Annotated in this window: 57 protein-coding genes and 1 tRNA gene (1 of these 58 only partly in view); 31 read left to right on the top strand and 27 right to left on the bottom strand. The window is 36.9% G+C overall.

The annotated features are described in order from the left end of the window. The 7 genes from G440_RS0114510 to recG form a co-directional block, all read right to left on the bottom strand. Positions 1–219, bottom strand: partial view of a M4 family metallopeptidase gene (locus tag G440_RS0114510; protein ID WP_245574866.1) — the beginning only. Its footprint begins 2,409 nt before the window's first position; only the first 219 of its 2,628 coding nucleotides appear in the window; its start codon is at positions 217–219; its stop codon lies beyond the left edge, outside the window. Positions 220–652: 433 nt separating this feature from the next. Then, positions 653–1,762 carry a tetratricopeptide repeat protein gene (locus G440_RS0114505; protein WP_157418006.1) on the bottom strand — a complete coding sequence of 370 codons (1,110 nt, stop codon included), beginning with the start codon at positions 1,760–1,762 and terminating at the stop codon, positions 653–655. Then, positions 1,763–2,791 (bottom strand): helix-turn-helix domain-containing protein, encoded by a 1,029-nt coding sequence (locus G440_RS0114500; RefSeq protein ID WP_157418004.1) that lies wholly within the window; start codon positions 2,789–2,791, stop codon positions 1,763–1,765. 472 nt (positions 2,792–3,263) lie between these two features. After that, positions 3,264–4,232, bottom strand: a complete 969-nt coding sequence (locus G440_RS0114495) for a T9SS type A sorting domain-containing protein (protein ID WP_084426814.1) — start codon at positions 4,230–4,232, stop codon at positions 3,264–3,266. Positions 4,233–4,272: 40 nt separating this feature from the next. Beyond that, a complete protein-coding gene (locus tag G440_RS0114490) occupies positions 4,273–5,988 on the bottom strand; it encodes a M28 family peptidase (RefSeq protein WP_026451970.1) in 1,716 nt (571 codons plus the stop codon). Positions 5,989–6,142: 154 nt separating this feature from the next. After that, positions 6,143–6,976, bottom strand: coding sequence for a helix-turn-helix domain-containing protein (locus G440_RS0114485; protein WP_034259623.1), 834 nt, complete (start codon positions 6,974–6,976; stop codon positions 6,143–6,145). Positions 6,977–7,195: 219 nt separating this feature from the next. Further along, entirely contained in the window at positions 7,196–9,325 is a 2,130-nt protein-coding gene (gene recG, locus G440_RS0114480) for an ATP-dependent DNA helicase RecG (protein ID WP_026451968.1), read from the bottom strand. 189 nt (positions 9,326–9,514) lie between these two features. Between recG and G440_RS0114475 the strand changes: the two genes are divergently transcribed. The 7 genes from G440_RS0114475 (at position 9,515) to G440_RS0114445 (ending at position 17,204) form a co-directional block, all read left to right on the top strand. Further along, a complete protein-coding gene (locus G440_RS0114475; protein WP_026451967.1) occupies positions 9,515–11,092 on the top strand; it encodes a T9SS type A sorting domain-containing protein in 1,578 nt (525 codons plus the stop codon). A gap of 110 nt (positions 11,093–11,202) precedes the next feature. Then, on the top strand, positions 11,203–13,293 hold the full coding sequence (locus G440_RS0114470; protein ID WP_034259621.1) for a M1 family metallopeptidase: 2,091 nt from the start codon (positions 11,203–11,205) through the stop codon (positions 13,291–13,293). Beyond that, positions 13,290–14,204, top strand: coding sequence for a patatin-like phospholipase family protein (locus G440_RS0114465; RefSeq protein ID WP_026451965.1), 915 nt, complete (start codon positions 13,290–13,292; stop codon positions 14,202–14,204). The genes G440_RS0114470 and G440_RS0114465 overlap by 4 nt, the downstream gene beginning before the upstream one ends. Positions 14,205–14,445: 241 nt before the next feature. After that, entirely contained in the window at positions 14,446–15,132 is a 687-nt protein-coding gene (locus G440_RS0114460; RefSeq protein WP_169718965.1) for a hypothetical protein, read from the top strand. A 12-nt stretch (positions 15,133–15,144) separates the two neighbouring features. Next, positions 15,145–15,798, top strand: coding sequence for a hypothetical protein (locus G440_RS0114455; RefSeq protein ID WP_157418002.1), 654 nt, complete (start codon positions 15,145–15,147; stop codon positions 15,796–15,798). Next, positions 15,780–16,532: a sensor histidine kinase gene (locus tag G440_RS0114450; protein ID WP_026451962.1), complete on the top strand. Its 753-nt coding sequence runs from the start codon at positions 15,780–15,782 to the stop codon at positions 16,530–16,532. Before G440_RS0114455 ends, G440_RS0114450 begins: the two co-directional genes overlap by 19 nt. A 36-nt stretch (positions 16,533–16,568) precedes the next feature. Beyond that, entirely contained in the window at positions 16,569–17,204 is a 636-nt protein-coding gene (locus G440_RS0114445; RefSeq protein ID WP_034259619.1) for a response regulator transcription factor, read from the top strand. Positions 17,205–17,207: 3 nt separating this feature from the next. Here the strand turns inward: G440_RS0114445 and G440_RS0114440 are convergent, their stop codons facing one another. Both G440_RS0114440 and G440_RS0114435 read right to left on the bottom strand, forming a co-directional pair. Beyond that, positions 17,208–17,732 carry a DUF7935 family protein gene (locus G440_RS0114440; RefSeq protein ID WP_026451960.1) on the bottom strand — a complete coding sequence of 175 codons (525 nt, stop codon included), beginning with the start codon at positions 17,730–17,732 and terminating at the stop codon, positions 17,208–17,210. Positions 17,733–17,801: 69 nt separating this feature from the next. Beyond that, on the bottom strand, positions 17,802–19,418 hold the full coding sequence (locus G440_RS0114435; protein WP_026451959.1) for an FMN-binding glutamate synthase family protein: 1,617 nt from the start codon (positions 19,416–19,418) through the stop codon (positions 17,802–17,804). 272 nt (positions 19,419–19,690) lie between these two features. On the opposite strand from G440_RS0114435, the gene G440_RS0114425 reads away from it, so the two are divergent. Next, the gene (locus G440_RS0114425; protein WP_157418000.1) at positions 19,691–20,548 is read left to right on the top strand and encodes a hypothetical protein; all 858 of its coding nucleotides are present in this window, start codon (positions 19,691–19,693) and stop codon (positions 20,546–20,548) included. Between the two features lie 189 nt (positions 20,549–20,737). Then, positions 20,738–23,059 carry an ATP-dependent helicase gene (locus tag G440_RS0114420; protein ID WP_026451957.1) on the top strand — a complete coding sequence of 774 codons (2,322 nt, stop codon included), beginning with the start codon at positions 20,738–20,740 and terminating at the stop codon, positions 23,057–23,059. Between the two features lie 43 nt (positions 23,060–23,102). On the opposite strand, the gene G440_RS0114415 is transcribed toward G440_RS0114420, so the two are convergent. Further along, positions 23,103–23,975, bottom strand: coding sequence for an alpha/beta hydrolase (locus tag G440_RS0114415; RefSeq protein WP_026451956.1), 873 nt, complete (start codon positions 23,973–23,975; stop codon positions 23,103–23,105). A 113-nt stretch (positions 23,976–24,088) separates the two neighbouring features. On the opposite strand from G440_RS0114415, the gene G440_RS0114410 reads away from it, so the two are divergent. Beyond that, on the top strand, positions 24,089–24,706 hold the full coding sequence (locus G440_RS0114410) for an L-threonylcarbamoyladenylate synthase (protein ID WP_026451955.1): 618 nt from the start codon (positions 24,089–24,091) through the stop codon (positions 24,704–24,706). 122 nt (positions 24,707–24,828) lie between these two features. Here G440_RS0114410 and G440_RS0114405 read toward each other — a convergent pair whose 3' ends face one another. The 4 genes from G440_RS0114405 to G440_RS0114390 all read right to left on the bottom strand — a co-directional run bounded on the left by G440_RS0114405 (position 24,829) and on the right by G440_RS0114390 (position 27,901). Beyond that, positions 24,829–25,173, bottom strand: a complete 345-nt coding sequence (locus G440_RS0114405) for a hypothetical protein (RefSeq protein WP_026451954.1) — start codon at positions 25,171–25,173, stop codon at positions 24,829–24,831. Between the two features lie 142 nt (positions 25,174–25,315). After that, positions 25,316–26,179, bottom strand: a complete 864-nt coding sequence (locus G440_RS0114400; protein ID WP_026451953.1) for an OmpA/MotB family protein — start codon at positions 26,177–26,179, stop codon at positions 25,316–25,318. Positions 26,180–26,276: 97 nt separating this feature from the next. Then, positions 26,277–27,269, bottom strand: coding sequence for a glycosyltransferase family 2 protein (locus G440_RS0114395; RefSeq protein WP_026451952.1), 993 nt, complete (start codon positions 27,267–27,269; stop codon positions 26,277–26,279). Positions 27,270–27,457: 188 nt separating this feature from the next. Continuing rightward, positions 27,458–27,901: a type I restriction enzyme HsdR N-terminal domain-containing protein gene (locus G440_RS0114390; RefSeq protein ID WP_026451951.1), complete on the bottom strand. Its 444-nt coding sequence runs from the start codon at positions 27,899–27,901 to the stop codon at positions 27,458–27,460. Between the two features lie 120 nt (positions 27,902–28,021). Here G440_RS0114390 and holA point away from each other — a divergent pair, with 120 nt between their 5' ends. Further along, a complete protein-coding gene (gene holA, locus G440_RS0114385; RefSeq protein WP_026451950.1) occupies positions 28,022–29,026 on the top strand; it encodes a DNA polymerase III subunit delta in 1,005 nt (334 codons plus the stop codon). A 108-nt stretch (positions 29,027–29,134) separates the two neighbouring features. Here holA and G440_RS0114380 read toward each other — a convergent pair whose 3' ends face one another. Further along, positions 29,135–29,512 carry a DoxX family protein gene (locus tag G440_RS0114380; protein ID WP_026451949.1) on the bottom strand — a complete coding sequence of 126 codons (378 nt, stop codon included), beginning with the start codon at positions 29,510–29,512 and terminating at the stop codon, positions 29,135–29,137. 129 nt (positions 29,513–29,641) lie between these two features. Between G440_RS0114380 and menA the strand changes: the two genes are divergently transcribed. The 7 genes from menA (at position 29,642) to G440_RS0114340 (ending at position 35,058) form a co-directional block, all read left to right on the top strand. Next, positions 29,642–30,544: a 1,4-dihydroxy-2-naphthoate octaprenyltransferase gene (gene menA, locus G440_RS0114375; protein WP_026451948.1), complete on the top strand. Its 903-nt coding sequence runs from the start codon at positions 29,642–29,644 to the stop codon at positions 30,542–30,544. A 56-nt stretch (positions 30,545–30,600) separates the two neighbouring features. Beyond that, the gene (locus G440_RS0114370; RefSeq protein WP_026451947.1) at positions 30,601–30,861 is read left to right on the top strand and encodes a type II toxin-antitoxin system Phd/YefM family antitoxin; all 261 of its coding nucleotides are present in this window, start codon (positions 30,601–30,603) and stop codon (positions 30,859–30,861) included. Continuing rightward, positions 30,852–31,115, top strand: coding sequence for a Txe/YoeB family addiction module toxin (locus G440_RS0114365; protein WP_026451946.1), 264 nt, complete (start codon positions 30,852–30,854; stop codon positions 31,113–31,115). Before G440_RS0114370 ends, G440_RS0114365 begins: the two co-directional genes overlap by 10 nt. A gap of 33 nt (positions 31,116–31,148) precedes the next feature. Continuing rightward, positions 31,149–31,829 carry a metal-dependent hydrolase gene (locus tag G440_RS0114360; RefSeq protein ID WP_026451945.1) on the top strand — a complete coding sequence of 227 codons (681 nt, stop codon included), beginning with the start codon at positions 31,149–31,151 and terminating at the stop codon, positions 31,827–31,829. 78 nt (positions 31,830–31,907) lie between these two features. After that, positions 31,908–32,942, top strand: a complete 1,035-nt coding sequence (locus tag G440_RS0114350) for an o-succinylbenzoate synthase (protein WP_026451944.1) — start codon at positions 31,908–31,910, stop codon at positions 32,940–32,942. Between the two features lie 55 nt (positions 32,943–32,997). Further along, complete coding sequence (locus tag G440_RS20030; protein WP_051285398.1) at positions 32,998–33,984, top strand: CPBP family intramembrane glutamic endopeptidase; 987 nt, start codon at positions 32,998–33,000, stop codon at positions 33,982–33,984. A 6-nt stretch (positions 33,985–33,990) separates the two neighbouring features. Then, positions 33,991–35,058, top strand: coding sequence for an AMP-binding protein (locus tag G440_RS0114340; RefSeq protein WP_245574865.1), 1,068 nt, complete (start codon positions 33,991–33,993; stop codon positions 35,056–35,058). Between the two features lie 12 nt (positions 35,059–35,070). On the opposite strand, the gene G440_RS0114335 is transcribed toward G440_RS0114340, so the two are convergent. Together G440_RS0114335 and G440_RS0114330 are read right to left on the bottom strand one after the other, a co-directional pair. Next, complete coding sequence (locus G440_RS0114335; protein ID WP_026451942.1) at positions 35,071–35,505, bottom strand: cytochrome c oxidase assembly factor Coa1 family protein; 435 nt, start codon at positions 35,503–35,505, stop codon at positions 35,071–35,073. Between the two features lie 150 nt (positions 35,506–35,655). Next, a complete protein-coding gene (locus G440_RS0114330) occupies positions 35,656–37,299 on the bottom strand; it encodes an acyl-CoA carboxylase subunit beta (RefSeq protein WP_026451941.1) in 1,644 nt (547 codons plus the stop codon). Positions 37,300–37,503: 204 nt separating this feature from the next. On the opposite strand from G440_RS0114330, the gene G440_RS21010 reads away from it, so the two are divergent. From G440_RS21010 to G440_RS0114305, 5 genes are all read left to right on the top strand, one after another. Then, positions 37,504–37,686, top strand: a complete 183-nt coding sequence (locus tag G440_RS21010) for a CAL67264 family membrane protein (protein WP_084426811.1) — start codon at positions 37,504–37,506, stop codon at positions 37,684–37,686. Positions 37,687–37,740: 54 nt separating this feature from the next. Continuing rightward, positions 37,741–38,217 carry a DinB family protein gene (locus tag G440_RS0114320; RefSeq protein ID WP_026451939.1) on the top strand — a complete coding sequence of 159 codons (477 nt, stop codon included), beginning with the start codon at positions 37,741–37,743 and terminating at the stop codon, positions 38,215–38,217. Positions 38,218–38,284: 67 nt separating this feature from the next. Next, positions 38,285–38,680, top strand: coding sequence for a four helix bundle protein (locus G440_RS0114315; RefSeq protein WP_026451938.1), 396 nt, complete (start codon positions 38,285–38,287; stop codon positions 38,678–38,680). A 36-nt stretch (positions 38,681–38,716) separates the two neighbouring features. Continuing rightward, positions 38,717–40,408, top strand: a complete 1,692-nt coding sequence (ettA, locus tag G440_RS0114310) for an energy-dependent translational throttle protein EttA (RefSeq protein WP_026451937.1) — start codon at positions 38,717–38,719, stop codon at positions 40,406–40,408. A 3-nt stretch (positions 40,409–40,411) separates the two neighbouring features. Then, positions 40,412–40,855, top strand: a complete 444-nt coding sequence (locus tag G440_RS0114305) for a hypothetical protein (protein ID WP_026451936.1) — start codon at positions 40,412–40,414, stop codon at positions 40,853–40,855. 116 nt (positions 40,856–40,971) lie between these two features. On the opposite strand, the gene G440_RS0114300 is transcribed toward G440_RS0114305, so the two are convergent. The 6 genes from G440_RS0114300 to G440_RS0114275 form a co-directional block, all read right to left on the bottom strand. Further along, entirely contained in the window at positions 40,972–41,946 is a 975-nt protein-coding gene (locus G440_RS0114300; RefSeq protein ID WP_026451935.1) for an NAD(P)H-quinone oxidoreductase, read from the bottom strand. A 181-nt stretch (positions 41,947–42,127) separates the two neighbouring features. Beyond that, positions 42,128–44,680, bottom strand: coding sequence for a T9SS type A sorting domain-containing protein (locus G440_RS0114295; protein WP_026451934.1), 2,553 nt, complete (start codon positions 44,678–44,680; stop codon positions 42,128–42,130). A gap of 61 nt (positions 44,681–44,741) precedes the next feature. Further along, complete coding sequence (locus G440_RS0114290; RefSeq protein WP_026451933.1) at positions 44,742–45,545, bottom strand: MBL fold metallo-hydrolase; 804 nt, start codon at positions 45,543–45,545, stop codon at positions 44,742–44,744. Positions 45,546–45,598: 53 nt separating this feature from the next. Then, positions 45,599–46,600: a formimidoylglutamase gene (locus G440_RS0114285; RefSeq protein WP_026451932.1), complete on the bottom strand. Its 1,002-nt coding sequence runs from the start codon at positions 46,598–46,600 to the stop codon at positions 45,599–45,601. Beyond that, positions 46,597–47,835 carry an imidazolonepropionase gene (gene hutI / locus G440_RS0114280; RefSeq protein ID WP_026451931.1) on the bottom strand — a complete coding sequence of 413 codons (1,239 nt, stop codon included), beginning with the start codon at positions 47,833–47,835 and terminating at the stop codon, positions 46,597–46,599. Before hutI ends, G440_RS0114285 begins: the two co-directional genes overlap by 4 nt. Further along, positions 47,835–48,437 (bottom strand): hypothetical protein, encoded by a 603-nt coding sequence (locus G440_RS0114275; protein ID WP_026451930.1) that lies wholly within the window; start codon positions 48,435–48,437, stop codon positions 47,835–47,837. Before G440_RS0114275 ends, hutI begins: the two co-directional genes overlap by 1 nt. A 190-nt stretch (positions 48,438–48,627) precedes the next feature. Between G440_RS0114275 and G440_RS0114270 the strand changes: the two genes are divergently transcribed. From G440_RS0114270 to G440_RS0114255, 4 genes are all read left to right on the top strand, one after another. Further along, complete coding sequence (locus G440_RS0114270; RefSeq protein WP_026451929.1) at positions 48,628–48,936, top strand: hypothetical protein; 309 nt, start codon at positions 48,628–48,630, stop codon at positions 48,934–48,936. Between the two features lie 140 nt (positions 48,937–49,076). Further along, positions 49,077–50,243 carry a trans-sulfuration enzyme family protein gene (locus tag G440_RS0114265; RefSeq protein WP_026451928.1) on the top strand — a complete coding sequence of 389 codons (1,167 nt, stop codon included), beginning with the start codon at positions 49,077–49,079 and terminating at the stop codon, positions 50,241–50,243. A 14-nt stretch (positions 50,244–50,257) separates the two neighbouring features. After that, entirely contained in the window at positions 50,258–50,974 is a 717-nt protein-coding gene (bshB1, locus tag G440_RS0114260; protein WP_026451927.1) for a bacillithiol biosynthesis deacetylase BshB1, read from the top strand. 124 nt (positions 50,975–51,098) lie between these two features. Beyond that, positions 51,099–51,174, top strand: a tRNA-His gene (locus G440_RS0114255). 240 nt (positions 51,175–51,414) lie between these two features. Here G440_RS0114255 and G440_RS0114250 read toward each other — a convergent pair. Together G440_RS0114250 and G440_RS0114245 are read right to left on the bottom strand one after the other, a co-directional pair. After that, the gene (locus G440_RS0114250) at positions 51,415–52,425 is read right to left on the bottom strand and encodes a M28 family metallopeptidase (protein ID WP_026451926.1); all 1,011 of its coding nucleotides are present in this window, start codon (positions 52,423–52,425) and stop codon (positions 51,415–51,417) included. Positions 52,426–52,443: 18 nt separating this feature from the next. Then, a complete protein-coding gene (locus G440_RS0114245; protein WP_026451925.1) occupies positions 52,444–52,776 on the bottom strand; it encodes a hypothetical protein in 333 nt (110 codons plus the stop codon). A 143-nt stretch (positions 52,777–52,919) separates the two neighbouring features. On the opposite strand from G440_RS0114245, the gene G440_RS0114240 reads away from it, so the two are divergent. Continuing rightward, the gene (locus G440_RS0114240) at positions 52,920–54,305 is read left to right on the top strand and encodes an MBL fold metallo-hydrolase (RefSeq protein ID WP_026451924.1); all 1,386 of its coding nucleotides are present in this window, start codon (positions 52,920–52,922) and stop codon (positions 54,303–54,305) included. An 89-nt stretch (positions 54,306–54,394) separates the two neighbouring features. Here the strand turns inward: G440_RS0114240 and G440_RS0114235 are convergent, their stop codons facing one another. Further along, complete coding sequence (locus tag G440_RS0114235; protein ID WP_026451923.1) at positions 54,395–54,874, bottom strand: ferritin-like domain-containing protein; 480 nt, start codon at positions 54,872–54,874, stop codon at positions 54,395–54,397. 196 nt (positions 54,875–55,070) lie between these two features. Between G440_RS0114235 and G440_RS0114230 the strand changes: the two genes are divergently transcribed. The 3 genes from G440_RS0114230 to G440_RS21355 all read left to right on the top strand — a co-directional run bounded on the left by G440_RS0114230 (position 55,071) and on the right by G440_RS21355 (position 57,040). Next, entirely contained in the window at positions 55,071–56,270 is a 1,200-nt protein-coding gene (locus tag G440_RS0114230) for an NAD(P)/FAD-dependent oxidoreductase (protein ID WP_026451922.1), read from the top strand. A 28-nt stretch (positions 56,271–56,298) separates the two neighbouring features. Beyond that, positions 56,299–56,820 carry a DUF421 domain-containing protein gene (locus G440_RS0114225; RefSeq protein ID WP_026451921.1) on the top strand — a complete coding sequence of 174 codons (522 nt, stop codon included), beginning with the start codon at positions 56,299–56,301 and terminating at the stop codon, positions 56,818–56,820. Positions 56,821–56,896: 76 nt separating this feature from the next. Further along, the gene (locus G440_RS21355; RefSeq protein WP_169718964.1) at positions 56,897–57,040 is read left to right on the top strand and encodes a hypothetical protein; all 144 of its coding nucleotides are present in this window, start codon (positions 56,897–56,899) and stop codon (positions 57,038–57,040) included. 83 nt (positions 57,041–57,123) lie between these two features. On the opposite strand, the gene G440_RS0114215 is transcribed toward G440_RS21355, so the two are convergent. Next, on the bottom strand, positions 57,124–57,618 hold the full coding sequence (locus G440_RS0114215; RefSeq protein ID WP_026451920.1) for a hypothetical protein: 495 nt from the start codon (positions 57,616–57,618) through the stop codon (positions 57,124–57,126). Positions 57,619–57,671: the final 53 nt, after the last annotated feature.

Raw genomic sequence — 57,671 nt, 5'->3', positions numbered from 1 at the left:
GGTGATTACTGCATCTGTCTGTTTGCTTAAAGCATCAATAGATGTTTGAACGTTTTGAGCTAAGGCCAATGTGCCCATTAGAAGTAAACATACGAGCGTTGAAATTACTTTTTTTAATATTCTTGATGTTGCCTTTAAATAATGTGATTTAATGGCGCGAATTGTAAAGTAGTTTTCTGCTATTCTTACTCCCGAATTGATAAAGTTTAAATGTCCCATAATGATAAATTTAAATAGGTTAATATTCTTTTTTAAATCAATTGTGGGAGTTAGTATTTTTTTAAAAGTAATTAGGTAATCTTCTATAGGCTTGCATAAAAATTGTGCTAAAGCATCAATCGATGTTCGAACATTTTATGCGGGCAGCATTTATGATTCTTTTCATAATACTAAATTCTAATTTGGCCAATAATTGATAGTACCATCTCAATTTTTAATAGTATCAAAGTACATCAATAGCTATGTTTAGATGTTGTAAAAAACAGGCAATACCTAGTTTTATTTGGGCGTTTTGTTGAAATTTTCACGCAGTTCTATACGTGGCACGTCAGTGTAGCGTTGCAGTAGTAATAAAAAGAAGAATTTTAATTGAGTTGGAATTCCCAAACAGGCTAGTGAAGATTAAAAGATTTCCAGTTATATTATTGGAATTTTACTTTACCGTAATTGGAATGTAAAACTCTTTTAAAAGTGCCTTATAACGAGAGTCGTTTTTGTAAGGCTCGAATTCTGGACTTCCGTTTGTTAATGTAAAAGGATTATAGTAACTATATTTTACTTTATTTAAGCAATAATACATTGAATCCCGTTCCTTTAATATAGCATGCACATAGGCTCTGTAAAAATATTTATATTCTCCTTGTACAAAATATAATTTGTTGATGCTATCCAGTTTCGCTCTATCTCCTAACTGTGCATAGGTTTTCGAGAGCTCTGCATACTTAAATGCTTTTGGATATTTTTCTATTTCCTTTTGAGCTTCTTCATAGTTCCCAGTGTAGTATTGGTATTCCCAGGTATAATATCTTTTACTTTCTTCCGAAAGATTTTTAAAAACATCAGACTGAAGGAATTCGGCAGCCTTATTATGAAATCCATTTATCATTAAATTATTAATATAGAAAAATAAAAAATAATCATTTAACTCATAAGCCTTCTTAGCACATTCCATTGACTTTAATTTGTCTATGTATATTTGATTGTAACCTTGGGCCAAATAGTGGTAGTACATTGCTGCATTTTCGGGATCACTCTTAATTAAGGTATATGCCCAATCAAAAACGGGCTGCCAATCTTTATTTTTCCGACTTCTTAAATGTAAGCTAATTAGAAACCTCTCATCAGTAGGTATAACAAATCCGTAAGCTGTAAGATAGGATTCAGCCTCATCGAACCTTTTATTTAAAATTAATAACCATGCATATCTGGCAGTAATTTTCGGAGAAAATGGACTTAGTTTAGAGGCGATAGTTGCTTGATTGAGGGCTTGTTTTAAATCAGAATTTTCAGACTTAAGAAAATAATCTGCATACCAATAGCGTGTTTCGCTATCGTTTGGATTTAAGGCGATGGCTTTTTTAAAATACTTTTCACTCTCACTCCAATCATTACCCAATAAGAGTCTCGCTTTAACCGCATTGGCCCTGGCAGAATTCGGGTCTATAGCCAAAGCCTCATTAGTATAAATTTGGGCTTCTTTTACGTATTTATTATTACCACTTAATTCGTAGTTAATGGCAACCACGAGATTTGTCGACGCCACCTAGGCATAGGCCTCTACAAAATTGGAATCTAAAGCAATGGCTTTCTTATTGTTCTCAATGTTTTTTTCTAAATCCTCAAATTTTCTACTTTCATTGATCAAGCTGCCTTCCAAATGTAGTGCATAAGCCTCCATATTTTTTGTGGGGTAGGCATTTAAGGTTTGCTCCTCTATTGGAGTCAGGATTGTTTTAAATTGACTTAATACCTCTTGGGCTACATTGTTCTGGATATCTATAATATTATTGAAATCATCAGAGTATTCTTTGGACCAAATATAATTGTCGTTACGATCAATCAACTGAACAATGATTTTTGTTTTATTGTCATGTAGTACCACACTGCCTTCCAGAATATATGAGACTCCCAACTCCTTAGCAATTTCTGGAATACGTTTTTCTGAATTTCTATAGGTAGATGAAGAAGTAAAAGAAGTGACCGTTACATCTTTTATCTGTGCCAAGGAATGTAAAATATTTTCTGAAACGCCATCGCAAAACCATTGGTTGTCCTGTTGACTCAAATCTTTAAATGGTAAAACCGCGATAGAATTGGGTAGAGAATTATTTTTTGCCGCTATGTCATTTACAATAAAATATCCTACTAACAAAGCCAGAAATACAATACCAATATAGAGAGTCGATTTGCTTGTAATAAAACTACGCAAGGTTTGCTTGGGCTTGATAGTATCCAATTCCTCCGAACTAAGTTTTCGGATTTTAAACTCACCTGGGGTAATACCATAATATTTGCTAAAGGTTTTACTAAAATAAGATGCACTGTTAAAACCTACTTGATATGAAATTTCAGCAAAAGAGAGCTCGGTTTCCTGAATTAATCGGGCAGCTTCCTTTAATCGAATATCCCTAATATATATATTTGCCGATTTTCCTGTGGCGGCCTTTATTCTCCTGAGTGTTTGAGATGTACTCAATCCTAACATTGATGCAAGGCTACTTGCTCCGAAATTTTCCTCGGAAAGATTGCTCATCACAATACCATGCGCTTTTTCTATAAATTTTTTACTCATTTCATTTATATGAAATCCCAAATAAAGATAGCTTTTTTTTGCCAATTATTTATAGTGTTCAAATCTTATAGCGGCTTGTATAAAACCGCCTTTATCATTTGAATATCAATTATATGTGAAAACTTAAAATAGTTTTATAGTGGTAAGCCAACCAAATCTTTTGAAGGGATTACCTCTTGTAGAAAATAGAACTTCCTATATGAAATTTTGATTGATGAAATCTACAATATATAATTATACAAATGTCAAAACTTCACCAACTGTCCAAGGTGTTTTCTATAGAAAGGAATTATTCAGGAGAAAGGTTGAAGTCTGCTTAAACATAACTTCTCAAGCAATTTTTAGTATTCTTAATCTTTTATTGGAATAAATAAAAAGGATAGATTTTATTTTTTTTCTATCACAATAATTATAAAAAAGGTCTTCTGCTATGGATTCTATAGCAGAAGACCTTTTGGTTTTCTGATTAAGACTATTGTTTCAGTAAATTTTTTACAATAGAACCTTGATCACTATTTACACGAACAATATATACTCCTGAAGTCAATGATGAAATATCAATCGTTTTTTCATTCTTCATTTCCGACAAATCTACATTGTTTATTAATCTTCCACTAAGGTCATATATTGTCAATTTTTCCAAGGACACCTCAGTTTGTAAAGTGAATTGGTTATTTGCTGGGTTTGGATAAATCTTGACAGCTGTTTCCAAGGAATTGGAGTTTGTTCCTAGAGACTCATTAAAGGATATATCCATCATCAAATCTGGTCCTGGAGATAATGAACAGTTTGTATGGGGCGACCACGTAAAACAGCCAAGACCAAAACCGCCAAGAGGGTTTTGCCAAGCATAAGGATTTCCATTCCCATCTGTTGCGGTATCCCAATACCATTGTCCACCATTAATGTTCAATATGGCCTGAACACCTATCCAATATGTTGTACCACCCATTAATTCAGGTCCTCCAGTTAGACCTAATATAAAATCCCCGTCATTGTTGTCATCTATAGTTCCGGGAAAATTTTCAGTATATATTATTGTTCCTGGTAGCCCACCATCATCTACAAATAATTCAACCACTATTTCGCTGCTAGGATCTGCAGCAAAACCACCACCAGAAAATCTACCAATTACGGATACTTTGCAAATTGTGGATTCCCCAATACCGGGAGCCTCAAAATCATCTGCTGCCTGGCAATCATAGGCATTGTAGTTTAAATCAAAATCTTGAGATGCTACCCTTCCTGAAATACTTGTAGTACCGTTGGTATAATTTGGAAGAGTTCCATTACAAGAAGCTAAATTGGAGGCTGAAACCTTAGAATTGTATGTCAGCTCGCTAGAAGATACTATTGGCGCAATATTTTTTTTGGCTTTTTGTCCTGACATAGATATTGTCAGGATTGCGCACAATACGAAAGTTATTGTAGCTATTTTCATAATATGAAATTTAAGATTAGTGTTTTATAAGAATTTCAATTCAATCTGAAATAATAAATCCGATCGATTTTTTGGCATTTCCTGAATTTAGGATAAGTATATAAGAACCGTTGGCTAAATTCTCTAGGTTAATTTCAGAATTACTTGTACCTGCAGGTAAGTCTATGGCATCAAGGTAAACACGTTTTCCTAGTAGATCGTAAACTTCAACACGAGCGATAAATCCAATTTTGGCATTCTCAACCCGTAATGATAAGAGTCCATTTGATGGGTTAGGAAATATAAATATTTCTGTCGCAAACTGCTGATCGTATTCTCCTATGCCTAACCAAGCAGATAAATCAGCTTCGTCAAATCCGGCGCTAATTGGTTTGGCAAGTACGGCCGCCGTTGCTAAATTGGCTTTCACTACGTTTTTCATAAATTCAAAATCGAGGGTGCCTAGGCTATCGCCGGGAGTATGATAGTTTTCATTTCTAAAGTCGGCAGTATCAGTTAGCATCAGCGCTTGTAAACCAGCATCCCAAAAACTTGCGTGATCACTTCTGCGAAGATCCGGTACGCTCTGGCCCGTACCAGCTACAGAGACCGTAATTAATCTTAATTCCGGAACATAGTTTTCTGAAGCATTAATAAAGGCTGTTAACAGCGGATTTGAGAGCGTGTTGCCAACGCCAAATAGAAAATTCCCTCTGTAATCGTCATCTGCAATCTCTTGTACAGCTTCTGGAAAAAGAGTGCCGAAACCCGCAGGTAAGGTTTGCGAGTTTGGCACATCAGAATAGAACCCAATCATCTCCATATTTAAAGTTCCCTGTAAATCCTCAAAAGGTTTAATACCATTGTAAATGTACCGATCACTTCCGTTAGGCCATAAACTTTCCTCAGCATCAAAACCAATAAATCGAATGGAATGTTCAAAGGTATATTGCGATAATATGCGAAGTGCTTCAAGTGTTCCTGCTACTGCTGAGCCGTTATCGTCAGCAGCCGGACTGCCGGCCACACCATCAAAATGACCGTCAATAATATAAGTGATACCCTCATCTTTTACACCAGGCTTTCGACCAATGATATTCTGCATAGTCACACCTTCAGTCGTGAAATCATGGCGTTCGGTTTGAAGATTTGCATCTATAAAAGCACCTTCAATAAATGTACGTACTTCCTCCAGATGGACGGGTGCCGTTAAATAATGCCGCTCCCCTTCAATAAATTGTAAGTTGCTTAATAATCTTGCTTCATCAACCTGGCTGACCATTTCGGCAATATCAACGGGTTGATTGTCTGAGGCATAGAGTTTAATATCCACACTTCTAATTCCTACAGTTAAGTCTGAGTAATTCCAAGAAAAAGAATGTACGGGATAAGGATGAATACCAGAACCAATATCTCCTGAAATGTTTAATTCTGGGATTGTTTCAAAATAAATTCCATCATCTAAAGACATTTTAAGCCATACTTCACATAAATCATTTTCGGCGTCGTTTAAGGAGTAATTAACGGTAAGTGTTTTTGCGCTTTCATCTACGATTACATCTGTAATTTCGATTTGTGGTGCAGTGTTTTGAGCAAAACAGGCGAGTGTGAAAATGCCAAACATAAATGTTAGAAAATTGTTCCGTTTGCCAAGCCCGTACCCACTTTTGGAAGGGTCAGGTTTATTGTTGTCTTTTAATTGGAATGGAGCCTCGTGTTTCGCAAAGTAGTTTTTGCATGTTTTTGCTCCGGAATTGATAAAGTTTAAATGTCCCATAATATTAAATTTAAAGAGGTTAATATTCTTTAATAATCAATATTGGGGAGTTTAGTGGTTTAAATGTAAGGTAGAAATTTTATAATGAGTTGTATAAAAGCGTCCTTTATTAATTGGCAGTCAGTTAATTAATTTATTTAAAAGGATTTTGTAGTTATTTTCCAAGTAAAACTTTTGAAGTTATAACTTCTTGAAGAAAATGGAACTTGTCTATATGAAATTTTGAGGGACAGGCTCCACAATACTTTTTAAAGTCTTTGGAGAAGTGGGGGAAATCATAATAATTGCAAAGCGCACTTAAGGATTGATAATCTATATGGGAATCCGGTTGAATTTCGGCAAACATAAAATTAAAACGGATAATACGCTTGAAAGCAGTAGGAGTAATGCCAACCATTTTTTTAAACTTTTTTTGGAAATATCGTGGACTAATCCCCAAACCACTTGTAATCTCAGTAAGTGAGCAACACCCGTAAGTTTCATTTATTTTTTGGATAGCTGAATCAATTACATTTAATTGTGGTTGAGCGGTTAATAACTCATGGAGCAGAAGATTTTCAATAAGCTTTATTTTTGGAGCAACTTCTTTTAATGAATCAAACTGTTTCGTGAATTTTTGAAAATCATTGCGGAAGAGACAAGTAGTTGCAATAACACTATCTGTGATTGTGGGCATATCCAATCCAAAAAGATGCCATAATCCCGTTGGTTGTAACCCTACACCATAGAAATCTACAAGATCCGAGTCTGAATTAATATAGTAGTGTTGCGTTTGCTGGCCAACTGTATAGAACCTTGGAAGCTCTTTTATTTTATTGTTTTGAAATATATAGAAAGAACCACAAGAATGAAACCCCATATATCCAAATCCATTAGGTAAAGAATATTCACTAATTATATAGTCATAATCCGACTTTCTACATTTTATAGTATAGTAAAAAGCGATGTAGGGCTGTAGTGTTTTGGATGGAACATATCTCTGAAACATCTCATTTACTTTAAGATTTGATGTTAAAATTTCTAACTATTAGATAGTTAGTAAATTACGATAAATAATTGAACTAATGTAGGATTAAATCCCCCTAAATCCATGGAAGTTTCCCTCATTAAAGTTTGATGATTGTATCAGTTAAGTAACTACATTCAATTTATTTCTTTTTTGAGTATTATTTTTTAACAGAAAGAAAAATTATATTTTAATAATAGGCTACGAAATATAATTCCAAATATTGCGATACTTCACCAATCGTGCATACGTATTCTTTATAGGAATGTTTTCTTCAGAAGAAAGGTTGGGGTCTGCTTTTAAAACCTGCATTGCATAACTTCTGGCAATCTTTAATATTTCGGAATCCTTTACTATATCTGCAATGCGAAGGTTTAAAACGCCACTTTGCTGAGTTCCCATCATATCGCCGGGACCACGGAGCTTTAAATCTACTTCGGCAATTTCAAAGCCGTCACTGGTGCGGACCATGGTTTCTAAGCGGGTTTTCGCATCCGCGGAAAGTTTATGGCTAGTCATTAAAATACAATAACTCTGCTCGGCACCACGTCCTACACGACCACGCAATTGATGTAATTGTGAAAGCCCAAAACGCTCTGCACTTTCAATAATCATCACACTGGCATTTGGAACATTTACGCCAACTTCTATAACCGTTGTGGCGACCATAATTTGGGTTTCACCTTTTACAAAGCGATTCATTTCATACTCTTTGTCGGCTGGTTTCATTTGTCCGTGCACGATGGAAACTTGATACTCTGGCAAGGGGAAATCACGCGTAATACTTTCGTACCCGTCCATCAAATCTTTGTAATCCATGGTCTCGCTTTCCTGAATTAAGGGGTACACAACATAGACCTGCCTACCCTTGGAAATTTCGTCTTTTATAAAGTGAAAAACCTTCAGTCTATTTGCATCAAAACGATGTACGGTTTTGATATCTTTTCTACCTGGAGGAAGTTCGTCAATTACACTAATATCCAGGTCTCCGTAAATACTCATGGCAAGGGTGCGGGGGATAGGGGTGGCGGTCATAACTAGAATGTGCGGGGGAATAGCCCCACGAACCTCCTCAGAGGCGCCTCCTTTATGCCAAAGTTTGCTTCTTTGTTCCACGCCGAAACGATGTTGTTCATCTACAATGGCAAGCCCTAAATTTTTAAACTTCACCTTGTCTTCAAGCAAGGCATGCGTACCGATCAAGATGTCTAACTTGCCATTTTCCAATTTTTCATGAATTTTCCTTCGCTTTGAAGTTTTTGTTGATCCAGTTAGTAATTCGATACTTATATTCAAATTATCACACAATTCAATTAAACCTGTATAATGTTGGATCGATAAAATTTCTGTCGGCGCCATTAAACAAGTTTGAAAACCGTTGTCAAGTGCTATCAGCATTGACATTAAAGCCACTATAGTCTTCCCAGAACCTACATCGCCTTGGAGAAGTCGGTTCATTTGCGCATTGCTCCCTAAATCATTGCGGATTTCCTTTATAACCCGTTTCTGTGCATTGGTTAATTCAAAGGGTAAATGTTTAGAAAAAAACGTGTTGAAATTGTCGCCGATTTTATCAAAAGTATAACCTTTTATTTTCGATTTATGGAGCAAGTTTTTTCGAACTAATTGCAGTTGGATATAGAACAATTCCTCAAACTTTAATCGGTATTGTGCACGTGCCAAATGTGCTTGACTTTTTGGGAAATGTACATTGAAAAGTGCATCCTTTTTAGACACTAACTTTAACTCCTCCAAAAGTGGTTTGGAAAGGGTTTCTGCAAAGTTGTTTTTGCTCTCAATAAATAGCTGCTGCATCAAGGTATTTATCACCCTGTTTGTGATGCCACTGTTCCCTAATTTTTCGGTGGAAGGATACACAGGTTGCATGGCTGAACGGATACTTTTTTCGTGTGTTTCCACCAATTCCATTTCAGGGTGCGGCATGGAGAAACTACCGTTAAAATAATTCGTTTTTCCGAAAATTACATACGGCTTGTTTATTTTTAAACTCTCGCGAATCCATTTTTGGCCACGGAACCAAACGAGTTCTATTTGGCCGGTTTCGTCTTTAAAAGTTGCAACCAATCGCTTGCCACGCTTTTGTTCTACGGTTTTAATATGTGTGATTTTTCCAACTATCTGAACTTCGGCGTTGGTTTGCTGTAATTGCGCTATTTTATAATATTGGGTACGATCCAAATAGCGATTTGGAAAGAGATTGAGCAAATCTTGAAAACTATGGATTCCAAGTTCTTTTTTTAGCAAATCCGCCCTATTGGGGCCAACGCCTTTCAAATAAACGATAGGGGTTTGCAAGAAATTGGAATTCATAAACTAGCTTCGTTTTTTGTAATAAAAATACTGATTAACTCTTGGATTAAAGTTTAAAAGATATATTTGTTAATATATTTTGCTAATTTAAACAATCCATTGTTTGAAATGCTAATCAAAAATCGCTAAAATATCAAATTGATCTGGTTTTAGCACGCGATCTTTTTTAATCTCAAAAACAACCTAAAAATGAAAAAAAACTACTTCTTATTTGTTTTGGCCATGCTACTGCAAATTTCAGCTTTTGCTGAACCCCTTACTACCCCCGAACTTACAACCCGATTGACGGAAGATTACCCTATTGAAATGCCCACATTAAAGGCATATCCTATATATATGAATGCTATTGTTGATAGCACCGACATTATTTCGGAAGTAATAATAAATATCGACGGAACCGATTATCAAGCGGAAGCTGATACTGGTTTTTACTATTACCTTTGGACACCTGATAGTTATGGGAGTCACGAAATAATAATGACTGCTAAAACAGATAGTGGTGATGAAACCTCAATCACTAGAAACGTGGTTGTTACTAACAGTGCTTCTACCCAAATGGTTACAAGTTTGGAGGACGTGGTTATCGAATTTACGGGTGAAAACAGTCGTTGGTATTACGGTACCTATACATTTCCTCAGTTTGTAGGCGCTTATAATGATATCAATGCATATTTAGATGTTGCCTGTCCAAGTATCTCTGGAGGTTGTGACGATTGGGATCGTTGGGCTTTTATTGATGTAAAAGCTCCAGATGGAAACTGGATACAATTAATTAGATATATTACTCCTTATGGAGTGGCTTGTAGCCACGAATTGGATGTTACGGATTATATGTCGCTTCTTCAAGGCGAAGTGGAAATCCGCGTGTTCATTGACACTTGGGGAACTGGTGGATGGCAATTATCTTTAGATACAAATTATACTGCTGGCGCACCAGAGTTCGCTTACAGTAACGTAGTGGAAATTTGGGATGATGCTTATCCATTTGGCGATATGGACAACCTAGAGCCAGTTGAAACTTTTAATGTTGAAATTCCGGAAGGAGTGCAAGCTTCACATTTGCGCGTTTCAAATACCGGTCATAATTGGGGTTCGCTTAACTCGGGGAACGCTGCTGAATTTTTTAACGCCACCCATTATATTGATGTAAATGGCACCCAAGAATTTACCCAACATTTGTGGAATCAATGTAATCCAAATCCGGATGGTTGTACCGGACAGCAAGGTACTTGGCAGTATAATAGAGCGGGCTGGTGCCCAGGAGCTATTTCGCAACCAGATAGTTATGACTTAACGGCTTATGCAGGCACCACTATCGATCTGGATTATCGTTTCCACCCAAGTTACAGAGATTATTGCCATCCAAACAATCCCAATTGTGTTACTGGGCAGACTTGTGCAGATTGTAATGACGGTTCCAATCCTGTTTATTATGTGGATACGCACATTATCAATCAAAGTAATAACCCAATGGTTTATGGAAACACCTTGGGGATTAAAAATATAGATAACACCCAGGTTTATGATATAACGGTTTATCCAAACCCGTCATCGGGAGTCTTCCAAATAAAAACAGCATTTCCAGAGTCAACGTCTAGTATGACTATTAATACTGTGGATGGAAAGTCAGTGAAGACCTATTATTTTAAATCTGCTGCCCAGTTGAACGATTATTCGTTTGATGTTTCTAATCTTTCAAAGGGAGTTTATTTTATAAACATTGAAAACTCTTATGGAACTGGAGTGAAAAGAATTATTTTAGAGTAGGAAAACCTATAGCATACATTCTAAAAAGGTTATTTTTGAATATCAAGAATAACCTTTTTTTTATGCATTACTATTTGAAATCGAAATCGAAATCGAAGTCCAAAACAAAAATGAATTTAAAATGTCAAAGACTTTCATTGGTGATTGTTTTCGTTTTACTGCTGTTTGGTTTTGGTTTTAATGCGAAATTGATTGCACAGCAGACCGAGGTTGTTGATTTTTTAAAAATTGAAGCTTCTATTCAACCTGATGCTACTCAAAAAGAAGTTAAAGGTCATTTTGTTGTGACTTTTGAAGTTTTAAAACAAGCCGATTCCATATTTATGGATGCGGTAAATATTTCGACTGAAGAAATTAAAACTAAGAACTTCCATATAACAGCTGTTGATAAGAAGTTGTGGTTTGTAGGTGAATTTGAAAAAGGGAAAACTTATAAAGCCGATTTTCAATATTCAATGAAACCGAAGCAAACGCTATATTTCTTCGGAAACGAAATCTGGACCCAAGGACAGGGGAAGTACACTTCACATTGGTTGCCGAGTATTGATGATGTTAATGATAAAATTGAATTTGATCTAACCCTGATTTCTTCCGAAGATAAAACGGTGATTGCCAATGGAAAATTGAGAAACGTAGCTGAAAAGGATGGAGAAAAATACTGGCATTTCGATATGAAAGAACCCATGTCTAGTTATTTAGTGGCTCTCGTCATTGGAAATTATGAAAATAAAAACCTGGTAGCTAATTCCGGAATCCCGATACAATTATATTACAAACCAACAGATTCGCTAAAAGTAGAACCTACATATCGGTACAGCAAGCAGATTTTTGACTTCTTGGAAACTGAAATTGGGGTGCCATATCCGTGGCAAAACTATAAACAAGTGCCTGTCCGCGATTTCTTATATGCCGGCATGGAAAATACTACCACAACAATTTTTTCCGAAGCGTTTATGGTGGATTCCATAGGTTTTAACGATAGAAATTACATCAACGTAAATGCCCACGAGTTGGCGCACCAATGGTTTGGTGATATGGTAACTGAAAAAACGAACGGAGATCATTGGTTGCAGGAAGGTTTCGCCACTTATTATGCTTTATTGGCTGAAAAGGAAATTTTTGGAGAAGAATATTACTATTGGCAACTATACCAAACGGCGGAGCAGTTAAAAGCGGCAAGCGATAAAGGAAAAGGGGAGTCACTTTTAGACCCGAAGGCAAGTTCGCTTACTTTTTATCAAAAAGGTGCTTGGGCTCTTCATATTTTGCGGGAGGAAATAGGGGAGGAGGCTTTTAGAGTTTCGATTAAAAATTATTTGGAGAAATATAAATTCAAAAATGTTTCCAATGAAGATTTTTTAAACGAAGTGAAAGCCGTTACTGCAACTGATATTTCAGAATTTGAAAAGAATTGGTTGCAGCAAAGCGCATTTAAGGCGGAAGAAGCATATCAATCCTTGTTGAAATCGTCTTTTATAAAAAGCTACTTTGAAGTTTCAGCGCTGCGAGCAACTCCTTTAGCCGATAAAAAATTGCAATTGAAAACGGCTCTTACTTTCCCGAATGATTTTATTGGTCAAGAAGCGGTTTATCAGTTAATGGAGGAGCCTATTTCTGAAACACTTTCCCTTTATAAAAACGCTTTCGAAAGCAACAATCTATATGTTCGTCAGGCGGTGGCGCTTTCGCTACAAACAATTCCAATAGAACTTCAAAAGGAGTATGAAGGTTTGCTGAATGATGATTCGTACGTAACGATGGAGGCTACTTTGTATCAATTAAGTATGCAATTTCCAAAAAATCGCCGCGAATATCTCAACAAGACAGAAGGGATTGTGGGTTTTCAGAATAAAAACATTCGCCAGCTATGGCTTGCTTTAGCTCTAATTACGGGAGAATATGAGGACGCTCAAAAGGATTCCTATTTAAATGAATTGACAAACTATACCGCAGCCAACTATAGTTTTGAAGTTCGCGATAAAGCATTTGAATATGTAGATCAACTTAATCTGTGGGACGCTAAAACCCTTAAAAATCTGGTAGAGGCTTGTGTGCACCCCACTTGGCGTTTTTCGAAAACATCTAAAGAACTACTGAACAAGGTGCTTCAGAATAAAGGAAACTATGAAAAGGTAAAGATTTTGAGGAGACAAGTTTCAGAAAAAGCGGCAAATTATTTAAATTCAATTACGAAGGAATGAAAGCATTGGTTATATCTGGAGGAGGAAGTAAGGGCGCATTTGCAGGTGGAGTGGCTCAATACCTAATGGAAGAACTCCATCAAGATTACGATATTTTTGTGGGAACCTCTACCGGTAGTTTGCTTATTTCACATTTAGCTTTAAACGAGGTTAAAAAGATAAGAGAAGTCTTCACCTCCGTAAACCAGAAAAGTATTTTTAACAGTTGTCCATTTGTGATAAAGGAAGATAAGTTTGGTGGGAAACAGATAGGAATAAATCATTTTACGGTATTAAGGAACTTTGTGAAAGGCAAAAAAACTTTCGGAGAAAGCAAAAACCTTCGAAAACTTATTGGTAAAACCTTTACCGAAAATGAGTTTAATATTTTAAAAAATTCTGAAAAAGAAGTGGTGGTTACTGTTTCTAATCTCTCTTTAAACCAAGTAGAATATAAATCTGTCAATGATTTTGAGTATAAAGATTTCCTGGATTGGATTTGGATTTCTTCAAATTTCACTCCATTTATGAGTTTGGTGAAAAAGGATGGCTGTGAATATGCCGACGGTGGCTTTGGAAGCATGGTTCCTATTGAAGAAGCCATAAATCGTGGGGCAACCAAGGTTGATGTTATTGTTTTGGAAACGGAGGTAACATATTATAACCGACTCCCTTCAAAAAATGTGTTTTCACTACTTACGAATATGCATAGCTATATGGCCGATCGTATTGAAAAGCAGAATATCCGAATCGGAAAATATGTAGCAGCCAATAAAGATGTCATAATAAATCTATATTATACACCAACGGTTTTAACAACGAACTCATTGATTTTTGATAAAAAAATGATGGGAATGTGGTGGGAACGCGGGTATGAATATGCACATCAAAAAAATGAAGAATTGAATGAAATTCGCACTAAAGTTGATTAGCCTTTAATTACCTACTTCCAATAAGGGACCTATAATATGATTTCTAGACATTTTTATAAGAGGGGGATTTCCCCCTTTGTTTCAGTATTTTCCCTTATTCCTCTAAGAAGTGTTGGATAAATAGCTAATAATCAAGCTGCATGAGTTATCTTCACGTGAAATTACAATGAATAGGTTTTTAACTTATGGCATTTGTAATTATATTTATTCCAATATTATACTTCAACCAATACCAATTGTTATGAGAGCAAGACTAATCAGCCCATTATTGTTTTTAATATTTATGAATTCATTGTTTCTTAGTTGCCAAGAACCAGCAAACGATCCAAACCCAGGTCCAGTCAAACCACCAGAGGAAATAATCTCTGTGGAGCAGGCCACTGAAATGTATAAAAATTACAGCGAGCGACGAGTTCCGCTTATAAAAAAATATGAGGATAGTGTTGTTTCAGATACTAATCCATTTACACCAACACGTTTGGCCGAATACGATTTAGAAACTATAAAACAATACATAGCCTATGTGGAATATCAAGCTGCGCAGGCGAAAGTAGATGTGAGAACCTTACGGTTTTATCTATCAAATTACCCCAACAGTGAAACGTTTGCCAACGGTGATAAAGTGAGGTATCCAAGAAGAAATAGCTTTTTCGTTCTTCCAACGATGGAATATAAGGGTGAAAATGTTGGCTTTTCAATAGCCGAAATTGACGGAAAATTTACAGCGGTGCCCATTAAGAAACCTGCGAACAATGAAGATAAAGGTCAAAATAAAGAACAGTCCGACTCTAAAGGACAAGTGAATGAGGCTGGTTTTTTTATGGCAGGAAGTAACCCAGTCCAGAATGGAGGAACATCAAGTTTGATATTAAATGATGGTAATCTCATGCCGCCGCCGGGACCGGATGATTTTAGTAATAATAATTAAAGATGATGTTCTTTGGAAACAACATTAATAATTCTACAGACTGCTTTTATGGCTTTATACGTCATCGTATTTGTAGTTGCAATTTTTAAGTTTCCGCTCTATAAAGAAACTCCCTTAAAATTTATACCTTTTATTTTACTTTTTACTATCCTGACCGAATTTTTAGGGCAATATATTAAAGATGAATACGGAGAGATAATAACAAATGTAGGTTTATTCAATATTTATTATTTATTCTATTTTTCGTTTTTCTTTTATGTTTTTATGAAGGTTATTGAAGAGAAAAGATTTAAACGGTATATAAAAATAGGCATTATTTTTTTTTGGATTATCTATCTAAGTGATTTGATATTTACCGATATTTTTACAGAATCTTTCATCCGATCATATATTGCAGGTGCCGGTATTTTAATTTTCTGTATTCTTTTATACTATATAAGTATTTTGCAATCTTCTTTAGTACTCGTAGTAAAAAATGATCTTTTGTTTTGGATAAGTGTCGGCCTGTTTTTATTTTATATTGGGTATATTCCCATTAAAATAATCAAAAGCTGGTATTATGTGTATGACGATTTTTTTCAAATGTTATTGATAATTCAATTTTCGTTAATAATAGTGATGTATTCATTTTTTCTGATAGGTTTTCTATGGATGAAAAAGAGATAATAGTTATTACGGCAATTGCCGTTCCCGTAACACTTGTTGTTATTCTTATTGTTTTATTCAGCGTTTTTACTCGCAGAAAAAATAGGCTTTTGCAAGAGCAGGAAGAAGCAAAAAAGGCTTATGATCGGGAGTTGGCTGAATCGCAAATAGAAATACGGGAACAAACCCTTCGTAATATTAGTTGGGAGCTCCACGATAATATTGGGCAATTAATGACGCTTGCAAAAATACAGGCACAAATGTCAATTGAAAATCCAGAGCTAATGCCGGAGGTTTGTGAGACTATCGGAATGGGAATAAAGGAATTGCGCGCCCTATCTAAATTAATTAATCCAGAAGCCTTAAAAAGCCTTAGCTTGGAGGAAGCGGTGAGCATGGAAATAGAACGGTTTAACCGCTTAAAATTTATAGCGGCAAATTTAGAAATTAGAGGAAATGTAGAATTTGTTGAAGTAAATACCCAAATTATTCTTTTTAGAATATTACAAGAATTTTTCTCGAACACCATAAAACATTCTAAAGCTTCCTCGCTAAACGTTGTTCTGGATTATTCGGATGAATTATTACACATAAAGGCAGAAGATGACGGGGTAGGGTTTGAAGCGGAAAATGAGTTCATGGGAATTGGTTTGACAAACATGAAAACCCGTGCAAAGCTAATAAATTCAACGCTAGACATTAGCTCAATAAAAGATAAGGGAACATCATTAAGTTTGAAATATAGCTTTGTTTAAGTGTGTTTAATGTTTCAAATAAAAAGAAATTAGATAATGGAATATTCAGTAGTAGTTGTAGATGATCACATTTTATTGTCTCAGGCCATTGGCGGATTGGTTCAGGGATTTGCGGAATTTAACGTGCTCTATTTATGCAAAAATGGAGCGGAGTTATTAAATAAATTCAAAGAAAACCCCAAGAATATTCCAGATTTGGTGCTAATGGATATTAAAATGCCAATTTTAAACGGTATAGAAACTACAGAAATACTTAAAACGGATTATCCAGAGGTAAAGGTTCTCGCGCTGTCCATTGAAGAAGACGAATACACTATTTTGAAAATGTTACGTGCCGGTGCCAAAGGCTATTTGATGAAAGACACCAAAAAGAATATTTTAGAAAAAGCCTTGTTGGAAGTAATGAAAAACGGACATTATTACACCAATACGGTATCGCAAATACTTATGGAGTCCTTGAAAAAAAATATAGATACCGAAATAAAGGAAAGGGAGTTGGAGTTTATAAAATTGGCCTGTACTGAAATGAACTATAAAGAAATAGCAGAAACCATGTTTTGCAGTTACAAAACGGTTGAGGGTTATAGAGATTCTCTTTATAGAAAACTGGGTCTAAAAAATAGAATAGGCCTTGTGCTTTTCGCAATCCAACACAATTTGTTTAAGCCTTAAAATCTAATAAAGTTCGCTTACTTCTTTTTTTACGTAGGTTAAAGCTTTTTGCGAAGGTGTTATTTCTTCCATAAAATGCTTTAAAAGCCACTCGCGCATCTTATCTACGTTCTCATCCTTTTCTTGCATTACGCTTTGGCGAATTACGTGAATGGTGGCATTTTTCGCAGCATTTACCAAATTCCAACATTCCGGAGAAACATACAACTGTTGTGTGAGATTGTGTTCGTACTCCTGTTCAATATTTTTCACAAGCAGATTTTCGTAATCTTCCATGGAGTCTGAAAATGGTTTTACCCGAATTAACAGCTTATTTGGGTCAATACGCTCTAAAAGCAAAACAATTCGTTCATAAGCCTGCAAACGCATGGGTAACACCTGCTTTTGCGCTTCTTTTTGAATTAAATATCTACGCCGGCCTTCCTCGTTGGCGGTGTGACCTTTAAAAAAATAATAGGCTACCAATCCTACAACGATTGCGGGCAATAGGTATGCTACATAACTTAAAATTTGGGTTGCTTCTTCCATAGCTACTTTTAAAAGTGAACAAACTTAAATGTTTTGGAAATATTGGCAAGAGATAAATTCCCTAAAAAATTAATACCGCACCATATTTTCCTTTTTCATAGCTTTCACTTCTTTCTTGGCCTCTTTTTCGTGATAATTACCACCGAGATGTTCACAATGGGAAAGTGCCTTCATACTTTCAAATGGCACTGCACATTTATGGTACATAAAAGATTGCGATAAGGTTTTAATCAGATTTTTGTCACCAACGGTTAAATCTACATCATCCATAGTGAACTGACATGGATGCTCATAACCGCAAGCATGGGTCATTTCTAATAGTTCTTTTCTAAAGTTTTTAAAGTAAAAATGTGCTCTAACAGATTTGTCTTGAACATTAATACCTCGTTGGAGCCATTTGTTTTGGGTGGCAACACCACTTGGGCAACGGTTGGTGTGGCACAATTGCGCTTGAATGCAACCAATGCTCATCATGGCTTCACGGGCAACATTAACTAAGTCGGCTCCCATGGAAAAAGCCATGGCGGCGCGGGCAGGAAAACCAAGTTTTCCACTACCTATAAAGACCACACGATTGCAAAGATCATGTTTTTTGAAAATTTTATATACTTCGGCAAAACCAAATAACCAGGGGAGCGAAACGTGATCGGCAAAACTTGGAGGTGATGCACCGGTTCCACCTTCACCACCATCAATGGTTATAAAATCTGGACCTTTGCCAGTTTCTTTCATTACTTTAGCTAGCTCTTCCCACTCATTTAAACGTCCAACGGCCGATTTAATTCCAACTGGAAGACCTGTTTCTTCGGCGATACTTTCAACAAAATCAACCAAACCTCTAACATCATCAAAAGCGGTATGATTTGGAGGAGATAATACATCCTTCCCCAAAGGTACATGTCTAATTTCAGCAATTTCTGGAGTAATTTTAGCACCTGGTAAAACACCACCTTTTCCTGGTTTGGCACCTTGCGAAAGCTTTACTTCAATAGCTCTAACTTGCTGGTTATCATTTACCAATTGAACGATTTTTTCCATAGAAAAATTTCCGTCTTCATCGCGAACTCCAAAATAACCAGTTCCAAAATGAAAAATAACATCCGCACCTGTTTTATGATAGGGAGAAAGGCCACCTTCGCCTGTATTATGATATGAATAAGCAAGGCCGCAACCTTTGTTTAATGACTCTATTGCCCTTGCCGATAGCGATCCAAAACTCATTGCCGAAACGTTGATAACAGAAGTAGGTCGATAAGGTCGTCGTCGCTTATTATACTCACCCATCAATTTTGCACATGGTAAAAAATAGGGGTTTTTATAATTTGGATTTTCTTTTTGAACCTTAAAGGGAAGCATCGCATTGTTGATGAAAATATAGTTGGGCTCATAAATATCACGGTCAGTTCCAAAGCCTTCATAATTGTTCGCGTTTTTGGCAGAAGCGTAGATCCACCCGCGTTCAATACGGTTAAATGGAAGTTCTTCGCGATTATTGGCAACAATATATTGACGTAATTCAGGTCCAATGCTTTCAAGCATATAGCGAATATGACCAACTATTGGAAAGTTATGGCTAACTGCGTGATATTTATTGAAGAAAACATCACGAATAGCAACAATTGCCAAAAAGATCAATATCCAAGCCCACCATGGGATCTGTCCTAAGAATGATAGAATCTCGTTCATAAAATGTATTTTTTATAAAGATATTTAAAATTAAATGGAATCAGAAGAAATTTGAAAAACGCTTTTCATCCAGATAATAATCAAAAGTATCTCTTTTTTTAGTTCGAATTATTTTTTTTATCAAACGAAAAGTTAAAACTATGATAATATATCTACTTAAAAATAGAAGGTATTTCATTTTTTTGAAAAATAGATTAATCTCGACTGATTGGAGAGATTGGAGCTTTTTTAGGAATTAAGAAATAATGCTTAAACTTGTGAAAACTAATCTTATGAAAGCAGCCATACTCTATTTTATTTTAGTGACCATTTCTATTTTTGGGTGTAAATCCCAAAATGAAAATGAAGAAAAGGGAAACGAATCTTCCTCTGAAACTATTGTTCTGGAAGAAGCGACAAACGAGGATGAAGAATATTTTGAGGAGGCGAATCATCTAGAATACGACCCTGCCCAGACACTTTATTTTAGTCATGCTTTTATTTATAGCTATGGTGATGAAGGAGAGGAGCCAGAAGAATTTTGGCTTTATCACAACCCTGATACTGGCCAATTAATGTATATGCCCGACGATCCAATGATAAAGTTCGTGGTGAGTGATACGTTAGGAAACTATTATTTCTTCGGAAATGATGGCCACGGAGAACAAACCATAGGTTCTCAATTTATAGAATGGGTCGCAAATCCTGAATTCTATGACGAAAAACTTTCTTATCCTGTTTCAGATCAGTATGTTTCTTTAAAACCAACAGGAAAAACAAAATCTTTAGAAGAATACAATAATGTCGATGGAAAACCTATTGTCGGTAAGGAGTATAAGTGGGAGTTTAGTAAACTAAGCGGCGATCAAAGTACCTACATTACAGAAATTATTCCAGTAAACTTTTACCAAGTTTACGGCTTTAATAAATTGGAAGGCGATATCAGACTGCCCGCAGTTGGATTTGATTTTTCGGGGATCTTCGGAAAAAATCAGGTTATAACAAAATTCACCTCTGGAGAATTTGAGTTGGAACTTGTCTCTTACCAATTTAATCCCGCTTTTGTGGAAGCGGGAGATTATCAATATTCCATTCAACAGGCTGATGGCACTTGGAAAAAAGAGGCTTTTCCACTATTGTCCGAAAAGTAATTTTTAGTATAAAGGTTTTCTAATCAAAAAAATATTGATTTCTTCGTGAATTCCAGTAGAGCTATTTATTCATAGTACGTTAACTAAACTTACAAGATCTTCTTGCGAACTTTGTTTAAAATTCACACAAGATAAGTGGGTTTAAAAGGCTTAGATTGGTTAATTTCACAGCGTTAAAAAAGGAAAATTTTGGAAAAGTATTTAGAACAACTAAATGAAGCTCAACTTGCGCCAGTGCTACAAAAAGATGGGGCTATGATAGTGATTGCTGGTGCGGGATCTGGGAAAACTAGGGTTTTGACTTTTCGCATTGCCTATTTGATGTCTAAAGGTGTTGACCCGTTCAATATTTTAGCTTTAACTTTCACCAATAAGGCCGCTCGTGAGATGAAAGGCCGGATCTCAAGGATTGTTGGATCCAGTGAATCCAAGAATCTCTGGATGGGAACCTTTCATAGTATTTTTGCGAAAATCCTTCGTTTTGAGGCTGACAGATTAGGGTATCCCTCAAATTTTACAATTTACGATACCCAAGATTCACAAAGCGTGATTCGTGCGGTTATCAAAGAAATGCACCTTGATAAGGATGTTTATAAATACAAAAAAGTTTATTCGCGAATTTCTTCCTATAAAAACAGTTTGGTAACGGTAAAGGCATATTTAAGCAATCCTGATTTGATGGAGGCGGATGCTATGGCGAAAATGCCGCGTATGGGCGATATTTATCAGGCTTACGTTGATAAATGTTTTAAGGCGGGCGCCATGGATTTTGACGACTTATTGCTGAAAACCAATGAGCTTCTAACTCGTTTTCCAGATGTTTTGGCGAAATATCAAAACCGTTTCCGTTATATTTTGGTAGATGAGTATCAAGATACGAACCACAGTCAGTATCTGATTGTTCGGGCACTTTCAGATAAATTCCAAAATATTTGTGTGGTGGGTGACGATGCCCAAAGTATCTATGCATTTAGAGGGGCGAACATCAATAATATTTTGAATTTTCAAAAGGATTATGATGAGGTGAAAGTGTTCCGATTGGAGCAGAATTATCGTTCTACCAAAAACATTGTAAATGCCGCGAACAATGTTATCGAAAAAAATAAAACTCGACTGGACAAAATCGTTTGGACAGACAATGATGAGGGCAATAAAATACTTGTAAATAGAACCATGACCGATGGTGATGAAGGCAGATTTGTAGCCAGCTCCATCTTTGAAAATAAAATGAACTATCAGATGAAAGATGGTGATTTTGCTATTTTATATAGAACAAATGCCCAAAGTCGAGCCATAGAAGATGCCCTGCGGAAGAAAGATATTCCATATCGAATTTACGGTGGCCTTAGTTTTTACCAGCGGAAAGAAATAAAAGATGTGCTTGCTTATTTGCGCCTGATTTTGAATCCGAAAGACGAAGAAGCGCTGAAACGTGTAATCAATTATCCAGCGCGTGGAATTGGAGGCACAACCTTGGAACGATTAATAGTAGCAGCGAATCATTACAATCGTTCTATTTTTGAAGTGATGAAAAATATTGATAAAATCGATTTAAAAATAAACTCGGGAACTAAAACCAAGTTGCAGGATTTTGTCACAAGAATTGAAAGTTTTCAGGTTTTGAACAAAAATTATGATGCTTTTCAGATCACTGAACACGTTGCCAAGAAAACGGGATTGCTTCAGGAATTAAAGAAAGACGGAACTCCTGAAGGTATTGCTCGCATGGAAAATATTGAGGAGTTACTAAACGGGATGCGTGATTTTGTGGAAGAGCAAAAGGAAATTGCTGATTCCACAGCTTCCCTTTCAGAATTTATGGAAGACGTTGCCCTTGCCACAGACTTGGATAACGATAAGGGCGATGACGACCGTGTGGCTTTAATGACCGTGCATTTGGCGAAAGGCCTGGAATTTCCGTATGTCTATATTGTGGGGATGGAGGAAGATCTGTTCCCAAGTGGCATGAGTATGAACACCAGAAGCGAACTGGAAGAGGAACGCCGTTTATTTTACGTAGCCTTAACCCGCGCTGAAAAGCAGGCGTATTTAGTTTATACCCAAAGCCGCTACCGTTGGGGAAAATTGATTGATGCCGAACCAAGCCGCTTTATTGAGGAAATTGACGAAAGCTTTTTGGAGTATCTAACCCCAATCACCGAAAACCGCTACAAACCCTTGCTTGATGCCGATATTTTTGACGATGTAGATCATAGCAAGCTTCGGTTAAAAAAACCGGTTGCAGGGAGAGCGCCATCTGGTCCCACGGAAGAACAACTTCGAAAATTGCGCAGACTAAGACCAGTAGCCAGTGAAACTGATAAGAACTTTAGCGCCAAAGATGCCAACTTAAATACTGGTACGATGGTGGAACACGTACGCTTCGGAAAAGGGAAAATCATGAAAGTTGAAGGTGTAGGAGCAGATACAAAAGCGGAAATAGATTTTGAAAACGGAGGTTTAAAAAAATTACTTCTTCGGTTTGCAAAATTGAAGGTTCTTGATTCGTGATTTGTTAATTTAGGATTGGTTAATTCGAATTAACGAAACCAACCTATTCCTCCACCTCCAAATAGGTATCAACATAGACACTTATTTGCGCTAGCATATCCTCAATATCAGCTTGAGCCCAATTGCCGTGGCCACCTTCATATACATTAAAATTATGATCAATTTGCGCTTCATTAAGTGCTGCATTTAAAGTTGTTGCATTTGAAAGTGGCACAAGAGGATCTGCATTTCCGTAGAAAAGTAGGCTAGGGCTACTCTCAGTTGAAACTTGGAGTGCAGGACTTAATACTTCAGCATAATCTGTTCCTGGGGAATAGGCGCTTTCATCAACCAATAAAGATAAGAGGACTGGAAAACCTGGATTTTCACTGAAATATGGGTCTGTAAAATCTGATGGCCCTACAACATCTGCTAGCATTTTCACTTGGTCATCAGTATCGTAAACATAATCATACATTAATGAAAGATGGGCGCCAGCACTAACGCCAATAAGGGCAAACTCTGGAAAAATCTGTAATTCATTTTTCTCATTGGTCAATTTGCTTATAACTGATTTTAAATTCAGAATTTGATTTGGAAAGGCCGGAGTATTTACATCTGCCAATACATAGTTTATATTCACAATGGCGTGGTTTGGATGTTTCTGCTGAATATAAGGAATAAGAAAGGCCATATCGTTCTTATCGCCTTCAGTCCATCCGCCACCGTGCACCAATGCTATTATTTTCGTTTTAGTACTAGTACGGTTGGCCGGTAAATAAAGATCGTACTTTTGTTGCGGATTGTTACCGTAGGAAACATCCAATAGACTTGTTGCTTCTAATGGCAGTTCCGAAACATTATCGCTGTCTTTGGAGCAGGAAACATAACTTAGTTGAATTCCGAAGAGAAGAATTATAATTAGCAGCTTTTTCATAAGTATATTTGTTGTACTCCATAACGAAGAAATCTATTGTTTATGATACAGCAGATTTATGATGAGTTGGTATTTGCTATAAAATGAATTATATTTAGAACAAAAATAATGCGATGGCTGAATTTATAAAGATTTACGAAGAAAACCCAAACCCTAAGGAAATAAAGCGTGTAGTAAAAATACTTCGGGATGGAGGGGTTATTATCTACCCAAGTGATACCGTTTATGCGCTGGGTTGCGATATTAAAAATAACCGCGCATTGGAACGTGTAGCACAGTTGCGAGGTGTGAAATTGGAAAAGGCCAATTTCTCCTTTGTTTGTGAGGATCTGAGTAACTTGAGTGATTATGTAAAGCAGATAGATTCGCCAACTTTTAAGTTATTGAAAAGAAACTTGCCTGGGCCCTATACTTTTATCCTTCCGGGAAATAATAATTTGCCAACAGTCTTTAAAAAGAAAAAGGAAGTGGGTATCCGTGTTCCGGATAATGCAATAGCCCGCGCTATTGTTCACGAATTGGGCAACCCGATAATTTCAACTTCTATAAAAGATGAAGATGAGGTGATTGAATACACCACTGACCCCGAACTTATTCTAGAAAAATGGGACAACTTAGTTGATCTGGTAATTGACGGTGGTTTCGGAGGAAACGTCGCTTCTACAGTGATTGATCTTACAGGAAGTGAACCAGAGGTTATTCGGGAAGGAAAAGGAAGTTTGGAGCTATAGCTAAACTCAGCAAAATTTACAATATTTCAGATATTTAATAGCTCAAACATATTTCGTAAAAAATAGAGCTGAATTGGTTTTAAATCAATCCAGCTCTATTTTTTTAGAGATAGTGAATAGGTTTATTGTTTCTGGAGGAGATGCTTTAAGCCTCTGTAGATGTTTTGTTCCAAAACGTCCATTTCTTTACCATCAGCCAAGAATAATTTTTTAATACTTTGAAAGGCTTCATCTATTTCTTCTTTTGAATACTCAAGACGTTCAATGGTAGCGTGAATTTTCTGAATTTGCTGATAGTCATTGTCATCTTCAAATTCTTTTCGTATTTTTTGATACTTTTCTTCGCCAACTTTCGATTTAATGTATTCCTTTTCTTCTTTGGAAACATTGAAATCTGCGTGGGCACAATACAATAGTATATATCCTTTTAATTCTTCGTGGGTCCAATTGGTGGTGAATTCTTCCATTTCGTTTAAATTTATCTTTTTGCCTAGTTTATGAACTAAGATACGAAAAGCTTTGTGATTATTACTTTAATACGTGACACAAAACCAATAAAAAACCCGGTCTTTTGGACCGGGTTTAATTTATTTTAAAAACTTGGGAAGTTTACTTATCACTTCCTTCAAGATTCTTCATTTCTTTTTCAATCATATCATAGAACTGATCGATTTTTGGAAGAACCAAAATACGGGTACGTCTGTTTTTAGCTCTGTTTTCAGCGCTAGTGTTTGGTACTAGTGGATCGTACTCACCACGACCTGCTGCCACTAATCTTTCTGGTGCGATACCAAGATCTTGCAATGCTCTTACAATTGAAGTAGCTCTTTTTACACTCAAGTCCCAATTATCTTGGATACCTTCTCTTGAACGGTAAGGAACATTATCAGTATGTCCTTCAACCATAGCTTCAAAGTCTGGTTTACCATTAATTACTTTTGCAACTTTTCCTAAGATTTCGTTAGCTCTTCCTGAAATTTGGTAGCTTCCAGTTTTAAATAAAACTTTATCAGATAACGAAATATAAACGACACCTTTCTCAACATTTACTTCAATGTCAGGATCGTTCATACCAACTTCTTTTTTCAAACTTGTAACCAAAGCAAGTGTTACACTATCTTTTTTACTAATAGCATCCTGTAAACGAGTGATTTTAAGATCTTTCTCTTTTAGGCTTTCTAATGATTTCTCAAGGTTGGTAGCTCCTTTAGAAGTTAACATAGTAAGATCTTTTGAACTTTGAATAAGATCAGAATTTGTTTTCTTCATATCAGCAAGACGCTCTTCAAGCTGCTTAGCTCGTGCATCCGTTGCTGCTCTTGCTGCAAGACAGTCGTTAAGCTTAACAGTAGCTGTGTTTAGCAGATCTTGCGTGTTTTGTTGTTTGGTCTCAAGCTCAGCATATTTCTTCTTGGAAACGCAAGAGGTAAATACCAGACCGGAGCACATTGCTAAAATCAATAGTTTCTTCATAATTTGTAAATGTTATATTTAGATTGTTCATTCATACATTAAGCGCCAAAATTATCAAAATCCGCACTACTCTTGAAACGATTAACAATAATTTAGGTTATAAGTCGCTAAAAAATCTCTTATTCCGTATAAAATACTGATATACAATAGATTTTATTGCGAAATATCTTAGAGTAGTAGCGTTTTTTTTGCGTTTTCTGTTAAATTTTGGCATAAGACTATAAAAGCTAAGATGCGCTTTACCAATGGCTGCGAAATGCTTGGGTTTTCCCTGAAATAAAAACTGAACAGCGGCGACTCCATCTAAAACCATTCTCATAAAAATGGCACTAAAAGCTTTCACTCCGCCAACATTTTTCAAAAGGTTTAAAAGCGAATTTCTGAAGTTATAAAAAGTCTTCTTAGGGTTTAGAGAATCTAGGGTGGCACCGCCTACGTGATATATTTCTGAATTTCCAATGTAAAGAATTTTTCCTCCTTTGGACTTCATTCGCCAGCAGAGATCTATCTCTTCTTGATGTGCAAAATAATCTTCATCCAGTCCGCCGGCACTCCAAAAGGCTTCCGATTTTACAAAAAGGCAAGCTCCCGAAGCCCAGAATATTTCGGTAATACCGTTGTATTGTCCAGTATCTTTTTCCAGCGTATTGAAAATTCGTCCGCGGCAATAGGGATAACCATACTTATCCACAAATCCACCTGCGGCGCCGGCATATTCAAAGTACTCTTTATTTTTAAAATCGAGAATTTTTGGTTGTGCAGCCACCACCGAATTATCTTTTGAAAATTCTGAAAGAACGGGTTGCAGCCAATTTTCGGTTACTTCTACATCACTATTCAACAAAACAAAAATTGTTTCAGAAAGACTTTTTAATGCGTCGTTATAACCTTTGGCATAACCGCCATTTACTTTATTTTGAATTATTTTTACTGATGGGAAACTTTTCGAAATAAAAGAAACTGAATCGTCCCTTGAAGCATTATCGGCAACATAAACAGTGGCTTCCTTAGAAAATTCAACCACCGCCGGTAGAAATTTCTCCAATAAACCTTTTCCGTTCCAATTAAGTATGACCACCGCTACTTTCACTGGGACAAATTTAGTTAAAAAGTTGGTGCTTCGATAGAAATTTATGCTTTGCTTGGCAAGCATAAATTCACTCAGCAACCTTAGATGCTGAATTATATTTACAATTTTGATTTTCTGAATAGTTTAAGGTGGCTGAGTGATTTAAATGAAACGAAAAAAATGTAATTCCATAAATTTGTACCGAAGCCCTATTTATAGTTGGGAATTTCTTTTAGAAAATTGTAGCGTTCATTCTCAAAATCCATTTGGCAGTAATAATGCTCCAATCCGTTTGTAACCATTAGAAACTCACTTTCCAAGGCGAGGTTATATCTGGCAATTTGATCGAAAGTAACTTGGGAGATTTTAATTGATGGAGCTTTACACTCCACAATCAAGAAAATGCTGCCGTCGCTATTAAAAACTACGATGTCATATCTTTTTGTAGTGTTGTTTAACTTTAACTGTTTTTCAACATTTATAAGGCTTTTAGGATATTTTTTTTCATTTAGAAGAAATCGAACCGTATGCAGCCGCACCCATTCTTCTGGCGTGAGAACCACGAATTTTTTTCTGATTTCATCAAAAATCAACGTTTTATTTTCGCTATTTTTGAAGCGGAATGAATATTCGGGAAAATTGAGTTTCTGCATAGCGCAAATATGTGTGAAAATTCCAAATAACAATTACCTAATTCCAAATAAATAACAAAATTCAAAACTCAATAAACTAGACTACTCAACTCATCGACTTCTAACACTCTAAACTCTTTCATGCCTTTAGACAAAGTAAAATCCATCATAACCGATATTAAGAACGGAAAAACAAAGCCCATTTATTTTTTGATGGGCGAGGAGCCGTATTATATTGATGGTATTTCCAAATATATTGAGGAGAATGTGTTGTCCGAAGAAGAAAAAGGTTTTAACCAAATGGTGCTTTATGGTCGTGATGTTTCGGTTGAGGATATTATCAGCAATGCCAAGCGTTACCCGATGATGGCCGAAAAACAAGTGGTTATTGTAAAGGAGGCTCAGGATCTTTCCAGAACTATTGAAAATCTGGTCAGCTACGCCAAGAATCCGCAACCCACTACTATTTTAGTTGTTTGCTACAAATACAAGACGCTTGATAAACGTAAGAAGTTGGCTAAAGCTATAGCCGAAACTGGAGTAGTTTTCGAAAGTAAAAAACTTTACGAAAATCAAGTGCCAGATTGGATTAAGCGCGTGTTAGCAGGAAAAGGTTATACCATCACGCCAAAAGGAGCGCAAATGTTGGTGGAATTTCTGGGGAATGATCTCAGCAAAGTGAACAATGAACTTGAAAAACTGCAGCTCATTCTAAAACCTGGTCAACAGATTACGCCTCAAGTTATTGAAGAGAACATAGGTATCAGTAAGGACTTTAATAATTTTGAGCTTCAGAATGCTATAGGAGCAAAGGATGTGAAAAAGGCTTTTGCCATCATCCAATATTTTTCACAAAACCCGAAAAACAATCCTATAGTTGTGACTGTGGCCTTACTTTACAGTTTCTTTTCAAAATTGCTAAAATATCACGCCCTTTCTAATAAAGGCGATGCCTCAAAAGCTTTAGGGGTTCATCCGTTTTTTATTAAGGATTATCAAACCGCGGCGCGTAATTATCCAATGAAAAAAGTAAGTGCCATAATAGCCGCAATTCGTGAAGTTGATATGAAAAGCAAAGGCGTTGGTGCTGCAAATCTCTCACAAGGCGATTTATTAAAAGAATTATTGGTAAGGATTTTTAATTGAGATTCTGCTTTATTCTGAAGCGCAGGTGAATAGGTATAATTTAAACACTAAACTTAAATACTAAACTCCCGAATAGCCTTTTTCTTTCTAAGCTTCGATTTCTTCTGTTTATTTTTTATCAACAGAATACCTTCCAGCTCCCAAAAGTGCAATTGTAATAAACCCAATTGCAAATAGAACTGCCTTTTCTTTGACTCCTAAAATATCGTTGGCATGATGCACAAACACTGCAATCAGCATCGTTGCAATCACAGGTATGGAGGCTAATCGAGTTTTATAACCTACAATTATTAGAATTGGGAAAAGTACTTCGCAAAGCACAGCTATAATCAGTGATGCAGGAGCGCCAATTCCTATTGGGTCGGCAAAGGAAAAGTCGCCAGAAACTAGTTTCATTAGTTTCGGAATTCCGTGCGTGAGTAACATTCCGCTAAAACCTACCCGTAGAAACAGCAATGCTATATTATAAGTGTTTGAGTTTTTCATCTTTTAAATTTTAAAATTTCAAAAAAGCGAAGATAATAAACATTTGATATCAGCAGCCATATCCATTTTCTAAAAAATTGGAACACCACTATTTAAAATGTATTTTTGTCGCGATAAACGAAAATAGGAATGACAAAACTAAAGGCTTGGGTTTCTGCCGCTAGATTGCGCACTTTGCCATTATCAATTTCTGGAATTATTACGGCGGGAGCGGTGGCTAAAGAGTCAGACTTGTTTTCCTTAAGTATTTTCTTACTTGCATTAGCAACTACTTTAGGTTTTCAGATTCTCTCCAATTTTGCCAATGATTATGGCGATGGAGTCAAGGGAACGGACAATCACGAGCGAGTAGGGCCAATGCGGGCCATGCAGAGCGGGGTGCTTTCAGCACAAGATTTGAAGATTGGAATAGTTATTACTTCCGTCATTACTTTAATCATCGCGTGTTTGCTGATCTACGTTGCCTTTGAAGGAAAAAATTTCCTGCATTCCACTATCTTTTTTATTTTGGGAATAGCTGCAATTGTAGCTGCCATAACATATACCGTGGGTAAAACCGCCTACGGATATCGAGCATTGGGCGATGTTTTTGTCTTTGTGTTTTTTGGGCTGCTAGGCGTTTTGGGCTGCTATTTTTTATTTACCAAAAATCTAAATGGGTTTATTTTGCTGCCGGCAATTGTAATCGGTCTTTTGAGTACGGCAGTTTTAAACCTAAACAATATGCGAGATCGATTGGCAGACGCCAATGTAAATAAAAACACACTTGCCGTTTTACTGGGTGGAGCTAAAGTAAAAACATATCACTATTTTCTAATAATCGGAGCTTTTATTTGTGCTTTAGTTTACTTTATCCTAAGAGAAGCAACCTTGTTTCAATATTTACCCTTGTTGGCTTTTATCCCCTTATTTATTCATTTGAAAAAGGTAAAGAAAAATACTTCGCCTCCACTTTTAGATCCCGAATTAAAGAAAGTTGCGCTTAGTACATTTTTGTTTTCGGTATTGTTTTTTATTTCTCAAATGGTTTAAATTCCTTGTAAAAAAGTACATTATAGCGTACGTTTGTAAATAGTAATTAAAAAGTGATGGAAACTACAAACGCCACCGATTTAAGAAAAAACTTAAAAGAGAAACTCGATAAAGTTTCGGAAGATAAACAAACCTTGATTGTTCATCGCTCTGGGCAGGAAGATGTTGTTATGGTTTCTATGTCTGAATACAATTCGTGGAAGGAAACCTTATACCTTCTTTCTACTAAAGCAAATCGGAAAAACTTGGAAGCTTCAATAGCCGAGATGAAAAGCGGGAAAACCCTTGCCATCAAAACTGAAAACCTTTGGAAATAGTTTATACCGAAAGAGCTTTAAAGGAAAGGAATTTTTGGAAGGAATCTGGCGATGTAAAAATTCAAAAGAGAATAAGTCTTTTACTGGAAGCTATTCTTGTTGACTCTTTTAAGGGAATTGGAAAACCTGAACAACTTAAGGAAAACTTGAGCGGATTTTGGAGCAGAAGAATAACACAAGAACATAGATTGGTGTATTCTGTAAATTTGGAGGAAGAAAAAATTGTTATTATTTCAATGAGGTTTCATTATTAAACAATGGAGTGCGTTTAAGAAAAAAATAAAATTATGAAAATTACATTCTACGGACAAAACTGTCTAGGTATTGAAATTAAAGGGAAACACCTTTTAGTGGATCCATTTATAACTGGAAATGATCTGGCAAAAGATAAAATAGACATCAACGAGTTAAAAGCTGATTATATTCTGTTAACTCACGCGCATCAAGATCATACCTTAGATGCCGAAACGATAGCCAAAAATACAGGAGCTGTAATTGTGAGCAATTTTGAAATAGCCAATCATTACGAAGCAAAAGGCATTGAAGTACACCCAATGAATCACGGCGGAAGCTGGAAGTTTGAATTTGGTAAAGTGAAATTCGTAAATGCAATACATACAAGTTCATTTGCTGATGGTAGCTACGGCGGACAACCGGGCGGATTTGTTATTGAAGGAGAGCATAAAAACATCTACATTGCTGGAGATACTGCATTGACGATGGATATGAAGCTAATCCCACTTCGCACAAAATTGGATTTGGCAATTCTTCCTATAGGCGATAACTTCACGATGGGGATCGAGGACGCAATCATTGCCAGCGATTTTGTGGAATGTGATAAAGTTATGGGGGTGCATTATGATACTTTCGGCTATATTGAAATAGATCACAAAGAAGCTAAACGGAAATTCTACGAAGCTGGAAAAGACTTGATGCTTTTTGAAATCGGGGAATCTATTGAACTATAAAATTGGCACGCCAAGACGCAGAGCCGCCAAGTCTTTTGGTGAAACTTCTTTGCGTCTTCGCGCCTTTGCGAGAGAAAAATGAAAGCTGAATTTAAAAAGCACATCCTAAACTTCAAACGTCCCAGCGGAACTTCCCGAGGCGTTATGAATATTAAGGAAACTTATTTTCTAATCCTTAAAACCGAAGAAGGTTTCGGAGTAGGCGAGTGCGGCCTGTTGCGAGGTTTGAGTATTGACGATAGACCAGATTATGAAGAGAAGCTGCAATGGGTTTGCGAAAATATTTCTTTAGGTGAAGAAAAACTTTACGAAGCACTAACCGAATTTCCTTCGATACAATTTGGACTCGAAACTGCTTTTAAATCGCTTAATTCACATAACCCCTTTGTTTTATTTCCGTCGGAATTTACGCAAGGCGAAAAAGCGATTCCGATAAACGGATTGGTTTGGATGGGTGATAAATCCTTTATGAAGGAGCAGATTTCTGAAAAACTAAAGCAAGGTTTCAGCTGTATAAAAATGAAAATTGGCGCTATCGATTTTAAAACTGAATTGGAACTTTTGAAATCCATTCGGAAAGAGTTTTCCGCTTCTGAAGTGGAATTGCGAGTGGATGCGAACGGCGCTTTTTCACCAAAAGAAGCTTTGGAAAAACTAAAAGTCCTTTCAGATTTGGAATTACATTCCATAGAACAGCCCATCAAACAGGGACAATGGCAGGAAATGGCGCGACTTTGTGAAGAAACACCTTTACCTATTGCATTAGACGAAGAGCTAATTGGAATTTTTCCAGAAGAAGAAAAAGTAAAACTGATCAATACGATAAAACCGCAATATATCATACTAAAACCTTCATTGATCGGTGGTTTTCGCGGAAGTGACGCTTGGATAGCACTTGCAGAAAAGTACAATGCAGGTTGGTGGATCACTTCGGCTTTGGAAAGCAATGTTGGTTTGAATGCTATTTCGCAATATACTTTCACAAAAAACAGTAAATTGCCACAAGGTTTAGGTACGGGCAGCCTTTACACCAATAATATTGAAAGTCCGCTGGAAGTTTCAAACGGAGCGCTACATTACGAGCCATTCGGGAATTGGGATTTTCAATTTTAAATTGTAATATAAATCTCACGTCTCACGTCTAACATCTCATATCTAACATCTAAACATGTATATTCAACAAGCTTTTAAATCCCTTCACGAGTGGTGGCGTTATCTGGTAGGTTTTATCATTATTTTTATTGCCAGCCAGATTGGTACAATTCCGTTGATTGTAGCAGTTGCTCTTAAAGTTTTTACAGATGGTGGAGACATAGAAACCCTGCAAGACCAAAGTGTGTTGATGACGGTTTTAGACTCAAACCTCACCTTGTTCTTGATGTTGTTCAGTTTTGCGGTCGGTTTGTTGGCGGTATATCTGGTAGTACGTTTTCTTCATAAACAGCGCTTTGTAGAATTGACCACCTCACGGAAAAAAACGGATTGGGGACGTGTATTTTTTTCATTTGGACTTATAAGCATCACCATGGTGGTGGTTACACTTCTAGATTATTATAACAACCCCGGAAATTATGTGCTACAATTTGAGTTAGTTCCATTCATTATTCTCGCTGCCATTGCAATAATCATGATTCCGCTGCAAACTAGTTTTGAGGAATATCTTTTTCGAGGGTATTTAATGCAGGGAATAGGAGTTTTGGCAAAAAACAGATGGTTGCCTTTAATTATTACCTCGGTTGTGTTTGGTGGACTTCACTTGGCAAATCCCGAAGTTGATAAATTTGGGAATATTATAATGATATATTACATCGGAACAGGTTTCTTCTTGGGAATTATGACGCTGATGGACGAAGGAATGGAACTGGCGCTTGGTTTTCACGCAGGAAATAACCTCATCACTGCAGTTTTGGTAACAGCAGATTGGACGGTATTTAAAACCCATTCTATTTTTAAGGATATTTCGGAACCCTCTGCGGGTTTTGATGTTATTGCACCCGTTCTGATTTTATATCCTATTTTTCTACTAATCATGGCGTATCGCTATAAGTGGAAAAACTGGGGAGAAAAACTATTTGGCAAAGTTGAACCACCAGTAACTGAAGAAGGTCAAGAAGCCATTGGCACAGGAAATCTTGAAGACAATATAAAATTTTAAGTAATAGTGGAATCATTATTACATCCAGAGTTTAAGATCAACAACAAAGCCTTTTCTTCCCCGGAAGACTTAAAGGAATTTGCAAACGTTTTGGTTAAAAACGCCAAAGATGATGAAGTTGCCATCGGTACTTTTATCTTAGAATGGTTAAATGACACGGATTTTATAATTGTAAAAACTTCCGGATCTACCGGAACTCCAAAGGAAATCGAACTTCAAAAGAAAAACGTCTATAACAGTGCTTTTGCAACTGTAACTTATTTTAATTTATGGGAAGGAACTAAAGCATTATTATGTCTGCCTTCAGAATATATCGCGGGGAAAATGATGTTGGTTAGGGCACTGATCGCCGGCTGGGATTTACATACGAGTGCTCCTGAAAAAAATCCATTAGAAAATTCTAGCGAAAATTATGATTTCACCGCTATGGTGCCATATCAGGTTTTCCACTCGTTGTCTGATTTGCACAAGGTAAAAAAGCTGATTATTGGAGGAGGAGTAGTGCCGTGGAAATTGGAAGAGCAGCTTCAAAAAGTTTCAACTATGGTTTTTGCAACCTATGGAATGACGGAGACCATCAGCCACATTGCGGTGCGGCCTATAAATGGAAAAGAGAAGTCCGTGATTTTTTCAGCGCTTCCAAAAGTTGATTTTTTATTGACAAAAAATGGTTGCTTGCAGATAAACGCTTCGGAAATATCTGAAGAAGCGGTAATTACCAACGATGTAGTAGAACTGATTTCTCCAACTTCCTTTAAATTCTTAGGAAGAATTGACAATGTGATTAACACTGGCGGCGTAAAAGTACATCCCGAAGCGGTGGAAGAAAAACTTTCCCGACATATTAGTCAGCCGTTCTTTATCGCTTCAGAAGAAGACACAGCTTTAGGGGAACGTGTGGTTTTAATTATTGAAAGTGAAGAACAAGTGGCATTAGCAGGATTTTCCGAAGTATTTAAAACGCTGTCAGCTTATGAAAAACCTAAAAAAATATACTCTTTGCCACAATTCGTTTATACAGAAACCGGAAAAGTGAAACGCGCTGAGGTTTTAAAGAGGATTTTTGATACCTGAGATTAATGGCGTCTATTTGACCATTATAGTTTGTCGTTTTTCAGGCGGATTTTTAACACGGATTGAAACCTTTTGATATTCCCAACTATCATTTATACGGTTAGCAATAACTTGCATATTCGCTTTACCTTTCGTCCCCGTAACTCTTACCGATAAGTTGACGTGATTACTTTCGTGGGTGTATTCAATATCTCCCTCCAGAATAGCCATATTTCCTACAGGTTCAAGTTGGCCGAGGAGTTCTGTTACTTCCCTGTTTTGTTGTGCTAGATCCAAAGCACCTTTAAATAGTTGAGGTTCGGCATAAGCTTTTCCAAAATCGCCAAGATGTCCTGCGGTTAGTGAGGCGAATAATGTAGCAGTCAAAATACCAACAACAACTAATGGTAACATCCATTTCCAGTGGCGCTGAAACCAGTTGTTCTGTTTCACAAGTTCATTGCTCATTACTTTATCTTGGTTACAGTAAAATTAAAAAGATAAAACCATTCTATCGTTTTTTCAATAGAAAGGTTTTATCTTATGTCAATTTAGTGTATAATAACCGTGTATTTCAGGAATATCCAATAAAAAATATCAATAAAAATAAACAATAATTTAAACCTGAAGAACGCCCATATTAAAGGCTTTTTCAATTGGCGCATGATTGGCGGCCTCTATTCCCATTGAAATCCATTTTCGTGTGTCCAATGGATCTATTACTGCATCGGTCCAAATTCTAGAAGCTGCGTAATAAGGCGAGATCTGTTCGTCATAGCGCGCTTTTATTTTGTCATAAAGTTCGGTTTGTTCTTCTTCGGTAATTTCTTTGCCTTGCTTTTTTAGCGAAGCCGTTTCTATTTGTAGTAAAACCTTTGCGGCACTATTTCCGCTCATTACTGCCAGCTCTGCACTTGGCCAAGCTACAATCAATCGAGGATCATAGGCTTTTCCGCACATGGCGTAATTACCTGCGCCGTAACTGTTTCCTATTATAATTGTGAACTTTGGAACAACGCTATTACTAACGGCATTTACCATTTTGGCGCCGTCTTTAATTATGCCACCATGTTCACTTTTACTACCCACCATAAAGCCAGTAACATCTTGTAAAAACACCAATGGGATTTTCTTTTGGTTACAATTAGCTATAAACCGTGTGGCTTTATCGGCACTATCGCTGTAGATTACGCCTCCAAACTGCATTTCGCTGGGTTTCGTTTTTGCTTTTGTAGTCTTGACTAACTTGCGTTGATTCGCGACAATTCCAACTGCCCATCCATCGATACGAGCATAGCCTGTAAGAATAGTTTGCCCGTAACCTTCTTTGTATTCCTCAAAATCGCTGTCGTCCACAATACGTTTTATGATTTCACGCATATCATATTGCTCCGCGCGAGATTTGGGGATCAATCCATAAATATCTTCTTGCTTTTCCTTCGGTTTTATAGCCTTTTCACGATTATAGCCTGCTTTGTCAAAATCGCCGATTTTGGAAAAGATATTTTTTATTTTATCTAAGGCATCTTTGTCGTCCTTAGCTTTGTAATCTGTTACGCCGCTCACTTCCGAGTGAGTTGTAGCGCCGCCTAGGGTTTCGTTGTCAATGGATTCACCAATGGCGGCTTTCACCAAATAACTTCCGGCAAGAAATATACTTCCGGTTTTATCAACAATAAGTGCTTCGTCGCTCATAATAGGAAGATATGCGCCACCGGCAACACAACTGCCCATAACGGCTGCAATTTGGGTGATTCCCATGCTGCTCATTACGGCATTATTTCTAAAAATTCTTCCGAAGTGTTCCTTATCGGGAAAAATTTCATCCTGCATAGGCAGATAAACTCCTGCGCTATCAACTAAATAGATAATAGGCAAGCGGTTTTCAATGGAGATTTCCTGCGCGCGAAGGTTCTTTTTCGCAGTAATTGGGAACCAGGCGCCGGCTTTCACCGTGGCGTCATTCGCAACCACGATACACTGTTTTCCTTTTACGTAACCAATTTTTACAACTACGCCACCACCTGGGGCTCCGCCGTGTTCTTCGTACATGCCATCCCCCGCAAAAGCGCCAATTTCAATACTCGGTTTTTTTGGGTCGAGAAGGTAGTCAATACGTTCGCGAGCTGTGAGTTTGCCTTGTGAATGTTGTTTATCTATTCTTTTTTGACCGCCGCCAAGTTTTACTTTGGCCAGCCTGTTTCGCAAGTCTGAAACTAAAAGTTTATTGTGGTCTTCGTTTTTGTTGAAGTCTAAATCCATCGAAATTATATTGTTTCCGCTAAAATACGAAATGCAAATAATCTGCTTCTATAAACTTTGGCTAAATCTGCCTTTGATCTACATTCTTTTTTTGCTATTCTTTTTCAACTATGACATTTTGTTAACGAAATTCTACTATATATTGCCGATATTTGTTTTTGCCCTTACATTTGCGGCATAAATAAAACAACCAAAAAATAAACTATGGGAATGAACAAAAATACGGTATTGGCCTGGGCCACTTTTATAATGATTGTAATGGGCTGTATTTTGATCGCCCTCGGGGCTTTCCGCTATGACGATGTTGCTGGCTGGGGTTTTGCCACGGTGGGAATTGGTTTCTTTGCCATTGCTTGGGTCTTTAATGCGTTGAAAGGAAGGGTTTAGCCCTTTAGCTCCCGAAGGAGAAGGGTAATCTTGCAAATGAATCATCAAAAATTTATGTCTGAAGAAAAATTTATACGGGAACAACTTGTGAAACCTCTGGAAGGTGGTGAAGCTTTTATGCCCCTGACTGAAATGTTGAAGAAAATTTCTTTTGAAGACATCAATACGCGGCCGGACAACTTGCCTTATTCGCTTTATGAATTATTTTTTCATATTGTCTTTACTCAGAAGGATATAGTGAAATTCACTTGCTCAGACGATTATACAGAACCTAAATGGCCAGATTATTATTGGCCAAAGGAAAAAATATGTCGGAATGAAGAAGAGTGGGAAACATTGAATGCCGAATATTTAACAGATCGGGAACGGATAAAGACCTTTTTATTAAATAAAGAAAACAAACTAACTAAGCCGGTTAAGAATGGAAAAGATGAACAAACTTTACTACGTGAAGTAACACTTTTAATTGAGCACACAGCATATCACACAGGGCAGATGTTGATTCTAATGAGATTGTTGAATCTGCATTGAAAAGTTGAAGGTTTGTGGTTTGGAGTTTATGGTTGAAGTGATTTGATATTTACTATAATTTTTTATTATGGCAAGAATAGAAAGATTCGAAGATTTAGAGGTTTGGAAGAACGCAAGAGTCATTTGCAAATTTGTTGAAGACTTATTTCAAACCACTGGAATTGGTAAGAATTACAGACTTAGAAATCAAATGGAAGGGAGTTCAGGTTCAGTAATGGATAACATTGCGGAAGGTTTCGATAGAGATGGTAATAGAGAATTTGTTAATTTTCTCAGTTATTCAAAAGGCTCTGTTTCTGAACTTAAATCTCAAACTTATCGAGCATTCGATAAAAAACTAATAACAGAAGAACAATTCAACGAACTCACTAAAATGTGTGAATTAGAAAAAAATAAAATTGGGGCTTTTATGTATTACCTAAAGAATTCTGATATAAAAGGCCAAAAATTCAAGAAAGATTAAATTCGAACAACAACAAACCATAAACCATAAACATTTATGTCTGACGATAAAAAAGTAATTTTCTCAATGTCTGGGTTGACCAAAACCTACCAAAATGCCCAGACGCCAGTACTTAAAAATATATACTTAAGCTTTTTCTACGGTGCCAAGATTGGTATTCTTGGTCTTAACGGAAGTGGTAAATCCACTTTGCTGCGAATCATTGCAGGGGAAGAAAAAAACTATCAAGGTGATGTGGTTTTTGCACCTGGATATACCGTTGGCTATCTAGAGCAAGAGCCTAAACTTGACGAGACCAAAACCGTTTTGGAAGTAGTAAAAGAAGGCGTACAGGAAGTAGTTGATGTTCTGGACGAATACAACAAAATAAACGATATGTTCGGCCTGCCAGAAGTTTATGAAAACGCGGCAAAGATGGACGAACTGATGGACAAACAAGCAAAGCTTCAAGATAAAATTGATGCAACCAATGCTTGGGAACTCGACACAAAACTGGAAATCGCAATGGATGCCCTTCGCACTCCAGATCCCGATAAACTTATAGGTGTTCTTTCCGGAGGTGAAAAAAGACGCGTTGCGCTTTGCCGTCTCTTATTAAAAGAACCAGATATTTTATTGCTGGATGAGCCAACAAACCACTTGGATGCTGAAAGCGTTCATTGGTTGGAACATCACTTAGCGGAATACAAGGGAACGGTAATCGCCGTAACGCACGACCGTTATTTCTTGGATAACGTAGCGGGTTGGATATTGGAATTGGATAGAGGCGAAGGAATTCCATGGAAAGGAAATTACTCTTCTTGGTTAGATCAAAAGTCAAAACGAATGGCTCAGGAATCCAAACAAGCTGGTAAGCATCAAAAAACTTTGGAACGTGAGTTGGAGTGGGTTCGTCAAGGAGCCAAAGGCCGACAAACAAAACAAAAAGCGCGTTTGCAGAATTATGACAAATTGTTGAGCCAAGACCAAAAACAGTTGGACGAAAAGCTGGAGATATACATTCCAAACGGTCCTCGTTTGGGAACCAATGTAATTGATGCAAAGAATGTGTCAAAAGCATTTGGCGATAAACTGCTTTATGAAGATTTGAATTTTAAATTACCACAAGCGGGAATTGTGGGAATTATCGGACCAAACGGTGCTGGTAAAACAACCATTTTCAAAATGATTATGGGGGAAGAGGAGCCAGATAAGGGTACTTTTGAAGTAGGTGAAACTGCGCAGATAGCCTATGTAGATCAAGCGCACTCCAATATAAATCCAGACAAAACAATTTGGGAAAATTTTAGCGACAGCCAAGAACTTATTATGATGGGCGGCAGACAAGTGAATTCTCGAGCGTATTTAAGTAGGTTTAATTTTAGTGGAAGCGAGCAGAATAAAAAGGTTTCTATGCTTTCCGGTGGAGAGCGAAACAGACTTCATTTGGCGATGACCTTAAAAGAAGAAGGAAACGTACTTCTACTGGATGAGCCAACAAACGATTTGGACGTAAACACACTGCGAGCCTTGGAAGAAGGTTTAGAAAACTTTGCAGGTTGTGCTGTTGTTATTAGTCACGACCGTTGGTTTTTGGATCGGGTTTGTACGCACATTCTCGCTTTTGAAGGGAATAGTGAAGTCTATTATTTTGAAGGCGGATTTACTGATTACGAAGAAAATAAAAAGAAACGTTTGGGTGGCGACTTGATGCCAAAACGAATCAAATACAAAAAATTGATACGATAAGCTATGTGGAAAAACATTGTTTTAATTGCCTTGGTAATTGGTGTTTCTTCTTGCGGAAGTAAAAAAACTGCGGTGAAAACGTCCAAAGAATCCAAAGAAGTTGTTTTAGGGAAAATTGAGACTGTTTCATATAAAAGCTTAGGTAATGGAGTTGCTTCAATTTCATTACAGCTTTATGAAAATGATACGTTTAAATTCGATTTTCAGAGCATTCCACAGCCCGATACCGACGAGAAACCTGCTGTAATTTCAGAGAAGGGGACATATACATCTGATGGAAGTTGGAAAACGCTAAACTTTAAGGATCCCAAGTTTTCTTTGGCTTCTATTTTTGATAAAAACTTTGGAGACGCAGCGCATTTTAAGGTGATTGATAAAGAGAATGTGAAAATTAATACTTCTAAAACTGCATTGCCTATTTGGGGCGTGGTTTGTGAAAAACAGTAAGAAGTCGCACTTATCTAAGCGCTTGTTTTTCGCTTAAAAGTATATCTGGCATTTTATTCCATCCCAAATTTGGAAGAATAGAATGCCAGATTTTTTGTTTGGATAGATTTTTAGAATTAGTCCATGGTTAATAGAATCTTACCAATATGTTCACTGCTTTCCATAAGCTGATGAGCTTCGGAAGCTTGCGCTAAGGGAAATGTTTTATAAATAACAGGTTGTATTTTTTTAGAATTAAAAAGTGGCCAAATATTTTTTTCAACTTCCTCGGCGATTTCGGTTTTTATTTCGGCAGATTGTGGCTTTAAAAAGCTTCCCGTCAAGATGAGGTTTTTGCTCATAATGGTCCGTAGATTTATATTCACATCATTACTTTTCATTCCATTAATGTTGATCAAGCGACCTTTTTTATTAAGAATTTCGAGATTCTTTTGGGTGTAATCTCCGCCGACCATATCCAGAATAACATCGATTTTCTCACCTTTAAAAACATCTTCAAAGGCCTCTTTTTTATAGTTTATTACTTTGCCAAGATTCATTTTATTCAGAAAATCAACTTTTTTATCGGTACCAACGGTAGTGTAGATAGTGGAACCCAAAGCTTTGGCCATTTGTAGTCCCATAGTTCCAATTCCGCTTGTTCCACCGTGAATTAATAATTTTTCATCAGGTTGAAGTTTTCCTAATTTAAATACGTTGAACCAAACAGTAAATACGGTTTCAGGAATGGCAGCGGCGTCTGTAAGGCTTATTCCTTCTGGTATAGGGAGACAGTGGGAACTTTCTACTGCAACATATTCAGCATACCCACCACTTGCGATAAGTGCACAGACTTTATCGCCGATTTTTTTATCTGTGACGGTTTCTCCAATTTCTATAATTTCCCCAGAAACCTCCAAACCTGGTATTATTGTTTCTTCAGAATTTTTGCCGTAGGTATTCGTGTTTTTACGAGTCACCACATCGCTGCGGTTAACACCCGCTGCTTTTACTTTTATTAGAACTTGACTTTTTTGTGGTTTTGGACGGGGAGTCTCTTTCATCTGTAATACTTCGGGACCTCCGGATTTTGTAATATGTATTGCTTTCATAGAAATTTATTTTTTGTACTTGCAAACAGGATATTTGGTTGCAATCCTTTAATATAAGAATGTAATACTTCTTACTTCTTAAAATTTTTACAAAAAAATAATTTAGACATTGTTGCTGATACTAATATGACTTATAACCGGACGATGTTGAAGTGTACGTTCAAAAATGATTTCAAAAGTTTTATCTTTTAATGATCAATTTCTTCGTAATAGATTGCTTCCCCTGATTCAACTTTATTAAATAGAATCCATTTGCGATGCCATCAGTTTTTATGCTGATGTTTTTATTTGTTCCAAAATCTCCATGGAACAATTCTTTTATTTTTTTTCCCGACATATCGTATAGTTGAACAGTTCCTTCCGACGTAAAACTTTGCGAAATCGTAAACTCTGAGGTTGCTGGATTTGGATAAACCTTGATTGAACTAGAAGCCAATTCATTTTCGTTTACGTCTAAAATATCGCCTACATCATAGCTATGCATGGCTCTTCCAAAAGTTCCAGCATAAAGGGTTTTAGTAGGTTCGTGAAATTTTAAATCCATCACTACTGTAAATGGAAGATTGTTTCCTAAAATTGTCCAACTCGCACCATCGTCGTTGGAATACCAAACATTTAAATCTGTTGCTACGAAAAGTATATTTTCTGCAGGATAAGTAATAATGTCGTTTGCAGGAATATTTGGAAGATTGGAAGAGATATCCGCCCAGTTTTGTCCTCCATCGGTAGTTTTAAAAACGCGTGGCGTATAATCCAGATACTTAAAACCGGAAACAGTTACATAAGCAATTAAATCATCATTAGGTACCATCGCGATAGAGGTGATGTATTGATCGGGCAAACCTGCGCTTACGTCGGTCCAAGTTGCTCCTCCGTCAAAAGTTACGTTAACATTGCCGTCGTCGCTTCCTGTGTAAATTACATCGAGATTATTGTATGAAGCCGCAATTGCCGTAAGTGTTCCGAAAGCAAGAGAACCACTTGGGTGCAGCCCATCCGTTAGGTCCGGACTAATTGCTGACCAAGAAACCGCTCTGGTAGATGTGTATAATTTGTTACTTCCATAGAACATTTTATCTGGACTAAAAGGGGAAAGAATTACCGGAGTATTCCAATTTACACGATCACTGCCATTAATTCCGTTGGTTCCATTTTGAAAAGTTGTCCCACCATTGGTTGAACGGCGTAGATTGCCATATTGTGATTCTGCGTAAACATAATTATTATCTATAGGGTCTACATTTACGTGGAAACCATCCCCACCAATAATAGAATTCCAATCATCTAGACTACCTGTAATTGTGCGTATGGTGTTGTTATCTTGGGTTCCACCATAAAGTCTTTCAGGATGCTGATAATCAACTTCAATATTATAAAATTGAGTTATAGGGAGGTTTAAAAACTTCGTCCAACTGCTTCCGCCGTTATCTGAAATATATGCGCCACCATCATTTCCAGAGAGCATAAAGTTGCTATTGGTTCTCGAAAAATCCAAAGCGTGGTGATCCACATGCATTCCTGGCAATGTTTGCCATGAACTTCCACTATTCGTGGATTTTGCAATATCAAAACCTATAATATAGACTTCAGAGGAATTTGTTGGATTAACGCGAACATTTCCAAAGTACCAACCAAAATTAGCGTCTATTCCGCTCAGGGCTCCAGCAGAGGTTACAAGCGTCCAATTATCACCGTTATCAGTAGATTTATAAAGTCCGTTGAATTCATTGGTTATTTCATTGGTTGTAAACCGAGCATATACTGTTGATGGTTCCGATTCTGAAACGGCGATACCAATTCTTCCCGTTTGGGCATCTGGTGCCGGAAGACCATTGGCTGCTCCAAGTTCAGTCCAAGTAGTTCCACCATCCATAGAACGATGAATTGCAGATGACACTCCGCCGTAATCACGTTCCCATGGTTTGCGAGTACGTTCCCACATTGCAGCGTAGATAATATCTGTATTTGCAACATTCATGGCCACATCAATTGCGGCTGTTGAATCGGTTACAAAAAGTACTTGTTCCCAATCTGCTCCAGCATTCGTAGTTCTATAAATACCTCGTTCCACATTTTCTCCATATAATTGCCCGGTTGCGGCTACAAACAAGCGATCAGGGTTTGTGGGATCAACTACAATACGACCAATGTGATTACTTTCTGGCAAACCGATATTCGTCCAAGTATCTCCAGCATCTTCGCTTCTATATATTCCGTCGCCAAAATAGGCTCCGTCCGTAGCGCTTCCGTTAGCTTCACCTGTACCCGCATAAATTATTTGCGGATTGGAAGGCGCAATTGCGATATCTCCAATGGAAGGTTTGGAAACTTCATCAAAAATTGGAGTCCAATTGACTCCACGATCATACGATCTAAAAATTCCTCCTGTGGCAGTAGCAACATAAAGATGGTCATCACTATCTGGTGCGATTGCCACATCGGTAATACGTCCCCCTGTATTTAATGGACCTACAAAAGCCCATTCGCCAGCGACTTCAGGTGATCTATTTGCAAGAATTTGTTTAGATTGCGCGATAGCCTCTTTATATGCATCCTTGTTTATATAATTGTTAGGGTAGGCGCGTTGGTTGTACATCCACTCGCCAGGGTATTCCACTTTTCCTGTTTCTTTTTCGAGTGATTTTTCTTTAGAATTATTTTTGCAGCTTGAGCAAACAAGTACAAAGAGAAATGTAAAGGCAATAAGATTGAAGGTGGGTCTAAGATTTTTCATATGCCATTATTTATAGGATTAGTGCCTTTTCATAAACGATTATCTAAGTGGTCTGTTTCAATTAATTATTAGGATACCAATCCAATTGTGTAACCTTGATATCCGGATTTCCCGCTTCTACTAAAGATTTAAACTTGGCCACATCGCTCAGACCATTTTCACCGCGATAATGATAGGGATAAACTGTTTTTGGTTTAAAATCTAAAACCGCTTCCGCAGCTTTTTCCACCGTCATGGTATAAGGTAAATTCATACAGACAAAAGCGATGTCGATATTTTTAAGATTACGCATTTCGGGGATGTCTTCGGTATCACCAGAGATATAAACGCGTTTCCCATCTTTTTCGAGCACATATCCATTACCTCGACCTTTTTCGTGAAATTTTAAAGCTTCTGGCCGAAGGTTGTACATAGGGATTGCTTCTATTTTAATTTCGTGATCGGTGGTTTTTGCTCCATTATCTAATACTTTGGTTTTATTTTGAAGTGATTCTGGCAGCTTTTCAAAAACAGCTTTTGGTGCAATAATGGAACTGTTTTCAGAAATCACAGCTTCAAGCGTCGGTATATCAAAATGATCGCCATGAATATCAGTTAGTAAAATAGTGGAAGGCTCGGAATATTTGGAATACATATCTCCGCCGCCAACGGGGTCGACATAAATTATAGTTCCGTCCCAGTTTAAAACCATACTGGCATGTTCCACGGGATTAATGGTGAAGCCTTTTTCAGATGCAACTTCACCTCCATCAATTTCTTTTTGGGGTTCACTTTTTGAAATTGCAGACCCAGCTTCTTCTGAGTTGGTGTTTTTACAAGCCGTTAGAATTATGGCAAACAATAGAATATGGAATGTCCTTTTCATAGTATTTTTGCTATAAATATACTAATAAAGAAGAAGTTATGGTTTCTGTCTGCTTATAAAATTGCGTCGCTTACCAGATAAGCAATCGTTTTAGCAACTTGGTTTGGATAGATTTCCGCTAATGGCGAAGCTTCACAAATATGAAGGTATCTAGCATTTTTGTTTTTTGAAAAGTGCGAAACAAATTTTCTTGCTTCGGTTAAAGTAAAGCCACTGGGAGTAATGGCGCTGCTACCCATCATTTCAATAGCGTCCATATCCAGTTCAATTCCGAAGTTTTCATTGCAGCAGAAATTTTCAGCTTCTTTTAAGGCTTCGGAAAAAGATAGTTTCTGTTTTACTGAAATATCTTCAAAAAGATTAACCTTTACTCTTTCTGAATTTTCTTCCATGGAACTGAAAATCGCTTCCGAAGTATAATTTCTATGAAGTCCAAATATGAAATATTTATCTAAAAACCCCTTCTCAAAAGCATACGAAAAACCGTTACCGCTATGACGGTGTTCCAAGGAACGAAAATCGGTGTGCGCATCAAAGTTGATACAATTTACTGGTTTTTTTAATGCTTCGGAAGTGCCTCTCAGGTTTCCGTAACTGTTGTTATGACCGCCACCGATAATTATTGGCAATTTGCCAGCTTCCACAATTTTTTTTATAACCTCGGTAACTTTATGGTCAATTTGGGTAACCAATTCGCCAAGTTCTTCGGCATAATGTTTTTTTTCCTTAGAAAGATATCCTGCTTGCCGCATTTGGGTATCGCAGTCTATTTCGCCTAAAAGTATCACGTTTTCAGCATGGGTTAAATGATTCTGCTGAATATTTAAAAGACTTCCCAGCACAGCTTCCCAAGCTTTTGAAGTGCCTGGTTTTCCGTAATTCGCACGAACACCAATATCTTCTGGAATTCCTAAGACCACGTATTTTGCCGAATGATTTTTTAAGTCTTTAAGGCTTTCAACAAAACATATTTTTTCACCAAACTTGGTTTCGCCACCACGTTTTTTTATAAAAGAAGCAGTGTCCTTTTCAGAATATATTTTTACATAACTCATTTTACTTCTTCTCCATTAATGATTACGGAATCAATCATATTGCTGCCAAAGGCATAAGGTAAATAACCGTAAGAGGGAATTGGTTTTGTGATAATTAGGTTTGCCACTTTTCCTTTTGTAATACTTCCGTGGGTTTTGCTCAGCCCCATGGCATAAGCCCCGTTTATAGTAGCTGCATTTATAGCTTCTTCCGGAGTGAGACGCATTTTAATGCAGGCTGTGGCAACTACAAAATTCATATTTCCACTGGGAGTTGACCCGGGATTATAGTCCGTTGCTAGTGCGAGAGACAATCCAGCATCAATCATTTTTCTGCCAGGCGCATACGGAATACTCAAAAAATAAGAGCAGGAGGGAAGTGCCACCGGCATCGTGTCGCTGTTTTGGAGATCGGCAATGTCTTTATCGGTCATTACCTCTAAATGATCTACACTTAATGCATTGTGCCTCACAGCGGCTTCAATTCCACCAATGCTGTTGAATTGGTTAACGTGTACTTTGGGAATAAGGTTATGTTTTTTCCCTTCGGAAAGCACCCGTTCCAAATCGGCTACGGAAAAATAACCCTCTTCACAGAAAATATCTATATAATCAGCAAGCTTTTCCTCAGCTACTTTTGGAAGCATTTCGTTGCACAACAAATCCAAATATCCGTCTTTATCACCTTTATACTCCGTGGGAATTGCGTGTGCGCCCAAAAAGTTGGTTTTTATTGTTACGGGGTATTCTTCAGCAAGCTTTTTAGCAACGCGAAGCATTTTCATTTCGGCATCAGTGGTAAGTCCGTAGCCACTTTTTATTTCGATGGCACCGGTGCCAAGACGCATAACCTCTTCCAAACGTGTGGCAGATTGGCAATACAAATCCTCTTCGGAAGTCTGTTGCAGTTTTTTGGCGCTGTTCACAATTCCACCACCTTTTTCAGCAATTTCTTGATAGCTGAGTCCGTTGATTCTATCTACAAATTCCTGTTCGCGATTTCCCGCGTAAACAATGTGGCTATGGCTATCACACCAAGCCGGAAAAACAGTTTTTCCGCTGCAATCTACAGTTTTAAAACCTTGGTGTGGCCCCATTTTGTCCATGGTTCCATAATCTTCAATAATTCCGTGGTTTATATAAACCCAAGCATTTTTGAGGGTTGGAAGTTCTTTCATTTCCTTGCCGCTCAGTTTTGAAGGGCAGTTTTCGCGAACTTGAAGTAGTTCTTTTATGTTTGTGAGTAGTAGTTTCATTAGCGTATTTTTATTTCTGAAATTAATGTGTTTTCAAAGTATAGTTTTCCCGTTTTTAATTCATTGGGAACAACAAAATATACATCGATAACATTTTTGTCTATATAATTTGGGCGTAAATAAATAGTATGAACTATTGGTTTGCGTTTTGTGCCAAAATTGAGGTTAATAGCGCAATCTTTATAATCATCAATCGAGTAATCGTCAAAAGTATTGGGAACTGAAGGATCATACTTCGCGAAAATTGGTTTTTCAGTATCATTAGTAGTTAAAAGTTGAAAACCTTTACTTCTAAAGAAAGTGGCGAAAAGTGCTTCTGAAACGCTAAATCGCGCCTTAAACTCATCGGTTACAAATGAAAGTTTGTTTGGGTCAAAAACGGTCTCTTCTCCATCCAACGAACGTACCTTAAGCCGAATCTGTACTCTTTTATCATCCTTACCCGAAAGAACATTATAAGTACCAGCAAATTGAACTGAAAGTACTCCGATTTTTCTCGCTTTTACCATTTCTAAGCTCAAGTTTCTTTCTTGAACTTCAACTTGACTATAGACAGAAAAGTTGAATGTAAAAAGTAGTAATAAAGCAACCGTTATTTTCATTTGATAAAGATAGAAAAACTAAATGCTATTTAGAAATACCAGAATTTTTAAATGAGGAGGAGTAGTGGAAGTGCAACCTATGAAATGTCAGAAAATCTAAAAAGAAAGACGGTTTATCTGTCATTTGAAATTTATAAAATTTGTTTTTGGGAATAAAAATACATATGTTTGATAGTTAAAGTCTTATAAAATGATACAAATAGTTTCACAATACGCGAATTATATAAAAGAACTTCCTCAGCTTCTAAAAAATTCACCATACAAGGCCGCTTATATTATTGATAAGCTTCAAATTCCAAAGGCAACTTATTACCGTAAATTGAAGGAGAATAATTTCACCGTGAAAGAAGTATCGACGCTCACGTATATTTTATTTCCAGAGGATGCTCATATATCGGAAATGGATGAGTCGCTTGCCGATTCTAGGGAAAAAATCAAAAAAGGTAAAAAAACGGAGTATGAAAATCTTATGGAAAGAATTACGAATGTAGTTAATTAAGTCCTTAAATATTCTTTATCGTTTCTTCTCTCCATAGCTTTTAATTTCTGCTCTAATCCTGATTTGTGTTTACCGTTCCATTTTTTATCTGAATTCTCGAAAAAACCATACCTTTAAACTTTCAGAAAAATCGATAAATCATGAAACCAAAATCCCTAGGTTTAAATACTATCTGCACCCACGTTGGCGAGGTAGAAGACAAACAATTTAAAGGTGCTATTTCACCAATATATATGTCTAGCAGCTATGCTTATGAAGATGTTGAAGTAAAACGCTATCCGCGTTATTTTAACACTCCAAACCAAGAAGCGCTTTGTAAAAAGATCGCCATGCTTGAAAAAAGTGAGGCTGGACTTATCTTCGGAAGTGGAATGGCTGCCGTTAGCACAACTATGCTAGCGTTTTTGCATAAGGGCGATCACGTAGTGCTTCCGCAAACTTTATATGGAGGAACTTATAATTTTGTGGTAGAGGAATTTGATAAATTTGGAATTGAATTTTCTTTTACTGAAGGTTTTTCAGAAGATAATTTTTCTGAAAAGATTCAGGATAACACGAAGGTCATTTTTGTTGAAACCCCCTCCAACCCCTTAATGCGAATTACCGATCTGGAAATGATTTCAAGGTTGGCGAAACAACGCGGAATTGTTACCATGATAGACAATACGTTCGCTTCACCAGTAAATCAGACTCCTGCAGATTTTGGAATTGATATCATGATCCATAGTGCTACTAAGTATATGGGTGGACATAGTGATATTTGCGCTGGCGCCGTTGCAGCTAGTGAAGAGCATATTAAAATTATTTGGAACCTTGCTAAAAATTTAGGCGGAAGCTTGAGTGATTATACCGTTTGGCTTTTGGAGCGAAGTATGAAAACTATGGTGCTTCGTGTAAAGGCTCAAAATAAAAATGCCAAGAAAATGGCAAAATGGTTGGAAAATCATCCCTTGGTAGAGCAAGTATATTATCCAGGGCTAAAGAATCACCCAGAACATAAGCTTGCTAAAAAGCAGATGAAAGGTTATACAGGAATGCTTTCTTTTGAAATAAACGAATCCTTGGATGTATCTCTATTCCTAAACTCTTTAAAATTGATAAAACCTTCCATGAGTTTAGCAGGAGTGGAATCTACAATCCTTTCGCCGGCAAAGACTTCGCACGGGCTTTTATCTGCTGAGGCAAGAAAAGAGCAAGGAATTAGTGATGGCTTGCTTCGTTTTTCTGTGGGAATAGAAGAAACTGAAGATTTGATAGCCGATCTTCAAGGCGCATTTAAAAAGCTAACAAAAATGGAAAAAATTTAAGAAAGTACTGATTTATGAAAATTGATATACTTGCCATTGGCGCCCATCCAGACGATGTGGAATTGGGATGTTCGGCAACCTTGGCCAAAGAAATTAACAACGGAAAAAAAGTGGGGATTTTAGATCTTACTCGTGGCGAACTTGGAACCCGTGGGACTGCTGAAATCCGTGAAAAGGAGGCTGCAAATGCCGCTGAGATTTTAGGAGTGAAATTTAGACACAACTTGGAGTTTTCTGATGGCTTTATAGTGAATAATGAAGCTTCTAAGCTGGAAATAATTAAAATTATACGAAAATATCGACCAGAGACTGTGCTTTGCAATGCTATTGATGATAGACATATTGACCACGGAATGGCTAGCCAACTTTCAAGTGACGCCTGTTTTTTAAGCGGGTTGCAAAAAATTGAGACTATTTTTGAAGGCAATAATCAAAAGGCTTGGAGGCCAAAGCATGTTTACCATTACATTCAATGGAAAAATGTTGAACCAGACTTTGTGGTTGATGTCACAGGATTTTTAGATAAAAAGCTAGAAGCTGTGTTTGCTTATGAGAGTCAATTTCATAAAAAAGAGGCGGATGAACCAGAGACGCCAATTACATCAACCAACTTTCGCGATAGTATTACCTATAGAGCCCAAGATTTAGGAAGACTTATTGGTACTGAGCACGCTGAAGGTTTTACTGTGGAAAGATTTGTTGCTGTTGATTCTATTTCCGATTTAATCTAAACGTACAATCGACAAAGACAGGATAAAATTTTAGAAAAATCTTGCTGAATGATGTTGCGCAACAATAAGAATTGACTTATATTTGCGTCCGCTTAGCGGCATTGTTTTTTACAAAACAATAAATGGTGGTTGTAGCTCAGCTGGTTAGAGCGCTGGTTTGTGGTACCAGAAGTCGCCGGTTCGAACCCGGTCTTCCACCCGAAAAAAATCCTCCCTGAAAATGGGAGGATTTTTTAGTTTAAGGTTTAAAGTTCAGGGTTCCAAGTTGGCGCGTGATTTATATTTTGCATCCTTAGTTCGCTTGAGTCGTGATTCCATCCAGTAAAAAATCCTCCCTGAAAATTGGGAGGATTTTTTAGTTTAAAGTTCAAGGTTCCAAGCTTGGCGCGGGATTCCTTTTTATGTGAGTTCTTTCATTTAAAAATTGGAACAAGCCTTGATTATTTCTTATCTAAAGCAATTCTCTTTTCGCGATTCGCCAATTCCCACGCGGTCAAAAAGATAAGTTTGGCGCGTTTTGCCATTAATTCATATTCAATCTTATCAGGTGTATCGGTTATTTTGTGATAATCTTCGTGTACGCCATTGAAATAAAAGATGACGGGAATATTGTTTTTGGCAAAATTATAGTGATCACTTCGGTAGTAAAAACGATTTGGATCGTCAGGATCGTCAAATTTATAATCCAATTCCAACTTGGTGTATTTATCATTTACACTAGTTGAAACATCTTGTAATTCTTGGCTAAGCATATCACTTCCTATTAAATATAAATAATCGGGATTATCTTTTTTGTTAGGATCGATTCTGCCAATCATATCAATATTCAAATCCGCAACCGTATTTTCCAATGGAAACAATGGATTTTCAGTATAATAGCGTGATCCGTAAAGTCCTATTTCTTCTCCAGTTACGTGTAGAAATAAAATAGATCGCTTGGGTCCGTTGCCATCCTTCACTGCCTGTTGGAAAGCCTGTGCCATTTCCATCACGGAGACCGTTCCACTGCCATCGTCGTCTGCACCGTTAAAGATATTTCCGTTCTTGTCAATTCCTACGTGGTCCAAATGTGCAGAAATTACAATAACCTCATCGGGCTTTTCAGACCCTTTTATATAGGCTATCACATTTTCAGAAGCTTTTGGATCATTTTTTCCGGCAAAAAAACTAACGGGAATATGTTGAAAATAATTATCAGTTCCAGGTGCTGGGGCAATTCCTTCTTTTATATAAAAGTCGCGAATATAATCTGCAGCCATTCGTTGGCCTTTTGAGCCAGTCATCCGACCCTCCATGGCGTCACCAGCATAAGTGTAAAGATGCTCTTTTAGCTCTTTTGCAGTTATTGTATTGGCATAATCAATATTCTTTTTTTTGGGTCCTTTTGTGTTTTGCGTTGCATTACACGAGAGAATAAAAGGGGAGAAAATTAAAAATAGTATAAATTTCATATAGTGTTTTACTAATAATTATTCGAAAGAAATAAGTTCGTAATCTTTTGCAGATAGACTACCGTCGCCAACTTTTTTGTAGTTCATGGTATGGGTTTTTATTACCTCATTCCCTTCGCGATCTTGTGATTTTATTGTTATTTTCACAATATAGACAACTCCTAAAGAACCTTCTGCTGCTTGGGTTTCTGTTACCTCAACATCTTGATCGTTGAATTTAGTGCCTTCAGGAAGGTCCATTTTTTCAATAATGTCTTTTTTGGCAAGATCTCGAACTACTTCATCGCTTTTGTTTTCAGTAGCACAGGAAACAATTAGCAATGTCATTAAAATAAAGGCTATTTTTTTCATAATTAATTTATTAGGTTAACTGGTAAAGATAAAAGAAGTTAAACCGCTTAAATGCAAAAGTTTTGTGAAATGTATATTTTTGGACGATACTTCGGAAAAATATAGAAAATACAATCCTTATATTTGCTTAAAACAGAAAAACGATGAAGGTAGAACAAATTTACACTGGATGCCTTTCCCAAGGGGCTTATTATATAGAGAGCAACGGGGAAGCCGCAATCATTGATCCGTTACGTGAAACCAAGCCATATCTGGAGCGTGCGAAAAAAGATAATGCTAAAATAAAATATATTTTCGAGACTCATTTTCATGCGGATTTTGTGAGCGGACATATCACGTTAGCCGAACAAACGGGAGCGTCAATTATTTATGGACCGCACGCCAATCCTACTTTTGAAGTATTATTAGCAAAAGATGAAGAGGTTTATAAATTGGGAGATGTAACTATTACCGCAATTCACACGCCTGGACATACCATGGAAAGCACTACATTTTTATTAAAAGATGAAAACGGTAAGGACTATGCTATTTTTAGTGGAGACACCTTATTTTTAGGTGATGTTGGCCGTCCGGATTTGGCGCAAAAAGCAAATGAAGTTACCCAAGAAGATCTTGCAGGAATTCTTTTTGATAGCCTTCGAAATAAAATTATGCCCTTGGCCGATGATGTAATCGTTTACCCCGCACACGGCGCTGGTTCTGCCTGTGGAAAAAATATGATGAAAGAAACGGTGGACACCTTGGGAAACCAAAAGAAAATGAATTACGCCTTACGTGCTGATATGACCCGTGATGAATTTATTAAAGAAGTTACTGACGGCTTGGCGCCACCGCCGTTATATTTTCCGATGAATGTGAAAATGAATCGCGAAGGCTATACTTCTTTTGATGAGGTGATGGCACAGGGAACGCGACCGCTAGATCCAGATTCCTTTGAAAGAATAGCAAATGAAACTGGGGCGATTGTTTTAGATGTTCGAAATCAAATTGAATTTATAGACGGCCATATTCCACGTTCTATATTTATTGGTTTAGATGGTGGTTTTGCACCATGGGTTGGTGCATTGCTAGCTGATGTTGAACAGGAAATACTTTTAGTAGTTTCTCCGGGAAGAGAAGAAGAGGCGGTTACCCGATTGGCTAGAGTTGGTTTTGACAGAACTCTCGGCTATTTACAAGGAGGAATTGACAAATGGAAGGAAGCAGGAAAAGAGATTGATGTGTTGGAATCTATAGATGCGGAATCATTAAAGAGCATATTGCAAAATGATGTGCCGGTTATTGATGTCCGTAATGATGGAGAATTTTCCAATAGCCATATCCCTAAAGCTGTTCACGCACCACTTGGTTTTTTAAATGATCATTTGGAAGAACTTCCGAAAAATGAAAAGTTTTATTTACACTGTGCGGGTGGTTATCGCTCTGTTATTGCAGCCTCTATTTTAAAGAGTCGTGGAATCCATAATGTAGTGGATGTTGCAGGTGGATTTGCTGCCATTAAAGAAGCTGGTATTCCCATTGAGGATTGAAACAATAAATATTTATACTAATTAGAAAGCCCCGAAAAACTTAGTTTTTTGGGGCTTTCTGCTTTTCTTCTTTTTCAATTATTGTCTTTCTACCTATCGGCAATGTCTTCTAAAGTTTTCACTTTATTCAACGTTCCATTGATCTCGGAAGCTTGCTTTTGAAGCATACTAGCGATATTTGGAGGGAAATTTTCTTCTTTTAATTTGTTCTCATATTCATCCCAGCTAGCTTTTTCGCCACGAATACATTCCTCAAGTACTGCTTCATCTTCGTTGCCAGTTACAGCGCTTTTAATATCTATCCATGTACGGTGAAGATCGCCAGTTAGGCTTCCGCTGTCTTTTGGTTCCTCATTAAGGTTGCGAAGTTCATTAGTCAGCTCATTTGAAAAGCGACTTCTTTGTGCTGCCTGTTGTTGTAGGAAACCCTTTAATCTCGGGTTTTTAGCATCTTCCATAGCTTTGGTAAAACCTTTTTGTGCATCGTAGTTTTTTTCCAAAAGCTCTTGAAGATTACCTACCAGTTTGTCGTGATTTTGTTCATTAGCTTTTTCGTTCGTAGTTTTCATAGTTTTTTATTTTGATTTCTATAAAGGTACTTTTCTGAGTGAATAAAAAATCTTATCAATTTCACAATTGAGAAGTGTTTAACTATTGTGTTAAAATTTATTTTAAGTATAAAGACAATTGCAAGTTCACGGAATAAAAGGCACTTTTTGATCCATAAATAATCCGTTTTATTGATTATCTTTCGATAAAAAATCTATGGATATTCGTTCAAACGAGCCATACTGGCTTATTGTAAATTCGCTTCCCTATAGCTATCCCAGGCTACAAAAATCAATTTCATCGGAAGTGCTCATTATTGGCGCGGGTATTACGGGAGCCTTAGTAGCCTATAAGCTCATTAATGAAGGGAAAAAAGTAATAATGGTAGATCGTCGGGATGTATGTAATGGCAGTACTGCAGCGAGTACTTCCATGCTCCAATACGAGATAGATGTGCCTCTACATAAATTAATTGAACAAGTAGGTTTAACCTGTGCCGTTTCCAGCTATCAGAATTGTGAAAAGACTATTACCGATCTAAAAAAAATAGTTGATAAGATAAAAAGTAACTGTGGCTTTGAATATAAGAAGAGCGTTTACTTCACTTCTTCAAAAAAGGATATTTCGTTTCTGAAGGATGAATTTGAAGCACGACAAGCGCACGGTTTTAATGTGAAATGGCTTTCGAAGGAAGAAATAGAGAAAATCGGACTTAATGCTTTCGCTGCAATTGAATCAAAATCTGGTGCCGTGATGGACATTTATAAATTCACGAATGATTTATTAAATTATTGCTGTGGCAAAGGATTGGAAATATACGATAGAACATCTATTGAAGAGGTGAAAGCTAAAAATGAAAAAACAATGGCTACAACGAAAGAGGGCCATATTATTGAAGTTGACGATGTAGTTCACTGTTCTGGCTATGAAAGTGTAAAAACTATCAAAGAGAATATTGTAAACCTGAAGAGTACCTTCGCCTTAGCTTCTGAAGCTTATGAAAAAATTCCACAAGCTTTTAAAAATAGAATTTATTGGAATACTGATGAACCTTATTTATACTTTAGAAGTACTGCTGATAATCGTATTGTGATGGGGGGTGGCGATAGAGATTTTAAGAATGCGAAACATCGGGATGCACTACTTCCGCGTAAGGAAAAAGAATTGACCAAAAGCTTTAAAAAATGTTTTTCCGAAATTTCTTTTATTGCAGATTATTCTTGGGCCGGTACTTTTGGCGAAACAAAAGATGGATTGCCGTATTTCGGTAAGACAGATCCTGAAAAGAGTGAACATTATATCTTGGGTTTCGGTGGCAATGGAATTACTTTTAGTGTAATGGGAATGGAGGCAGTTATAAACTCAATCAACAAAACTCCGCATTCATTTTTGGAGTATTATAAATTTAAAAGGTAATTATTAATAAATACTAAATCCGATCAATATGGAAAAATGGTTCGAGGCTTCTACAACATCTTTAATTGCAATTATTCTAACTGCTATAGGAATTTATATAGCTACAATAATTTTCACAAGACTTGCTGGGAAACGCAGCTTTTCCAAAATGAGCAGTTTTGATTTTGCTATGACCGTTGCAATTGGTTCTTTGATAGCCACCACAGTTTTGTCAAAATCCGTTAGTTTAATACAAGGTATAGTTGGTATTGCAATTGTCTATGCACTCCAGATTTTCATAGCAACATTAAGGCGTTTTAGAATTGTCCAGGACATTGTTGATAATAAACCACTATTGCTTATGATAGGGGAGAAAATACTTCACCAAAATTTGATAAGGGCTCGTGTAACTGAAGCAGATTTACGATCTAAACTAAGAGAGGCAAATGTTTTAGAACTTTCACAGGTAAGAGCTGTTATATTCGAAGCTACCGGAGATATTGCTGTGTTGCATACAAAAGATGCTGATGTTGAAGTAGAGGATTGGTTGTTGAAAGGAGTCCAAAAGTAGGTGTTAATTCTATTTTAAAATTTTGACCAGCACTTGAAAGTTCCGTATCTTATAATTTCAATAAAAAAGAAAAGTTATGGACAAGAATGAAAAAAATGTAGAAAAGGAAAAGCAAAGTAAAAAAGAACAGGCGATCAATAAAAAAGCTACGGACGGGAAAGAAATTAATCAACAAGAAGCGGAGCGCCAGCAAAAACACCAGCCAAGAGATAATGCCTAATACATTTTCTAGTAAAAGAAAAACCTCACAGATTTTTAAAAGTCTGTGAGGTTCTTTTAATAGGAGTTAGATCTTCTCCAAGTTTATTTATTTACAAAAGACCCGCAACCGTCATAAGTTCTGGGATCTTTTTCCGACTTACGTTTTATTAAAACCTCCACTTTATGGGAGTTCTTTTTACCGCTCATTCTGTCTTTGCATTCTTGCTCAAGAAGTGCAACCTTTATTGTTTCGCCTTCATTTTCTGAATTGAAAGTAATGGTATTGCCAGACGTATCTATTGTATTTATAACTGCCGTGATAGATTTATAGTTTATATCGGGAGATTGGAAATGTATTTTTTTATCAGAAATTTCAATACTCCAAAACGGCTCATCTCCACCACCTTTAAAATCGTGACCACTAGTGGTGTTTTTAGGAATTGAATCAAGGCGATTTTCATTGTACTCCATCGTTGAACGAGTTTCGGCTGGGGTGATGGGTTCGCTCGTTTCTTTTCTTGTTTCCTTATTGGTGTCTTTGCAGGAGAGAAGCGATATAGATAGAAAAGCGACTAAAAGTATGGTTCTAAATTTCATGAGCTTGGTTTTTAATGGAATATAAAGCTAATGAAATATTCACGGTCTCATTA

Origin of the sequence: Aequorivita capsosiphonis DSM 23843 (assembly GCF_000429125.1) — a bacterium.
GTDB lineage: Bacteria > Bacteroidota > Bacteroidia > Flavobacteriales > Flavobacteriaceae > Aequorivita > Aequorivita capsosiphonis.
Note: the sequence above shows the minus strand (reverse complement) of the source record. Positions and strands in the feature narration are given on the sequence as shown.

Coding starts and splice junctions, on each gene's coding strand:
- menA (WP_026451948.1), top strand. CDS start 29,642: ATGACAAAACTAAAGGCTTGGGTTTCTGCCGCTAGATTGCGCACTTTG.
- G440_RS0114445 (WP_034259619.1), top strand. CDS start 16,569: ATGGAATATTCAGTAGTAGTTGTAGATGATCACATTTTATTGTCTCAG.
- G440_RS0114295 (WP_026451934.1), bottom strand. CDS start 44,680: ATGAAAAATCTTAGACCCACCTTCAATCTTATTGCCTTTACATTTCTC.
- G440_RS0114405 (WP_026451954.1), bottom strand. CDS start 25,173: ATGGAAGAATTCACCACCAATTGGACCCACGAAGAATTAAAAGGATAT.
- G440_RS0114450 (WP_026451962.1), top strand. CDS start 15,780: ATGGATGAAAAAGAGATAATAGTTATTACGGCAATTGCCGTTCCCGTA.
- G440_RS0114390 (WP_026451951.1), bottom strand. CDS start 27,901: ATGCAGAAACTCAATTTTCCCGAATATTCATTCCGCTTCAAAAATAGC.
- G440_RS0114435 (WP_026451959.1), bottom strand. CDS start 19,418: ATGAACGAGATTCTATCATTCTTAGGACAGATCCCATGGTGGGCTTGG.
- G440_RS0114335 (WP_026451942.1), bottom strand. CDS start 35,505: ATGAGCAATGAACTTGTGAAACAGAACAACTGGTTTCAGCGCCACTGG.
- G440_RS21355 (WP_169718964.1), top strand. CDS start 56,897: ATGGACAAGAATGAAAAAAATGTAGAAAAGGAAAAGCAAAGTAAAAAA.
- G440_RS21010 (WP_084426811.1), top strand. CDS start 37,504: ATGGGAATGAACAAAAATACGGTATTGGCCTGGGCCACTTTTATAATG.
- G440_RS0114215 (WP_026451920.1), bottom strand. CDS start 57,618: ATGAAATTTAGAACCATACTTTTAGTCGCTTTTCTATCTATATCGCTT.
- G440_RS0114500 (WP_157418004.1), bottom strand. CDS start 2,791: ATGAGTAAAAAATTTATAGAAAAAGCGCATGGTATTGTGATGAGCAAT.
- G440_RS0114275 (WP_026451930.1), bottom strand. CDS start 48,437: ATGAAAATAACGGTTGCTTTATTACTACTTTTTACATTCAACTTTTCT.
- G440_RS0114350 (WP_026451944.1), top strand. CDS start 31,908: ATGAAAGCTGAATTTAAAAAGCACATCCTAAACTTCAAACGTCCCAGC.
- G440_RS0114225 (WP_026451921.1), top strand. CDS start 56,299: ATGGAAAAATGGTTCGAGGCTTCTACAACATCTTTAATTGCAATTATT.
- hutI (WP_026451931.1), bottom strand. CDS start 47,835: ATGAAACTACTACTCACAAACATAAAAGAACTACTTCAAGTTCGCGAA.
- holA (WP_026451950.1), top strand. CDS start 28,022: ATGCCTTTAGACAAAGTAAAATCCATCATAACCGATATTAAGAACGGA.
- G440_RS0114235 (WP_026451923.1), bottom strand. CDS start 54,874: ATGAAAACTACGAACGAAAAAGCTAATGAACAAAATCACGACAAACTG.
- G440_RS0114475 (WP_026451967.1), top strand. CDS start 9,515: ATGAAAAAAAACTACTTCTTATTTGTTTTGGCCATGCTACTGCAAATT.
- G440_RS0114290 (WP_026451933.1), bottom strand. CDS start 45,545: ATGAAAAGGACATTCCATATTCTATTGTTTGCCATAATTCTAACGGCT.
- recG (WP_026451968.1), bottom strand. CDS start 9,325: ATGAATTCCAATTTCTTGCAAACCCCTATCGTTTATTTGAAAGGCGTT.
- G440_RS0114270 (WP_026451929.1), top strand. CDS start 48,628: ATGATACAAATAGTTTCACAATACGCGAATTATATAAAAGAACTTCCT.
- G440_RS0114370 (WP_026451947.1), top strand. CDS start 30,601: ATGGAAACTACAAACGCCACCGATTTAAGAAAAAACTTAAAAGAGAAA.
- G440_RS0114410 (WP_026451955.1), top strand. CDS start 24,089: ATGGCTGAATTTATAAAGATTTACGAAGAAAACCCAAACCCTAAGGAA.
- G440_RS20030 (WP_051285398.1), top strand. CDS start 32,998: ATGTATATTCAACAAGCTTTTAAATCCCTTCACGAGTGGTGGCGTTAT.
- G440_RS0114415 (WP_026451956.1), bottom strand. CDS start 23,975: ATGAAAAAGCTGCTAATTATAATTCTTCTCTTCGGAATTCAACTAAGT.
- G440_RS0114360 (WP_026451945.1), top strand. CDS start 31,149: ATGAAAATTACATTCTACGGACAAAACTGTCTAGGTATTGAAATTAAA.
- bshB1 (WP_026451927.1), top strand. CDS start 50,258: ATGAAAATTGATATACTTGCCATTGGCGCCCATCCAGACGATGTGGAA.
- G440_RS0114250 (WP_026451926.1), bottom strand. CDS start 52,425: ATGAAATTTATACTATTTTTAATTTTCTCCCCTTTTATTCTCTCGTGT.
- G440_RS0114305 (WP_026451936.1), top strand. CDS start 40,412: ATGTGGAAAAACATTGTTTTAATTGCCTTGGTAATTGGTGTTTCTTCT.
- ettA (WP_026451937.1), top strand. CDS start 38,717: ATGTCTGACGATAAAAAAGTAATTTTCTCAATGTCTGGGTTGACCAAA.
- G440_RS0114245 (WP_026451925.1), bottom strand. CDS start 52,776: ATGAAAAAAATAGCCTTTATTTTAATGACATTGCTAATTGTTTCCTGT.
- G440_RS0114240 (WP_026451924.1), top strand. CDS start 52,920: ATGAAGGTAGAACAAATTTACACTGGATGCCTTTCCCAAGGGGCTTAT.
- G440_RS0114460 (WP_169718965.1), top strand. CDS start 14,446: ATGAGAGCAAGACTAATCAGCCCATTATTGTTTTTAATATTTATGAAT.
- G440_RS0114400 (WP_026451953.1), bottom strand. CDS start 26,179: ATGAAGAAACTATTGATTTTAGCAATGTGCTCCGGTCTGGTATTTACC.
- G440_RS0114320 (WP_026451939.1), top strand. CDS start 37,741: ATGTCTGAAGAAAAATTTATACGGGAACAACTTGTGAAACCTCTGGAA.
- G440_RS0114265 (WP_026451928.1), top strand. CDS start 49,077: ATGAAACCAAAATCCCTAGGTTTAAATACTATCTGCACCCACGTTGGC.
- G440_RS0114300 (WP_026451935.1), bottom strand. CDS start 41,946: ATGAAAGCAATACATATTACAAAATCCGGAGGTCCCGAAGTATTACAG.
- G440_RS0114495 (WP_084426814.1), bottom strand. CDS start 4,232: ATGAAAATAGCTACAATAACTTTCGTATTGTGCGCAATCCTGACAATA.
- G440_RS0114465 (WP_026451965.1), top strand. CDS start 13,290: ATGAAAGCATTGGTTATATCTGGAGGAGGAAGTAAGGGCGCATTTGCA.
- G440_RS0114440 (WP_026451960.1), bottom strand. CDS start 17,732: ATGGAAGAAGCAACCCAAATTTTAAGTTATGTAGCATACCTATTGCCC.
- G440_RS0114470 (WP_034259621.1), top strand. CDS start 11,203: ATGAATTTAAAATGTCAAAGACTTTCATTGGTGATTGTTTTCGTTTTA.
- G440_RS0114380 (WP_026451949.1), bottom strand. CDS start 29,512: ATGAAAAACTCAAACACTTATAATATAGCATTGCTGTTTCTACGGGTA.
- G440_RS0114485 (WP_034259623.1), bottom strand. CDS start 6,976: ATGTTTCAGAGATATGTTCCATCCAAAACACTACAGCCCTACATCGCT.
- G440_RS0114425 (WP_157418000.1), top strand. CDS start 19,691: ATGAAAGCAGCCATACTCTATTTTATTTTAGTGACCATTTCTATTTTT.
- G440_RS0114285 (WP_026451932.1), bottom strand. CDS start 46,600: ATGAGTTATGTAAAAATATATTCTGAAAAGGACACTGCTTCTTTTATA.
- G440_RS0114230 (WP_026451922.1), top strand. CDS start 55,071: ATGGATATTCGTTCAAACGAGCCATACTGGCTTATTGTAAATTCGCTT.
- G440_RS0114330 (WP_026451941.1), bottom strand. CDS start 37,299: ATGGATTTAGACTTCAACAAAAACGAAGACCACAATAAACTTTTAGTT.
- G440_RS0114315 (WP_026451938.1), top strand. CDS start 38,285: ATGGCAAGAATAGAAAGATTCGAAGATTTAGAGGTTTGGAAGAACGCA.
- G440_RS0114490 (WP_026451970.1), bottom strand. CDS start 5,988: ATGGGACATTTAAACTTTATCAATTCCGGAGCAAAAACATGCAAAAAC.